This window comes from Nitrospina sp. P1_D6 (assembly GCF_052156615.1).
Classification (GTDB): Bacteria; Nitrospinota; Nitrospinia; order Nitrospinales; family Nitrospinaceae; genus Nitrospina.
The window spans coordinates 287,422-345,092 of sequence record NZ_JBQKUN010000001.1 but is presented as its reverse complement, the minus strand read 5'-3'; the positions used below and the strand labels follow the sequence as shown (position 1 = coordinate 345,092).

The 57,671-nt window shown below is 54.4% G+C and carries 53 protein-coding genes and 1 tRNA gene (2 of these 54 only partly in view); 12 read left to right on the top strand and 42 right to left on the bottom strand.

Going from position 1 to position 57,671, the window contains the following annotated elements:
* The 25 genes from ACTRXA_RS01550 to ACTRXA_RS01430 all read right to left on the bottom strand — a co-directional run.
* A protein-coding gene (locus ACTRXA_RS01550; RefSeq protein WP_442425446.1) for a hypothetical protein crosses the window boundary here: on the bottom strand, window positions 1–114 show its 5' end (the start). 426 nt of this gene lie to the left of the window's left edge; only the first 114 of its 540 coding nucleotides appear in the window; the start codon lies at window positions 112–114; its stop codon lies off the left edge, out of view.
* Window positions 115–284: 170 nt separating this feature from the next.
* Window positions 285–734 carry a hypothetical protein gene (locus ACTRXA_RS01545; RefSeq protein WP_442425445.1) on the bottom strand — a complete coding sequence of 150 codons (450 nt, stop codon included), beginning with the start codon at window positions 732–734 and terminating at the stop codon, window positions 285–287.
* A gap of 320 nt (window positions 735–1,054) precedes the next feature.
* Entirely contained in the window at window positions 1,055–1,783 is a 729-nt protein-coding gene (locus ACTRXA_RS01540; RefSeq protein ID WP_442425444.1) for a hypothetical protein, read from the bottom strand.
* Complete coding sequence (locus tag ACTRXA_RS01535) at window positions 1,780–2,544, bottom strand: formylglycine-generating enzyme family protein (RefSeq protein WP_442425443.1); 765 nt, start codon at window positions 2,542–2,544, stop codon at window positions 1,780–1,782. Before ACTRXA_RS01535 ends, ACTRXA_RS01540 begins: the two co-directional genes overlap by 4 nt.
* A 27-nt stretch (window positions 2,545–2,571) precedes the next feature.
* Window positions 2,572–3,462 carry a methylenetetrahydrofolate reductase [NAD(P)H] gene (metF, locus tag ACTRXA_RS01530; protein ID WP_442425442.1) on the bottom strand — a complete coding sequence of 297 codons (891 nt, stop codon included), beginning with the start codon at window positions 3,460–3,462 and terminating at the stop codon, window positions 2,572–2,574.
* A gap of 63 nt (window positions 3,463–3,525) precedes the next feature.
* Window positions 3,526–4,020, bottom strand: coding sequence for a restriction endonuclease (locus ACTRXA_RS01525; protein ID WP_442425441.1), 495 nt, complete (start codon window positions 4,018–4,020; stop codon window positions 3,526–3,528).
* Window positions 4,021–4,203, bottom strand: coding sequence for a hypothetical protein (locus tag ACTRXA_RS01520; RefSeq protein ID WP_005010216.1), 183 nt, complete (start codon window positions 4,201–4,203; stop codon window positions 4,021–4,023). It abuts the gene before it with no gap.
* Between the two features lie 72 nt (window positions 4,204–4,275).
* Window positions 4,276–7,050, bottom strand: a complete 2,775-nt coding sequence (locus tag ACTRXA_RS01515; RefSeq protein ID WP_442425440.1) for a c-type cytochrome — start codon at window positions 7,048–7,050, stop codon at window positions 4,276–4,278.
* Between the two features lie 20 nt (window positions 7,051–7,070).
* Complete coding sequence (locus tag ACTRXA_RS01510) at window positions 7,071–7,883, bottom strand: Ubiquinol-cytochrome c reductase cytochrome b subunit PetD (protein ID WP_005010206.1); 813 nt, start codon at window positions 7,881–7,883, stop codon at window positions 7,071–7,073.
* A gap of 58 nt (window positions 7,884–7,941) precedes the next feature.
* Window positions 7,942–8,766 carry a cytochrome b N-terminal domain-containing protein gene (locus tag ACTRXA_RS01505; protein WP_005010202.1) on the bottom strand — a complete coding sequence of 275 codons (825 nt, stop codon included), beginning with the start codon at window positions 8,764–8,766 and terminating at the stop codon, window positions 7,942–7,944.
* A 64-nt stretch (window positions 8,767–8,830) separates the two neighbouring features.
* Window positions 8,831–9,262: a ubiquinol-cytochrome c reductase iron-sulfur subunit gene (locus tag ACTRXA_RS01500; RefSeq protein WP_442425439.1), complete on the bottom strand. Its 432-nt coding sequence runs from the start codon at window positions 9,260–9,262 to the stop codon at window positions 8,831–8,833.
* A 277-nt stretch (window positions 9,263–9,539) separates the two neighbouring features.
* Window positions 9,540–10,886: an FAD-dependent oxidoreductase gene (locus tag ACTRXA_RS01495; RefSeq protein WP_442425438.1), complete on the bottom strand. Its 1,347-nt coding sequence runs from the start codon at window positions 10,884–10,886 to the stop codon at window positions 9,540–9,542.
* Between the two features lie 84 nt (window positions 10,887–10,970).
* Window positions 10,971–11,327, bottom strand: a complete 357-nt coding sequence (locus ACTRXA_RS01490) for a hypothetical protein (RefSeq protein ID WP_442425437.1) — start codon at window positions 11,325–11,327, stop codon at window positions 10,971–10,973.
* A gap of 40 nt (window positions 11,328–11,367) precedes the next feature.
* Window positions 11,368–11,452 (bottom strand) — tRNA-Leu (locus ACTRXA_RS01485).
* 12 nt (window positions 11,453–11,464) lie between these two features.
* Window positions 11,465–11,776 (bottom strand): preprotein translocase subunit SecG, encoded by a 312-nt coding sequence (gene secG / locus ACTRXA_RS01480; RefSeq protein ID WP_442425436.1) that lies wholly within the window; start codon window positions 11,774–11,776, stop codon window positions 11,465–11,467.
* 16 nt (window positions 11,777–11,792) lie between these two features.
* The gene (gene tpiA, locus ACTRXA_RS01475) at window positions 11,793–12,548 is read right to left on the bottom strand and encodes a triose-phosphate isomerase (protein WP_442425435.1); all 756 of its coding nucleotides are present in this window, start codon (window positions 12,546–12,548) and stop codon (window positions 11,793–11,795) included.
* A gap of 22 nt (window positions 12,549–12,570) precedes the next feature.
* Window positions 12,571–13,590 carry a type I glyceraldehyde-3-phosphate dehydrogenase gene (gap, locus tag ACTRXA_RS01470; protein WP_442425434.1) on the bottom strand — a complete coding sequence of 340 codons (1,020 nt, stop codon included), beginning with the start codon at window positions 13,588–13,590 and terminating at the stop codon, window positions 12,571–12,573.
* 201 nt (window positions 13,591–13,791) lie between these two features.
* Window positions 13,792–14,535, bottom strand: a complete 744-nt coding sequence (locus tag ACTRXA_RS01465) for a pyridoxine 5'-phosphate synthase (protein ID WP_442425433.1) — start codon at window positions 14,533–14,535, stop codon at window positions 13,792–13,794.
* A gap of 1 nt (window position 14,536) precedes the next feature.
* Window positions 14,537–15,358 carry a dihydropteroate synthase gene (folP, locus tag ACTRXA_RS01460; protein WP_442425432.1) on the bottom strand — a complete coding sequence of 274 codons (822 nt, stop codon included), beginning with the start codon at window positions 15,356–15,358 and terminating at the stop codon, window positions 14,537–14,539.
* A 113-nt stretch (window positions 15,359–15,471) separates the two neighbouring features.
* Window positions 15,472–17,403, bottom strand: a complete 1,932-nt coding sequence (gene ftsH / locus ACTRXA_RS01455) for an ATP-dependent zinc metalloprotease FtsH (protein WP_442425431.1) — start codon at window positions 17,401–17,403, stop codon at window positions 15,472–15,474.
* A 110-nt stretch (window positions 17,404–17,513) separates the two neighbouring features.
* Window positions 17,514–18,884: a tRNA lysidine(34) synthetase TilS gene (gene tilS / locus ACTRXA_RS01450; RefSeq protein WP_442425854.1), complete on the bottom strand. Its 1,371-nt coding sequence runs from the start codon at window positions 18,882–18,884 to the stop codon at window positions 17,514–17,516.
* A 117-nt stretch (window positions 18,885–19,001) separates the two neighbouring features.
* Window positions 19,002–20,273 (bottom strand): peptidylprolyl isomerase, encoded by a 1,272-nt coding sequence (locus ACTRXA_RS01445; RefSeq protein ID WP_442425430.1) that lies wholly within the window; start codon window positions 20,271–20,273, stop codon window positions 19,002–19,004.
* On the bottom strand, window positions 20,248–21,225 hold the full coding sequence (locus ACTRXA_RS01440; protein ID WP_442425429.1) for a peptidylprolyl isomerase: 978 nt from the start codon (window positions 21,223–21,225) through the stop codon (window positions 20,248–20,250). The genes ACTRXA_RS01445 and ACTRXA_RS01440 overlap by 26 nt, the downstream gene beginning before the upstream one ends.
* On the bottom strand, window positions 21,215–24,619 hold the full coding sequence (gene mfd, locus ACTRXA_RS01435) for a transcription-repair coupling factor (RefSeq protein ID WP_442425428.1): 3,405 nt from the start codon (window positions 24,617–24,619) through the stop codon (window positions 21,215–21,217). The genes ACTRXA_RS01440 and mfd overlap by 11 nt, the downstream gene beginning before the upstream one ends.
* A gap of 55 nt (window positions 24,620–24,674) precedes the next feature.
* The gene (locus ACTRXA_RS01430; protein WP_442425427.1) at window positions 24,675–25,037 is read right to left on the bottom strand and encodes a hypothetical protein; all 363 of its coding nucleotides are present in this window, start codon (window positions 25,035–25,037) and stop codon (window positions 24,675–24,677) included.
* A gap of 116 nt (window positions 25,038–25,153) precedes the next feature.
* Between ACTRXA_RS01430 and ACTRXA_RS01425 the strand changes: the two genes are divergently transcribed.
* The gene (locus ACTRXA_RS01425; protein WP_442425426.1) at window positions 25,154–26,044 is read left to right on the top strand and encodes a carbon-nitrogen hydrolase; all 891 of its coding nucleotides are present in this window, start codon (window positions 25,154–25,156) and stop codon (window positions 26,042–26,044) included.
* Window positions 26,034–27,095, top strand: a complete 1,062-nt coding sequence (locus ACTRXA_RS01420) for an agmatine deiminase family protein (protein WP_442425425.1) — start codon at window positions 26,034–26,036, stop codon at window positions 27,093–27,095. The genes ACTRXA_RS01425 and ACTRXA_RS01420 overlap by 11 nt, the downstream gene beginning before the upstream one ends.
* On the opposite strand, the gene ACTRXA_RS01415 is transcribed toward ACTRXA_RS01420, so the two are convergent.
* The 3 genes from ACTRXA_RS01415 to ACTRXA_RS01405 all read right to left on the bottom strand — a co-directional run bounded on the left by ACTRXA_RS01415 (window position 27,092) and on the right by ACTRXA_RS01405 (window position 29,096).
* Window positions 27,092–27,853 (bottom strand): phytanoyl-CoA dioxygenase family protein, encoded by a 762-nt coding sequence (locus ACTRXA_RS01415; protein WP_442425424.1) that lies wholly within the window; start codon window positions 27,851–27,853, stop codon window positions 27,092–27,094. The two genes, ACTRXA_RS01420 and ACTRXA_RS01415, sit on opposite strands and share 4 nt — an antisense overlap.
* 16 nt (window positions 27,854–27,869) lie before the next feature.
* On the bottom strand, window positions 27,870–28,190 hold the full coding sequence (locus ACTRXA_RS01410; protein WP_442425423.1) for a LapA family protein: 321 nt from the start codon (window positions 28,188–28,190) through the stop codon (window positions 27,870–27,872).
* 84 nt (window positions 28,191–28,274) lie between these two features.
* Window positions 28,275–29,096 (bottom strand): hypothetical protein, encoded by an 822-nt coding sequence (locus ACTRXA_RS01405; RefSeq protein WP_442425422.1) that lies wholly within the window; start codon window positions 29,094–29,096, stop codon window positions 28,275–28,277.
* A gap of 266 nt (window positions 29,097–29,362) precedes the next feature.
* On the opposite strand from ACTRXA_RS01405, the gene ACTRXA_RS01400 reads away from it, so the two are divergent.
* Entirely contained in the window at window positions 29,363–30,274 is a 912-nt protein-coding gene (locus tag ACTRXA_RS01400) for a sulfurtransferase (protein WP_442425421.1), read from the top strand.
* Between the two features lie 36 nt (window positions 30,275–30,310).
* Here the strand turns inward: ACTRXA_RS01400 and ACTRXA_RS01395 are convergent, their stop codons facing one another.
* From ACTRXA_RS01395 to flgB, 3 genes are all read right to left on the bottom strand, one after another.
* On the bottom strand, window positions 30,311–30,769 hold the full coding sequence (locus tag ACTRXA_RS01395; RefSeq protein ID WP_442425420.1) for a hypothetical protein: 459 nt from the start codon (window positions 30,767–30,769) through the stop codon (window positions 30,311–30,313).
* A 187-nt stretch (window positions 30,770–30,956) separates the two neighbouring features.
* The gene (gene fliE / locus ACTRXA_RS01390) at window positions 30,957–31,277 is read right to left on the bottom strand and encodes a flagellar hook-basal body complex protein FliE (RefSeq protein ID WP_442425419.1); all 321 of its coding nucleotides are present in this window, start codon (window positions 31,275–31,277) and stop codon (window positions 30,957–30,959) included.
* 79 nt (window positions 31,278–31,356) lie between these two features.
* Entirely contained in the window at window positions 31,357–31,779 is a 423-nt protein-coding gene (flgB, locus tag ACTRXA_RS01385) for a flagellar basal body rod protein FlgB (RefSeq protein WP_442425418.1), read from the bottom strand.
* Between the two features lie 251 nt (window positions 31,780–32,030).
* Here flgB and ACTRXA_RS01380 point away from each other — a divergent pair, with 251 nt between their 5' ends.
* Window positions 32,031–34,865 carry a sigma 54-interacting transcriptional regulator gene (locus tag ACTRXA_RS01380; RefSeq protein WP_442425417.1) on the top strand — a complete coding sequence of 945 codons (2,835 nt, stop codon included), beginning with the start codon at window positions 32,031–32,033 and terminating at the stop codon, window positions 34,863–34,865.
* Window positions 34,866–34,889: 24 nt separating this feature from the next.
* Here the strand turns inward: ACTRXA_RS01380 and ACTRXA_RS01375 are convergent, their stop codons facing one another.
* Entirely contained in the window at window positions 34,890–35,165 is a 276-nt protein-coding gene (locus ACTRXA_RS01375; protein ID WP_442425416.1) for a septation protein SpoVG family protein, read from the bottom strand.
* Between the two features lie 204 nt (window positions 35,166–35,369).
* On the opposite strand from ACTRXA_RS01375, the gene ahcY reads away from it, so the two are divergent.
* On the top strand, window positions 35,370–36,674 hold the full coding sequence (gene ahcY, locus ACTRXA_RS01370; protein WP_442425415.1) for an adenosylhomocysteinase: 1,305 nt from the start codon (window positions 35,370–35,372) through the stop codon (window positions 36,672–36,674).
* A gap of 83 nt (window positions 36,675–36,757) precedes the next feature.
* On the opposite strand, the gene ACTRXA_RS01365 is transcribed toward ahcY, so the two are convergent.
* The 6 genes from ACTRXA_RS01365 to ACTRXA_RS01340 form a co-directional block, all read right to left on the bottom strand.
* Window positions 36,758–37,072 carry a DF family (seleno)protein gene (locus ACTRXA_RS01365; protein WP_442425414.1) on the bottom strand — a complete coding sequence of 105 codons (315 nt, stop codon included), beginning with the start codon at window positions 37,070–37,072 and terminating at the stop codon, window positions 36,758–36,760.
* On the bottom strand, window positions 37,069–37,491 hold the full coding sequence (locus ACTRXA_RS01360; RefSeq protein ID WP_442425413.1) for a MerR family transcriptional regulator: 423 nt from the start codon (window positions 37,489–37,491) through the stop codon (window positions 37,069–37,071). Before ACTRXA_RS01360 ends, ACTRXA_RS01365 begins: the two co-directional genes overlap by 4 nt.
* A 99-nt stretch (window positions 37,492–37,590) precedes the next feature.
* Window positions 37,591–38,481, bottom strand: coding sequence for an alpha/beta fold hydrolase (locus ACTRXA_RS01355; protein ID WP_442425412.1), 891 nt, complete (start codon window positions 38,479–38,481; stop codon window positions 37,591–37,593).
* On the bottom strand, window positions 38,475–39,521 hold the full coding sequence (locus ACTRXA_RS01350; RefSeq protein WP_442425411.1) for a 3-oxoacyl-ACP synthase III: 1,047 nt from the start codon (window positions 39,519–39,521) through the stop codon (window positions 38,475–38,477). Before ACTRXA_RS01350 ends, ACTRXA_RS01355 begins: the two co-directional genes overlap by 7 nt.
* Before the next feature lie 11 nt (window positions 39,522–39,532).
* A complete protein-coding gene (locus ACTRXA_RS01345; protein WP_442425410.1) occupies window positions 39,533–41,269 on the bottom strand; it encodes an ABC transporter ATP-binding protein in 1,737 nt (578 codons plus the stop codon).
* Window positions 41,270–41,428: 159 nt separating this feature from the next.
* Complete coding sequence (locus tag ACTRXA_RS01340; RefSeq protein WP_442425409.1) at window positions 41,429–43,504, bottom strand: universal stress protein; 2,076 nt, start codon at window positions 43,502–43,504, stop codon at window positions 41,429–41,431.
* A 563-nt stretch (window positions 43,505–44,067) separates the two neighbouring features.
* Here ACTRXA_RS01340 and ACTRXA_RS01335 point away from each other — a divergent pair.
* Window positions 44,068–45,468, top strand: coding sequence for a class II fructose-bisphosphate aldolase (locus ACTRXA_RS01335; protein ID WP_442425408.1), 1,401 nt, complete (start codon window positions 44,068–44,070; stop codon window positions 45,466–45,468).
* An 82-nt stretch (window positions 45,469–45,550) separates the two neighbouring features.
* Here the strand turns inward: ACTRXA_RS01335 and ACTRXA_RS01330 are convergent, their stop codons facing one another.
* The gene (locus ACTRXA_RS01330; RefSeq protein ID WP_442425407.1) at window positions 45,551–48,337 is read right to left on the bottom strand and encodes an insulinase family protein; all 2,787 of its coding nucleotides are present in this window, start codon (window positions 48,335–48,337) and stop codon (window positions 45,551–45,553) included.
* A gap of 176 nt (window positions 48,338–48,513) precedes the next feature.
* Window positions 48,514–49,413 carry an EamA family transporter gene (locus tag ACTRXA_RS01325; protein WP_442425406.1) on the bottom strand — a complete coding sequence of 300 codons (900 nt, stop codon included), beginning with the start codon at window positions 49,411–49,413 and terminating at the stop codon, window positions 48,514–48,516.
* Between the two features lie 156 nt (window positions 49,414–49,569).
* Here ACTRXA_RS01325 and ACTRXA_RS01320 point away from each other — a divergent pair, with 156 nt between their 5' ends.
* Window positions 49,570–53,010 (top strand): acyl-[ACP]--phospholipid O-acyltransferase, encoded by a 3,441-nt coding sequence (locus ACTRXA_RS01320; RefSeq protein WP_442425405.1) that lies wholly within the window; start codon window positions 49,570–49,572, stop codon window positions 53,008–53,010.
* An 8-nt stretch (window positions 53,011–53,018) separates the two neighbouring features.
* Here the strand turns inward: ACTRXA_RS01320 and ACTRXA_RS01315 are convergent, their stop codons facing one another.
* A complete protein-coding gene (locus ACTRXA_RS01315) occupies window positions 53,019–53,804 on the bottom strand; it encodes a ceramidase domain-containing protein (protein WP_442425404.1) in 786 nt (261 codons plus the stop codon).
* A gap of 2 nt (window positions 53,805–53,806) precedes the next feature.
* Window positions 53,807–54,559, bottom strand: a complete 753-nt coding sequence (locus tag ACTRXA_RS01310) for an esterase/lipase family protein (RefSeq protein WP_442425403.1) — start codon at window positions 54,557–54,559, stop codon at window positions 53,807–53,809.
* A 64-nt stretch (window positions 54,560–54,623) separates the two neighbouring features.
* Between ACTRXA_RS01310 and ACTRXA_RS01305 the strand changes: the two genes are divergently transcribed.
* The 5 genes from ACTRXA_RS01305 to ACTRXA_RS01285 form a co-directional block, all read left to right on the top strand.
* Entirely contained in the window at window positions 54,624–55,001 is a 378-nt protein-coding gene (locus ACTRXA_RS01305; protein ID WP_442425402.1) for a VOC family protein, read from the top strand.
* A gap of 40 nt (window positions 55,002–55,041) precedes the next feature.
* Window positions 55,042–55,551 (top strand): cyclic pyranopterin monophosphate synthase MoaC, encoded by a 510-nt coding sequence (gene moaC, locus ACTRXA_RS01300; RefSeq protein WP_442425401.1) that lies wholly within the window; start codon window positions 55,042–55,044, stop codon window positions 55,549–55,551.
* Between the two features lie 3 nt (window positions 55,552–55,554).
* On the top strand, window positions 55,555–55,806 hold the full coding sequence (locus ACTRXA_RS01295) for a MoaD/ThiS family protein (RefSeq protein WP_442425400.1): 252 nt from the start codon (window positions 55,555–55,557) through the stop codon (window positions 55,804–55,806).
* A gap of 21 nt (window positions 55,807–55,827) precedes the next feature.
* Entirely contained in the window at window positions 55,828–56,265 is a 438-nt protein-coding gene (locus tag ACTRXA_RS01290) for a molybdenum cofactor biosynthesis protein MoaE (protein WP_442425399.1), read from the top strand.
* A gap of 129 nt (window positions 56,266–56,394) precedes the next feature.
* Window positions 56,395–57,671 carry the 5' end (the start) of a PD-(D/E)XK nuclease family protein gene (locus ACTRXA_RS01285; protein ID WP_442425398.1) on the top strand. The gene runs 1,396 nt beyond the window's last position, so the window shows 1,277 of its 2,673 coding nt (coding positions 1–1,277); its start codon is at window positions 56,395–56,397; the stop codon falls past the right edge of the window.

Here is a 57,671-nt window from a genome sequence, read left to right as displayed (position 1 = left end):
CTCTTCTGGAATGGTTTTGGCCTCCAATAAACCAGGTCTTAATAGATAAAACGCGGTTACAAAAAAAACCAAATACAGGTTAAAGCCTTTAGGTTTGAGCGACAACCCCATCATTTTTTACCAATCTCTAATTTTTCAAATAGTCGATAGTCATTTCAAGTAAGACGCAAAGTCCGCAGTTTGGGCAGGCATTGGGATTGGGAGAGGGCTTCGACGCTTTTGTCGTCGATGCAGGTGTCAAACATCAGCAGGCCGCTGTCAGGCGAATACCCTCATCTTATAAATCAAAACTCTTCAAATAGATCTACATAATGGAATTTGCCTTCGCTGTATTTAATTTCTCCAAAATCTTCTGACGAATCCACAAAAACTATATAAATTTTCTCTTCATAAAGCTTCAGGTAATCAATGTTTTCCTTAACAAAGTTGATAACCGCCTCTTTTTTATAACCATCCCCATTATTACTCAATATAGCCACAAATGTAGGATACCCCTTCGGGGTTCTCGTCTTATATTTTCCTGTAAAGATGAAAATCTCGTTAAACGGTCCGAAATTCTTTATTTGCAAAAACCCATCATAATTAAACTCCTTGTTTCTAATATAATCAAACGACGCTATATTAAATTCTTTTTGCAAATATTCTTCACTTAACAGAGGGCTTTGAAACTCACCACCAAAACAAATAGAGCAACTAAATAAAAAAACGAGCTTTATTAAAATGAGATTCTTCATTCTTTTATTGAAATAAGCAATCGCGGTTCAACAATGACTGGGCTTTAGGCCAATTAAATTCTGAGTGACTAAATAGAGACTGAAAAAGAACACCCCCACACCCGCCAAGAATAACAAGCACTGACCCGTTCTATTAAAAGTAAATAATTCCTTTAGAACCAAATTCCAATTCCTGAAATCCAGAATTGGATAACCTCCAATCCTTAAAGAGAGATAAATCAACAACAATCCCAAAATCCCTCCAAGGACGCCGATCTTGATGGCGAACACACAAACAAATCTATCGACCTCAAGGAATTTCATTGGAACCTTTTTTGATTCTACGTCAATCGCAAAGTCCGTAACTTGGGCAGGCATTCGGATTGGGAGAGGGCTTCGACGCCTTTGTCGCCGATGTAGGTGTCGAACATCAGCAGGGTCTCGACGTTCTGCAAGGTCTTGGTGTTGGCCAGCGCCACCGCCGCATCCACCCGCAATACATTCCGCGCCACATTCAGGTGCTTCACCTTCTGAAATACTTTCGATCGCGCCAGCGTTTTGATGCCGCGGTCGGTGATGTTCGTCCGGTATATGTTCAGCTTGCGCACGTTGGCGAAACCGGGGTGCTTCGCCATGGTGATGAGCGCGTCGTCGCCGATGGGGTTGTCCTGCAGGATGAGCACCTGCAATTTCTTGAATGGGCCTTCGGCAATGGCCATGCCGCCCTCCTCGCCGATGTCGTTGATGCGCAGGTCCAACTGCAAAAGGTTGGCGCAGAAATCCGCCTCCACCAGCGCCACCGCGCCGCGGTCACTGATCTGGTTTTCTCCCATGTAGAGGCGGCGCAGGTTGGCGAACCGGGGACACTGCGCGAACGCGGGCATGGCTTTGTGCGTGAGGTGGTTTTTGCTGAGGTCGAGGTTGACGACCTCCTCCACCCGTTCCGCCTCACAAAGCGCAGTCAAGCCCTCGTCGCCGATGAACAGGCCTTTCAGTTCCAGGTCGCCGTCTTCGCTCAGGTTTTCGCGGATGAGGCGGTTGATGTAATCGAGTTTGGGTGTGGCGCTCATGACGGTGGTTTCAGGTTGATGACACAGCGGAACCCGATGTCGCTGAAGCTCCGCGAGAACGGATAACTCCAGTCGCGGTAGCCGACCAGCATGCCGTTGATGCTGTCCGACCACGCCCCGCCGCGCCTGACCTTCATGACGCCGCGGCGGGGTCCGCGCGGATTGTACATCAATTCTCCCAGAAAATAAAAGCGCGGGGAATACCAGTCCGCCACCCATTCCCACATGTTCCCCGCCATGTCGTAGAGGCCGTACTGGTTGGGAGGGTATTGCCCGACGGGCGTGGCGTTGTCCGCAAGTTCCTTACCGCCGTAGGCCATGGCGGGGTCCCAGTCCGGTCCCCAGGGGAATTCACAGCCGTTGGCTCCGCCGGCGGCCTTTTCCCATTGCGCTTCACTGGGCAGGGCTTTGCCGATGAGGTGGCAGTAGTCGGCGGCTTCGTACCAGGTGATTTTGGAGACGGGGCAGTTGTCGCAACTGGAAGAGGCACTGCGGCGCAGAAGGTGGTCCGGCATGACCTCTTCCAGCTTTTTATTGGTGACTTCGTACTGGTCGATCATGAAGGCGTTGAGGTACACCTCATGCGCGGGCGCGCCGTGTTCCGGACCGAGGGCGTCGCAGCCCCTCTGGAATTTGCCCGCCGGGATCATCACCATATCCTCGGTGATGTCGAAGGTCTGATCCGGAGAAACGCCGGGCGTGGGGGAACAGCCGGTGGTACAGACCAGGAGCCATAGCGTCAGCGCCTTGAGAATCCTCATCGCAACCGGCCAATCACCAGCAGAGGGTCAGGGGTTCGGTGTGATATCCACCAGTTTTTTCAGGTTCTCGAAAATGTTGAGGGTGGCCCGGGAGCGGTTGAGCGTGTAGAAATGAATGCCCGGTGCGCCGCCGTTGAGCAGGCCCTCGCACTGCTCGGTCGCGTGTTCGACGCCGATTTCCTTGATCGCATCCGTGTCTTCCGAATGGGCTTCCATCCGCAACAACAGGGGATCGGGGATCGTCGATCCGCACATTTTCGTGAAACGCTTGATCTGCTTCAGGTTCTGAATCGGCATGATGCCGGGGATGATCGGCACGTTGATGCCGCGGGCGATGGCCCGGTCCACGAAATCGAAATAGTGATCGTTGTCGAAAAACAACTGGGTGACCACGAAATCCGCCCCCGCATCGACCTTTTTTTTCAGGTTGTCGAGGTCGGTGTTCATGTCCGGACACTCGATGTGCTTCTCCGGGTACCCGGCGACGCCGATACAGAAGTCGTAACCCCTTTTTTTGATGAAATCCACCAGTTCGTTGGCAAACCCGAAGCCGTCTTTCGGCCGCACAAAATATTCCTGGTCCTTGGGCGGGTCGCCGCGCAGGGCAAGCACGTTTTCGATCCCGGCGTCCTGCAGGGCATCCAGCACCTCGGCGATTTCATCGGAATTGGAACCGACGCAAGTCAGGTGCGCCATGCTTTCCAGGTCGAGGTCACGTTTGATGCGCTTGACCAAATCCAGAGTCTTGGTGCGGGTGTTGCCCATGGCGCCGTAGGTGACCGACACGTAGACAGGCTGGCAGGGCTTGAGGTTTTCGATGGCGGTGAACAGCTGATTGAACCCGTCGTCGTCTTTCGGCGGAAAAAACTCGAAAGAAAGCGCAGGGCGTATGGTTTCAATAAGTTTTGAGATTTTCATAAGGCAGACAGTATAACATAGAGTGCCTGCCAGACCAAATCTCGCGGGACATGAGAGCCCGGATCAGTAAATGTCGAAACTTTTGAGGTACTTCAGGAAGGAGTGGACGTTGACCAGTTCCACCGGCTCTTCTTCAATCTGCCGGTAGGCGTCGTCCGAAAAGTAACCGGTGGTGATGATGATGCCTCGCGCTGCACCCTCGCCGCGGACGGAATCCAGAAACCCCTTTACCTTCATGGCGTCCACAAGGTTGTAAGGAGGATTGATAATGCAGAGCGCAAGGTATTTGCCACCCACGACGGGGGTTTCGTCCTGCATGTCTATTTCCAGTTCGGAGTCGTTGGCCCAGACCGAGTGGCGGTATTCCAGATTGAATTTTTCTAGAAACTCGAGACACTTGGAACGAAATTCATCGGGGTCCTGAAGGTAGGAAGGTTTTTCGTTATCGTTATCGAACTGAATGGATTCCCGGGGGGCCTGGGGCTGGGTGTTTTTGAGAAAAAAAATGAGGACCAGCCCCAGAATAAAAGCAACAATGACCGTGATGAATATTTGCACTTATTTGATCATCTCATCGAATATTTTTTCTTTCTTTCCTTCTTTGATCAACCGGTCATGCTTGATCATCTGGCGAATGGCTATCCAGAAAACAAAAGCAACGATGAACAGCATGCCGCCAATGGGCATGTTGTCCGGTTTCAGCGCGATCAAAAGAAAGTTTTCCAAAGCTGAGGGCTGCATGTTTTCAACCTTCCTAACAGATGAGCAATAAATCTACCGGATTATACAACAAACCCGGTCTGTCTAACAAAATCAGAAGTCGTCGTCGGCGAACTCGTCGTCCTCATCATCCTCTTCATCCCCGGCTTCCGAGTCGTCTTCTTCCTCATCCAGAGGTTCACCAAAACCCCCATCAAAGAAACCGTCCATGAAGGGATCTTCCTCTTCGAGAGACAGGCTCATATCGACTCCGGGCTTGTCGTAGGAAACCAGCAGGTCGGTGATATCCTGGGCCTGCTTGTCAATGTCGCCGTTTTCAATCGTACTCAATTTATGGAATTTGGTCTGGATGGTGTAATCCCCGTCCTCCTTCGGCCAATGGTTAGGCATCGGCGTCCAGGGAATCATTTCACGCGTGTCCTTCAACCATTTGGGAATCCATTCCTCGCGCAGGCGTTCCTGTGCGATCTTGAATTCGATTCCCTTGTCGCCTCCATCATGGCATTTGCCGCATTCCATGTAGTTGACCATCTTGACGCCGTTCTCAATGGAAGCCTTGTCTTTCTTCAGGTGAACCCCTGCTTCGTATTTGATTTCACTCGGAGCCACCAGCTCGAAATAGGCCGTCAGGTCACGCAATTGGGAATCGGTCAAGTTGAAAGTTGGCATTTTAACCTCAACCCATTTGCGCACAGGAGTGGGTTTCTTCATGAAGGAATACAACCAGGATCCCTTCAGTCGATCCCCCACGTGATAGGTTTTGGTTTCGAGCGGAGGCGGATATTGGGCCGTGGACTTCAGGTGTTCCTGGATGTCCCCGCCATACCCTTCCACAATATGGCAACCGCGGCAGTTGAATTGCGTGATCAATCTCCGGCCACGCTCAATAGTCAACTCATCCTGGGAGTAATTCCTTTTGTAGCGTTCGGGTATGAACAAACCATTCAATCCGCGAAGGAAAACCATCAGGGCCTGGATCTCATCTTCCGCCAACTCGAAGTCCGGCATTTTATCGAGAATGCGTTCGGTGCGATACACCGTGGGATCTTTTAGTTTGTTATACGTCCAAGACTCCCAGGTGTGAGGGATGTGCGTATCGGCAAATTCCAGCTCGCGGACCTGTTTACTGCCGAATGAAGACAATTCCGGCGCAATGCGGCCTTCCTTTTCCATTCCGGGAACATTGTGGCAGGCAAAACAACCCCGGTTTCTTACCAGTTTTTCACCAAACGCGATGGTATCCGGATCCTTGTATTTCCTTTCGATTCCTGGAATCTCCACCGGTTTCCCAAACTGGATCAGGTACGCGGCGATGTTCGACGCCTCTTCCACGCTCAGGCGCATATCGGGCATTTTGCTTTCGTGGTTGTAATCGCGCGGATTACTTAGCCAGCTCACTATCCAGTCGGCGGAAACCTTCTCGCCGATGTTACTCAGGTTCGGAGCAAACCGTTCACCCTTCCCTTTCAGCTTGTGGCAGGCCTGGCACCCTACAGATTCAAAAAGCTCTTGTCCCTTTTTGGGATCGCCCCCTTTGAACTTTTCGGGAAGCTGGTACCCCTTTTCGGATTTATCCCAAAGGTAAGCAGAAATGGCGAGCGCATGTTCGTCGCTCAAACCAAAATCCGGCATGCGTGTTTCCGGCAGGTAATCTTTCGGCTTTTTAACCCACCGGTACAACCAGCTGGGATCGACCTTGGCGGCAATTTTTCGCAGGCTCGGGCCCACCTTGCGTTCTTCCGCAAACCCTTCAACAAGGTGGCAACCATGACAACCCAGCTTCAGGAACAGCTTCTTGCCCTTGGTGAGGATGGGAGCCCCTTTCAGACTGACCACTTCGGCATGGCAGTTGGTGCAGTTCGATTGCATGAGACTGCCGTGAAGAAGGGGTTCGTTGATGCCCAGGGTCTGGTCCATTTCATGATGGGAGCCATGGGCATCTTCCGTAGGTGCCGTGGCCGTCCCCTGCCCCCTATGACACCATGTGCAACCCGTTTCCAGAGGATCGTGGTGTTCAATCAGGATTTCCCGGTTCGGGTGGGTTTTGAGAGGTTCCTTGAAATCTTCATAGTAGGGATCGGCAAAAGAAACGTGACAGGTGTGGCACCGGTCCACTTTGTAAATGATCTCGCCAAACTTGTTTTTGGCGGAACCGGGAATGACCGTTTGCTTGATCTCAGCGGGCCGCAGGAACAGATTGAAGGGCTTGTAGTAATCCATTCTCTGGGCGAGGATGACCTGCTGGTTGGTCAAGCCTGCCAGTTCATTCTCAAGATTTTTCTTGCGGACCTTGAACTCCAGAAGTTTGGCTTCCGCGTCATCGCGCTTGCGGGTGAGGTCTTCAATGATCGGCTCGAAGTCGGCGATGTGGTGCTTGGTCTCCTCAACTCGATTCAGCTCGACTTCATAATTCTTGCCTTCATGCTGGGCTTTTTTGTAGTAGTAATAATATTCGTCCAGCCGGCTTTTTTCGAATTTCAACGCTTCCTTGGCATCATCCAGTGCCACCTGGGCATTCCAGGCCGCATCCGCGAGCTGCTGGTATTCCTCATCATTTTCCAGCTTCTCTTCTTCCTTGGCAATGGCCTGACGGAGTTCCTCGGTACGCCCCTCGATTTTCTCGGTGACTTCCACGTATTCCGCACGCGCGCGCTCGTACTGGGCCTCGTTGTAGGTATCCTGAAAATCCTTGTAGCCGCGCCGGATGAATTCGTCATCCCAGAAAGCCCACAGGGTCACGAACAGCAAGGCACCGGAACACAGGAAAAACAGAAAGCTGTACGAAGTGCGCTCATCAAACTCCCCATCCTGGAACGCGGAGTCTTCCTTATTTTCTTCCTCTTGGGGATCTTTAGTTTCTTCAGCCATGGATGTTTCTGAAAAGCCCGTTAAACGTTAAACCAGGGGGTGACCCAAATGTATTTGATATTGAACCCGAGCCTCAGGGCGATCTTGATGACGATACCGATCATGATCAAATACAATTGCACCTTTAGGAACATGCGGAGGAAGCCTACGGTTTTGAGGGCTTTTCTCTCCATGAAAAAATAAACGGCGGTCCCGACGGCGAAATAACCGAGCACCACGACACCACCCACCAGCATGGCCATGTCATAGGTACGCACGCCGAGTGCATAGGGAAGATCGACGTTGGTCAGGGCCACCACCTTGTGCGGATCCCAGTACTGCCAGGGCATGAACAGGTTCCAGCCCGGACCCCGCAGGAACACGCCCATGATGATGAGCGCAATCCAGAGAACGAGAAAGCCGAAACTGTAAACCCAGATAGCCAGCTTACGCTCGGTGTAGGTGTAGTACCCGTTGCCCTTGGGGTTCACATCGAGATAGGGAATCAGCATGAGCCCAACGATAATGAGAACCGGCGCCACAACACCCGCAAACCAGGGGTCAAAATAAACCAGGATGTCTTGCAGGCCGAGAAAATACCACGGCGCCTTGGACGGGTTGGGTGTCTTCGTCGGATTGGCCGCTTCTTCAAGCGGCGCATCGATGGTGATCGACCACACCGTCAACAGAACACTGACGATGATGGCGCAGAGAAATTCCAGACGGACCAGATACGGCCAGACGTGGACCTTCTCCGGCAGATCCTCTACTTTCTTTTTCGGAGCCGCTTTAGCCGGCGCCTTGGCGGCCGGTTTGGCGGGTGGCTTGGCAGGTGGTTTCTCTGCGGTCCCCATAGAAAGACTTCCTATCCTTCAAAAAAGTTTCAATCAGCGAAACGTGAACAACAACCTATCAAAGCGGTCCGGAGATGCCTCCGTCCTTTCGGATTCGCCAGAAATGGACGATCATCAGGGCGCCGGCCACCAGAGGTATCAGAATGCAGTGCAATACGTAAAAACGGAGCAACGCCGGCGGCCCGACAAGACTGCCTCCCAACAGCATGGAACGAGCGTCGTACCTTGCCGTCACACCCACATATTCCGCAAAAGGACCTTCAGACCCGAGGAACGGTGTCGCCCGCGCCATGTTGGTGCCTACGGTGACCGCCCACATCGCCAATTGGTCCCACGGCAGGAGGTAACCGGTGAAGCTCAGGAGAAGCGTGAAGGTCACGAGGAACACGCCGATAACCCAGTTGAACTCGCGGGGTGGTTTGTACGAGCCTGTCAAAAACACCCGGAACATGTGCAACCAGACGGTAATGACCATCGCGTGCGCCGCCCATCGATGCATGTTCCGCATCAACATGCCGAACGGGACGTCATACTGCAGGTATTTCATGTCATAGTAAGCGTACTCTCCCACCGGACGGTAGTAAAACATCAGGATGATGCCCGTCACAACGAGGGAAAGAAAAAGCAGGAAGGTAATTCCACCCATGCACCATGTGAATTTGATACGCAGCGCATGGCGGTGGATTTTTACGGGATGCAGGTGGAGCCAGACGTTACTCGCGATCTGCAAAACGCGGTTCCGCGGAGTGTCGGCGTATCCATGACGGAACGACGAGGTCCAAACCTGGGATTCGGTGATCTTCTCCGCCGCTTCCTCAAAAAGCTTTCCGCTTTTGATGGACTCTTTGATCTCTTCAAAATTCGGAATTTTGGGTTTAGCCAAAACTCAATCTCCTAAACACTGCTGATTAATCTAATAAAAAAAGGCGAGTACGGGAACATGCCCATCAGGTCCTGAGGTAAGAACCCGGCTCTTCCCACTCGCCTTTCTCGTACAGAAACACCTTGCTTTTATCGACCACAATTTCACCGTCCGGGGCAATGCCTACCTTCAACCGTTCCAGAGGCCGTGGAGCCGGACCTTCGAAATTGATTCCATCCATTGTGAAACCACTGCCATGACAGGGGCACTTGTACTTACCTTCCGATCGCAGCCACAAGGGCGTGCAACCCAGATGCGTGCAGCGGGCGAGAATCGCATACAGCCGCTGCTCCTCACGCACAATCCAGACACGCTGATCCTTGACCCACTTGGTGCTCACTTCGCCCACTGTGTAATCACTCACCTTGCCAGCCTTGAACTTGGGAGACGGCTCGAACAACACACGTGGGAACAACAAGCGGAGAAAATAAACGGATGACAAACCCAAAGTGGCCATGAATCCGGCCCAACCGGCATACGAGAAAAAATCCCGTCTTGAGTAAAGATTGTTGGGTTTCTCTTTACCGCCCTTGTCCTTGGCCGCAGGCTTGGCCGGGGGGATGTTTGGATTTTTGGAAGGCTGTGCCATAAGTTCTTTTAACTCAATTGTTTATATAAATCCTGAAATCCTGGATAGTCAGCCAAGAATGGACATACCACTCTAGCAAAGGATGGTTTTTAACATAATTAGAAAATGGAGTCAAGGTAAGATAGTTACATCACAAACCGTTGAATTATCGCCTTGGAGTCAAACCTCGCAGGCAGGCCCGCGCGGCTTCCAAAACCCCGATTGCGGAGTCCCCAAAACCGGGTAAAAGTTGTGTCAGCGCCTTCACTGTCATGCCCCGATGAATGGCCAGCGTCGCCAGGGTGAGCATTTCGGAAGCGCCGATTCCGGATATCTGTGCACCGATGACTTTCCGGCTCTCCCGGTCGGCCAGCAATTTGCAAAACCCACCACCCTGACCGGGAATTTCGTCCACATTCAAAGGCAACCCGTTGAAACGGCCTTCCACCGGTTTCAAATATCCCTTGTGGTGTGCGTCTTCCGCCCGGCAACCCACCGCAGCCAGAGGCGGATTGGAATGCAGGCGAAAAGGAATGCCACCCGGGTCCAGAATTCTTTCTTTTCCCAGTGCGTTCTGTGCGGCGGTGCGGCCTTCCTCGCTGGAGTGTTCCGGCGAACGTTCGTGCCCGGTCACACTTCCCGCAGCAAACACATTCTTAACGGACGTACGCATGCAGGCGTCGGCCCAGATTTCACGACGGTCTCCCATTTCCATGCCCATCGCGGCGTCCAACGAACCCGGTGTGCGCCCCACGCGCCTGTATCCAACCAGGATTTTTTCGACGGAAAACTTGATTCCCCCATCCAGGGTGATATCGATACCACCGTCTTGCTTCAAAATGGACAGGATCTTTTTATTGAACAGGGATTTGACCTTGGCCCGCTTCAAACCGGCTTCCAGGACATCGATCAGTTCGGGGTCGCGGTCGGCGATCATGCGTTTCTGTTCATTGCACAGGAACACCCTGGTACCCAGGCGGTTAAAGAAGAGCGCCGTTTCAATCACCGCCACCCCGTCTCCCAGGATTAGGATCGACTCCGGTAATTTCTCCAATTCGAGAAACCGGTCGACAGGAAGGATGGTGTCTTCATCGAAGGGAACGGTGGCAATGGATTCGGCATCCGACCCCATTGCCAGAACCACATTATCGGCCTGCACTTCCTGCTTGCCCTTTTCCGTTTCAACGCGCAGGGTACCGGTTCCGGCAAGGGTTCCTTTGCCTTCGATCAGGGTCACGCCGGAGGCTTCCAGGTCATGCCTCGCCTCGTTCGAAGCGGCCTGAGCAATGGAGGAAAAACGTGTCCGCACGCTTTCCCAATCGACAGGCCGAACAGCCCCGAATTCCGGGTCGGCAAGGAGGGTGCGCACAGGGTGGAGTCCACGATTCAGGTAGTGGCCCCCCAGGGCATCCATCTCTACGAGACACACGCGGGCGCCCATGTCACTGCCTTGCCGGGCTGCGGCGAGACCGGCAGTGCCACCTCCCAGGATGGCGAGATCAAAATGGCTCATTCAAACCCTTCCGTCGTCATGCACCGGTTGAATTACCCACATTAAAGCACAATCCCGAAACCCGCCGCAATTGCCCTTTCTGGCTCATAATACGTTCAAGGCAGCCATGCCGATCAACAGAACCAGGCCGACGGACGCGATCACCGCATGCAGGGTGACGTTCATTTTACGGCTCAACGGGATGGCAGTCAGAAAGTAGGCGGCAACAAAATAGATGAATCCGTCATTGTTCCCTAGCTGGTGGTTGACATAGAGAAACAAACCCAACATGGCGATCGACGCGACATAAACGTAACGGTGCAACTGGTACAAGCGCTTTCGCCGGTCCTGGGGAAGCATGCTGACACCAATGATGATGTTGGCGAAGACAATCAGGATAGTGAGGAACAGGGTCTGGAAGCTTGGATGGGCAAACAGGTCGCCCAGCGTTTGAATCTGCATGATTCAAATTCGGAGGCCCTTGCCGGTGAAGGCAAGTGGATGGTGCCGATGGGGAGATTCGAACTCCCACGGGTTGCCCCATACGCCCCTCAAGCGCACGTGTCTACCAGTTCCACCACATCGGCATTGAAGCGAAATTATTTCTTGGAATTGTCCTGGGCTGGCTGGGTCGGGATGGTCGTGGTTTCTTCCACTTCGTTGATCACGGAATCCTGCTTTTTGCTGGACAGCACCGTCGCCAGGCTGAGGGACGTGATCATGAACACGATGGCCGCAACGGTGGTGAGTTTGGTCAAAAAATTTCCCGCTCCACTGCTGCCAAACATGGTCTGGCTGGACCCGGAACCGAACACCGCTCCCATGGCCGCGCCTTTGCCGGACTGCAGCAGGACGACGAGTATCAGGAAAACTGCGGCGACAATGTGTAATACCGTAACAAACGTATGCAAACCAACCTCCTAAGAATCACTCAACCGAGCCAATAATAGCACAAAATAAATCCACGTCCAAACTCGCGCCGCCCACCAGAGCGCCATCGATATTGTCTTCCCCAAGAAGACCACGGCTGTTCTCCGGCGTCACACTGCCTCCGTAAAGAACCCGTATGGACTCCCCGGCGGCGGGCCCATACAATTCGCCGATCCATTGACGGATCAGGCAGTGCACCTGTTCAGCCTGTTGAGGAGTGGCGTTCTTGCCTGTACCGATGGCCCACACCGGTTCGTAAGCGACGACCACCCTTCTGACCGCAGACGGCTCAACGCCCTTCAAGCCTTCGGTCAATTGCAGATGGACCACGTGTTCGGTCTGCTCTGCATCGCGTTCGACCTCGGTTTCACCGACACAAAGGATGACGTTGAGGCCATGATCGAGAGCGTGCCTGACCTTTCGGTTGATGAGGGCCTCCGGTTCGCCGAACTGGTGCCGGCGCTCCGAGTGGCCAACGATCACCCAGCCGCACCCCGCCTCCACCAGCATGGGCGCCGAAATCTCACCCGTAAAGGCACCAGCGTCTTCGGCAAACACATTCTGTGCGGCAAGCCCGATACCGGTTCCCTTAAGCAGGGATGCCGCAAGCGAAAGCGAGGTGAACGGCGGTGCCACCACCACTTCCGCCGGACAACTGGAATCCAGCCGCCGGACCAGCCCTTGCAACAACCCCTCCGTCTCGGAAAGGGTCTTGTTCATTTTCCAGTTGCCGGCAATCAGGATCTTTCGCATAAAGCCCATTGTCCGTTGGCGCTCAGATTCCTTTTTTGATCATGAACTTCAAGATATCCCGCGTGCGAGAGGAATAGCCCCACTCATTGTCGTACCACGACAGCACTTTCACCATGTTCTTTCCCATGACCTTGGTCGAGGGGCCATCGATGATCGAGGAATCCTCGTCGCCGTTGAAATCGATCGACACCAGCGGCTGTTCCTCAAGACGCAGGATGCCCTTGAGTTCACCCTCTGCCACTTCGCGGAACATGGCGTTGACTTCTTCCGTCGAGGTATCTTTTTCCACTTCGGCCACGAAGTCCACCAGCGAAACGTTGGGGGTGGGAACACGGATGGCCATGCCGTCGAGTCGGCCTTCCAGCTCCGGCAGGACAATGCACACTGCCTTCGCCGCTCCGGTGGTGGTCGGGATCATCGACAGGTTGGCCGCCCGCGCCCGGCGCAGGTCCTTGTGCGGCAGGTCCAGAATTCGCTGGTCGTTGGTGTAGGAATGAATGGTGGTCATCAATCCCTTCTTGATCTTGAGCCGGTCATGCAGCACCTTCACCATCGGAGCAAGGCAGTTGGTCGTGCAGGAGGCATTGGAAACGATGGAATGCTGTTTGGGGTCGTATTTGCCTTCGTTGACACCCAGCACCACCGTCACATCCGGATCGGTGGCGGGTGCGGAAATGATGACTTTCTTCGCCCCGGCGGTCAGGTGTTTGGCCGCGGCATCCCGCTTGGTGAAGATGCCGGTGGACTCGATCACCACATCGACGCCCAGACTTTTCCATGGGAGTTCGGCCGGATCCTTCACAGACAGGACCTTGATCTTTTTTCCATCGATAATCAGGTTGTCCCCGTCCGCCTTCACTTCACCCTTGGTGACGCCCTGCACGGAATCGTATTTATACAGGTGGGCGAGGGTCGCCGCATCGGTGAGATCGTTGATGGCCACAACGTCCACCAGCTCGCCGCATTCCTTGTCACTCAATATGCATTTCAAAACGTTTCGGCCGATGCGGCCGAAACCGTTGATACCCACTTTAGTGGCCATATACCGATACCTCCAATTGCTTTGCTTGCGCTTTTCTTGGACTGAAAACACGTTGGCCCGGTCCCGGAGGGCGGGGTCGTGGTCATTTTCGCTTGCTTCCGTGGCTTGTTCAACGCCAATGTGGCGGGACGCTAACAGGGCAATGCGGGATTACGATTATGGTGCAAATTGATTGCGGGGTCAATACGATGAACACGGGTTTCATGCAGAAACCGTTCTTTGCGCCACACCTTTTTCAATGCACCGGATCATGTCGCGAACGGCCTGCTCCATGCCGCAATACACGGACCGTGCCACCAGGTTGTGACCGATGTTGAGTTCCTCGACCTCGGGGACCGCGGCGATAGGAACCACATTTTCGTTGTTCAACCCGTGCCCGGCAAACACCCGGAGACCCAGGCCCTTCGCGTGGCGGGCTGCGGCCTGGATTTTTTGGAGTTCCCGTGCCATCTGCTCCGGGTCGGTGAGCTCGGTGTAAAGACCGGTATTGATCTCGATGCTGTCCGCCCCCGTTTCCATCGCAGCGTTCAGTTGTTCCAAATCCGGATCCACAAACAGGCTGAACCGGATACCCAGGGGAGCCAGACGCTGACGGATGTCCGCCAGATATCCTTTCTTCGAGATCACGTCAAGGCCTCCCTCGGTGGTGATCTCCTGCCGTTTCTCCGGCACCAGCGACACCTGGTAAGGCTTGACGTTGATGGCAAGTTCCACCATCTCTTCCACTGCCGCCATCTCCAGATTGAGCGGCGTGCGGATGCCCTCCCGAATACGGTGCACGTCCCTGTCCTGAATGTGCCGCCGGTCCTCACGCAGATGCACGGTGATGCCGTCGGCCCCGGCCTGCTCCGCCAGGTGTGCGGCTTTCAGCGGGTCCGGCTCCAAGGTTTTGCGGGCTTCCCGCAGGGTGGCGACGTGGTCCACATTGACAAACAAACGTATCATTTCATTCCTTCCGGTACTTGCGGAGTTCTTCAACAATCTTGATGGCCCGGGCGGTTTCCAGAACGTCGTGAACGCGCAGGACACGGGCGCCTTTCAACACACCAACCACCGCCGCGGCCAACGAGCCTTCCATTCTCTCATCCGTGGGAAGGTCCAGGATTTTACCAATAAACGCCTTGCGGGAAACACCCAAAAGCACAGGTTTTTCCAATGAAGCGAACCGATCCAGGTTGGATACCAGTTCCAGATTGTGCCTGACCGTCTTGCCGAATCCAATGCCGGGATCGATCATGATCTGATCCGCGGGGATTCCTGCAAACTCCGCTTCGGTGATGCGGCGGTCGAGAAAGTCATAAACCTCTTCAACGCAATCGACGTACTGCGGATCGAGCTGCATGGTCTTCGGCGTGCCTTGCATATGCATGATGATCACCCCCGCTGGATAGCGGGACACGGTTTCCACCATTTCCGGAAACCTCAGGCCGTAGATATCGTTAATCCAGTGAACGCCGAGATCCAGCACCCGCCGCGCCACATAAGGCTTGTACGTATCCACGGAGATGGGAACCGGAATTTCCCGCACCAGCGTTTTCACCACCGGCTCCAGCAGTTTCCATTCCTGTTCGTCCGGAACGGGTTCCGACCCGGGGTGGGTCGACTCCGCCCCGATGTCCAGCATGTCCGCGCCGTCCTCAATCAGGCGTTCTGCGGTTTTCAACGCCTGCTTTTCATTTGCGGAGTAACTGGATCGAAAAAAAGAATTGGAAGACAGGTTGATGATTCCCATGATCCGAGTCGGGCCGGAAAAGAAGTCATCGCTCATACCACCACTCCTTTTAATTCAAAATCAAACAAGCAAACAAAAAAAGCTCCAAACTGGCCACAGCCGGAATGGAGCTTTGATTGTTCAGAAGGTTTTTAGACCACGGACCGTCCTCAGGCAGGGGTGGGATCAGGCACACCACCTCCACCCACCAGGCCCTCGTCGAGGCCTTTGGCTTTCTTGCCCTTTTGGGTGTCCTCCGCCTTCAATCCGGCGGCAGGCTCCGTCTTTCCGGAGTCTGAATCCGGGTCCAGCGGACGGTTTTCTATGATGGCTTTGATCTCAACCAGGTCCAGGGTTTCCTGCTCCAGAAGTGCCACCGCCAATCGCTCCAGTGCATCGCGATTTTCGGTCAGCAGTTCCTTCGCACGATTGTAGCCGCCCATGACCAAGGCCTTGACTTCAAGATCGATCAGCTTGGCGGTTTCGTCGCTGAAGTTCTTCTGTGCGGAGAAATCCTTGCCCAGAAACACCTGTTCCTCCTTGGTGCCGTAGGTCAACGGACCCATCTTCTCGCTCATGCCCCATTCACAAACCATCTTGCGCGCGGTTTCTGTCGCGACTTCGATGTCGTTGCCCGCACCGGTGGTGATTTCACCCAGACAAACCTCCTCGGCCACGCGCCCGCCCATCATGATGGCCAGGCGGTGAATGAGGTATTCCTTGGGATACGTGTGCTTCTCATCTTCCGGCAACTGCATGGTCACACCCAGGGCACGGCCCCGCGGAATGATGGTCACCTTGTGCAGGGGATCGGTCCCCGGCAGGAGGAACGCCACCAGCGCATGTCCGGCTTCGTGATAAGCGGTGGTTTTCTTTTCCTTCTCGGTGATGACCATACTGCGGCGTTCGACACCCATCATGACCTTGTCTTTGGCGTTCTCGAAGTCTTCCATGGTCACCACCTTCTTCTCATCACGTGCAGCGAGGAGGGCGGCTTCGTTGACCAGGTTGGCGAGATCCGCACCGGTAAAACCCGGCGTGCCGCGGGCCACCACTTTGAGGTCCACGTTGTCGGACAACGGCACCTTGGCGGTGTGCACTTTCAGAATGCCTTCGCGTCCCTTGATATCCGGACGCCCGACCACCACCTGGCGGTCAAACCGGCCCGGGCGCAACAGCGCGGGGTCGAGAACGTCGGGACGGTTGGTCGCGGCGATCAAAATGACACCTTCGTTGTTCTCGAAGCCGTCCATTTCCACCAGCAACTGGTTGAGGGTCTGTTCGCGTTCGTCATGACCGCCGCCGAGACCCGCGCCGCGATGTCGTCCCACGGCGTCGATTTCGTCGATGAAAATGATGCACGGGCTGTTCTTTTTACCCTGCTCAAACAGGTCGCGCACGCGCGAAGCGCCGACGCCGACAAACATCTCAACGAAGTCCGAACCGCTAATACTGAAGAACGGCACGTTCGCCTCGCCGGCAATGGCGCGGGCCAACAGGGTTTTCCCCGTGCCCGGAGGGCCCACCAGCAGGACGCCCTTGGGAATCTTGCCGCCCAGCTTGCTGAACTTCTGGGGCTCCTTCAAAAACTCGATGATTTCGTGGAGTTCTTCCTTGGCTTCATCACAACCGGAGACATCCTTGAAGGTGGTCTTGGTTTTACCTTCATTCATCAGGCGCGCCTTGCTTTTGCCAAAGGAAAGCGCCTTGCCGCCTCCGGACTGCATCTGGCGCATGAAGAAAATCCAGATACCCAGAAGCAGGATCATCGGGAACCACGAGATCAGGACGTTCATGTACCAGCTGGTCTGCTCCGGTGGCTTCACCACCATGCGAACGTCTTTATCCCGCAGGGATTTGATGAGGTCCGGGTCCTTGGACGGAGCGTAAGTCTGGAAGGTCTGGCCATCGGTGTACTTGCCGGTAATGTGATCGCCCTGCATGACCACTTCCGCAACCTCACCGTTCTCCACCTTGTTCATGAACTCGCTGAAGACGATCTCCGACTGAGGGGTTATGGGTTGGTTGAAAATATTGAACAAAGCTATCAGGATGATGCCGATAACCAGCCACAACGCGAGGTTTTTATAAAATTGATTCAAGGCCGTCTCCTTTTGTATCTAATCTGGGCAATTGCCGTCCTGTTTCCCCATGGTAGCATATTTTATCCCGCGTGGGCGGGAATCTTGCCCAATGTGTTGGCGCCCCTCGTTCATTTCAAAACCCTGATATTCAACGTATTGCGGGTCTGCTCGGAAATACGGTAGAGCTCAGAGATGCGCCCCTCTAACACCCAAATAATATGATCGTCCGCGGTTGTCAATACGGTCATCCGTTTTCTTTCTGCGCGCGGAATTTTTTCATCTTTAAAGTAATCCTTGAGCTTTTTGGACCCCTGCATACCCAGAGGCTGAAACCGGTCGCCGGCTCGCCAGTGACGAATTCGCAACACAGGACCGGTTTTATCAAAATCCAGAAGGGCCTGTTGGATGTCGGCCGGCTCTTTATGAGCCCCCTTTTCAACTTCAGCCGATATTTGAATACCCAAAGATTCAACGGCCGTGACCCCGGGAATCTGAAGGAGGCACCCCTCGCCCATCAACAGGTTACTGTTGTTTAAGATGCCGGGTTGTGACTCCGGGATTTTATATATCTTGAGGGAATCGGCCTCCCTTTCGGCAGCCCAACCACCGGGCAGGGAGACCACCTTTCCACTCTGGTCTGATTCCAGCAGGGCCAGGACCTTCAGGATATGGTCGAAGGTAACCCGGCGCAGGTTGCCGCGTCCACGTTCCAAAGCCAGCCTCACCAATCGGGCCTGCAGGGCCGGCGGCAGCGCCTTCAGGGCTTCACACTCCAGAATCACCTGACGGTTCTGGTGATCCTCCCGGCCCAGACGCTCGAACCAGTCCTCCGCTTCGCGATTCAGATGCTCCTCTTCCCATTGAAGAATACGTGCAGTCTGTTGCAGGGCTTGGCGGACCTGGGGATTGTATTCCCGCTCCAGATAAGGGAGAAGTTCCATCCGGATACGGTTGCGCAGGTATTGGACGTCGCGATTGGTGGCATCCTCGCGGAATTCGATTTTCTCCCTTTTCAGGAATTCCATCACATCCTCGCGCGTGCAGTCGATCAAAGGGCGAATGAGGTTGTCGCGAACCGGCCGCATTCCACCCAGCCCGCGCGGACCGCCTCCCCGCAACAGGTTGATGAGCACCGTTTCCGCCTGGTCGTCCGCAGTGTGGGCCAGTGCCACCTTCTGCGCCGACACCTGTTCCCGTACCGACTCCAGAAACTTTAGCCGGATAATGCGTGCGGTTTCCTGAAATGACATACCGCTTTTGGCGGACGCTCCGGGCACATCTCGCCGTTCAACCACAACAGGAATGTCAAGCCGGACAGCAGCCTGGCGAACAAACTCGGCATCTTCCGCTGATGCTCCTTCACGGGTGCCATGATCCAGGTGGGCTGTGGTAAGGCGAAATTCCATTTCGGACCGCAACCGATGCAGCGCGTACAGGAGAGCCACGGAATCGGGACCCCCGGAAACGGCGACAACCAGATGGTCACCGGGCGTCACCATATTATGGATAGCGAGGGTACGCTGAATTTTTTCGATAAAAGGGAGCATACGGCCCCTGAGGGGTGGAGAGACCGGGGCGTTGGGGGCAGGAATCCGGTTACGGGATCGGCGCGTGAATTACAGGTTTTCCAGCAGGGATTTCTTACGGCGGTTATATTCCTGCTCGGTGATCAGGTCCATGTCTCTCAGGTTTTTATAATATTTCAGTTTTTTCTCCAAGGGTTCAAATTCCCTGGCAACCGGGGTTTCCTTTTGAAGAGTTTCCTTTTTCCCGATTTGCAAAGGAGGCAATACTTCCTCCTGGCGCGGAACCTTTTTCTTGACCGGAGTGGTTTCCATTTTGTTTATGGACGACCCAGGCATTTTACCCGCAACCACCGGCTTATTATTATGTTCGCCGGAAGGTTTCAACGAACCCAGCCGTTTTTCAATGAATGATCTGGCGCGAAGATCCTCAATGTATTCTTTAAATACAGACTCAAAGCGTTCGTGTTTCAATTGAGCCTCGATGCGACCTTCCACATCCTCCATGGGGACGGGAGCTCCGTGGAGGATTTCTTCGACTTTGATAATGTGGAGTCCATACGGGGAAGTTATAATATTGCTCACCTCCCCCGATTCCAGGGAAAACGCAGCATCTTCGAATTCGGAAATCATTTTACCCTTTTCAAGCACTCCCAAATCTCCGCCATTCGATGCGGTTACGTCCTCGGAATACTCCTTTGCCACGTCCACGAATTCGCGACCACTTAGAATCTCTTCAAGGGCCATTCGCGCCTTCTTCTTTTTAAGTTCCACCTCGTCCTGGGTGAGACTGTTATCCAGAATAAACAAGATGTGCCTGGCGTGCACCTTGGGGGTGGTCCAGAAATCTTTCCGGTGGGCGTCGTAATATTCCGCAATTTCCTCTTTACTGATTTTGATACGGGAACGGACTTCCAGGTTTATGACGCGGCTCAGCAGGATTTGTTCACGGATGCGCTTTTTGTATTCCTCCATTGTGCGCCCTTCCTGCTCCAACATTTCTGCCAACTGTTCCTCAGTCAGGTTGCCACGGGCCCGAATGTCATCCAGCGCACTCTGCATCTGACTTTCTTCCACAATCATGTTCAATCGCTCGGCCACACCAATCATCAGGATTTCATCAATCATCTGCTCAAGTGTTTGCAGGCGCACCTGTTCGAAGGGAGGCAAGGCCTCTACGCCCATTCCCGAATAGCGGGCCATGTCCACCCGGGCCCGCTCATCAAGGGCGCTTAAGGTGATGATCTCGTTATTGACCTTGGCCACCACCCGGTCCAGCACCTTGGCATGCACACCCGGCCCTCCTAAAAGCAGGAGCAGGCTGGAAAAAAGGACTACGTTAATGAATGTTTTCCAGAGCGTCATAATTGATTTCGATTTTCGCCTGGTTCTTCAACTTGAGAAGCCAGGCCTGAAAGGCTTTCTCTTGCGCTTCACGCAACAGCTTTTTGTGGATCGCATCCCTTGATTCTTCAAAACTCATCTTGCGCTCGGGTTTTTTGTCCACCACCTTGAAAACGTGGTAACCATAAGGCGTCCGGATGATGTCACTGACCTTGTTCACCTTGAGCTCGAACACCTCGTCGAATTCCTCCGGCATCTGGCCCGCCTCGAAGTAACCCATGTCACCGCCGCTTTCACTTTCCAGCCCCAGCGAGTGTTCTCGCGCCAGATCCTCGAACTTTTTCCCCTTTCGCAGGAGCTTGAGAATATCGCGGGCCGAATCCTCATTTTCCACCATGATGTGAAGAGCGCGCAACTGTTCGCCTTTTTGGAATTCACCCTGGTGCTCGTCAAAGTACTTCTGCAATTCCTCTTCCTTAACTGAGACTCGGCTGTTTACGCTCTCCTGAATCAGTTTTTTTATAAGCAGACGCCTTTTCAGTTTCTCCTTCCATTCCTCTTCGGTATTTTCCTGAAAATCCAAAATCTTTTTAAACGCCCCCTTTTCATATCCTTGCCGGATATTGTGATACTCGATCTCCAGGGTATCCGGCTCCAACTCAACGCCCTGCTTCTTCACTTCCTGGAGAAGGATCCTTTCCTGAATCATCTGGTTGAGCGCGTCCATGCGAAGCCATACCAGCTTTTCCCTTGAAAGCGGCTGTTCATCCTCGACCCGGTATTTTTTCCGGTTGCGTTCGAATTCCTTGACCAACACCTTCTTCTCCAGTTGCTCTCCATTCACGCGAGCAACCACCTCCGGATTTTCAAATTTCGGGCCTTCTTTTTTTTCTCCGCATGCCGACAACACAAGCGCAAGCCCTAAAAGACCCGCACACCGGGCGAAAAATGCGGAATCACGTTTATTCTTCATCCAGTGGCCTCACCATCTGCCGGAGGTATTCCGTCACCCGTTCGATATCTTTTTTCCATCCCGCATTGTCTACCTTAACGCGAATTTCGTATTCAGACACCAGGCTCAGACGTAAATCCAGGAGCGCGGTCAGCGTCTCGGACTTCATCGGCGTGGTTGGAGCGATTTTCAAATATACGTATTCACCCGACCGCTGGGCCCTGGTGATGTGCAGCCGCTGACACAAAATCTTCACCTCCATCAAAGCCAGAAGTTTCCCGGTTTCGGAGGGAATCGCGCCAAAACGGTCGTTCAACTCCTTGCGGAATGCCTCCAGGCCATCGAGGTCGCCCACCAGTTGAAGGCGCTGATAGGATTCCAGGCGCTGGTTCAGATCGGCAATATACTCCTTGGGAATGTACCCGCGAATCTGAAAATCCATCTCGGTTTCCACCTTCTCTTCAACTTTCTCGCCCTGCGATTCGCGGATGGTTTCTTCCAGAAGTTTGCAATACAGATCGAAGCCGACGGTAGAGATGTGGCCGGACTGGTTCTTGCCAAGCATGTTGCCCGTTCCGCGAATTTCCATATCGCGCGCGGCCAACTGAAACCCCGCGCCGAGGTCACTCATCTCCTCCAGCGCCATCAGGCGTTTGCGCGCATCCTCTGACACCACCATGGTACCGGGTATCAACATGTACGCGTAGGCCTGATGTTTGTAGCGGCCCACCCGGCCGCGCAACTGGTAGAGCTGGGCCAGTCCGAACTGGTCGGCGCGGTTGATAATGATGGTATTGGCCGATGGAATATCGAGACCGGACTCGACGATGGACGTACACAAGAGAAGATCGATTTCCTTGTCGATGAACTGCTTCATCACTTTTTCCAGCATCCGTTCCTGCAGCTGCCCATGGGCGATGCCGACACGCACCTCGGGAACGATCTTCTTGATCAATGCGGCCACGGAATGGATGCTGTGCACTTTGTTGTGGACGAAAAAAATCTGTCCGCCCCGGTCCATCTCGCGCATGATGGCGTCGCGTATGGTCTTGTCGTCGAATTTGCGGATGTAGGTTTTGATCGCCAGCCGGTCGCTGGGCGGGGTTTCGATCACACTCAGGTCGCGTACACCCATGAGGGAGAAATGCAGGGTGCGGGGAATGGGTGTGGCGGAGAGCGTCAGGATATCCAGTGAGGCGCGCAGTTTTTTCAACTGCTCCTTGTGTTTCACCCCGAAACGCTGTTCCTCGTCGATGATCATCAGGCCCAGGTTGTGGAACTGTACGTCTTTCGACAACAGGCGGTGCGTGCCGATGATGATATCCAGCTTGCCCTCTTTCAACCGGCGCAACACTTCCTTCTGCTCTCTGGCGGTGCGGAAGCGGCTGACCATGTCGATGCTCACCGGGTACATGTGAAACCGCTCGCGGAAGGTATTGAGATGCTGTTGCGCCAGGATGGTGGTGGGCACCAGCACCGCAACCTGTTTTTTGTCGAGGACCGCACGGAAGGCGGCGCGCATGGCGACTTCCGTTTTGCCGTAGCCGACGTCCCCGCAGATGAGGCGGTCCATCGGCTTCGACTTTTCCATGTCTTCATGAATTTCTTCGATGGCTTTCAACTGGTCATCGGTTTCGACGTACTCGAAACTGTCGGAAAACTCCTGCATCAAAACAGGATCGGTGGAGTACGCGTTGCCCTCCGCCACCTCGCGAGCGGCGTAAATCTTAAGAAGGTCGCCCGCCATTTCGCGCAGGGAATCCTTCACTTTCTTTTTCTGCCGTTTCCACTGGGCTCCGCCGAGTTGACTGAGCGGGGGATTGTCCTCGCCCGCGCCCTGATACTTCTGCACGTAGGCGAGCCCGTCCATCGGTAGATACAATTTCTGATCATTGGCGTAGAGGATTTCCATGAACTCTCCGCCGCCAATGCTGGTCTTCAGCTCGCGGGTACCCATGTATTTGCCGATACCGTAATCAACGTGTACCAGCAGGTCGCCCACCTTGAGATCCTTGAACCCCCGCTGGAAGCTGGCCGATTTGGGTTTCCGCCGAAAGCGGTGTTTGTGGGTGCGACCGAAGATTTCATGCTCGGCGACGAATACATGACCGCTTTCGGGAAGTTGGAATCCGCTGCTGATCTGCCCGGTCATCACCGGAAGATTCAATTCCTTTTCCAGAAGGAGTTCATTGACACGGCGGACGTGCCCTTTCGTGGGGGCGACGACGGTAACCTCAAACCGTTCCTTCTGCCAGTCGCGCGCGGCGTCGGCAAATCCATCGAACCGTCCCTGGAAACCGGGGATGGATTTTACTTCAAACGCATGGACCGCATCCTCCGTCACCTTAAGCGTATTCAACACAACATGACGGCGGGACTGCATGGTTTGAAACAGGCCCTCTTTATCGAGATACAGTTTGTCCGGCGGCGGAGCGACTTCCTCCCGCTCCTGGCAACGGACATACTCATCGTGGATCAAGGACTCATACCGGTCGGCTTTTTCCTCAAGCGCATCCTTTTCATCCAGCACCAGCAGGGCATCGGCCGGCAGATGATCAAAAAGGCTTTCGGTCTGATCATAAAAAAACGGTGATAGAAACTCGATCCCGGAAAAGGTTTGCAGATGGCGCAGTTTTTCCAGAAGCTCATTCAGCTTGCCCCGGTCCACGGCCTGCTCGCGGGCATGGTCGAGGATGCGACCGACCCCTTCTTCGCATTCTTTCTGGGTGAGACAGATTTCGCGCACCGGTAGCACCTTGAACGCGTCGATCTCTTCCACCGAAATCTGGGAGGTGACATCGAAGTGACGGATCGACTCAACCTCATCACCAAAAAACTCGACACGGATGGGGTTCACCGACGAAGGCAGGTAGAGGTCCAGGATGTCGCCGCGCGAACTGAACTCGCCCGGTTCCTCCACCATCTTGGAACGCCGGAAACCATTATCGACAAGACACAATTCCAGCAGTTCGCGATCCACCGACTCACCCCGCTTGACCGGATAGGTGAGGTTGCTCAACACGTTCCGCGGCATGACGTACTGCATCGCCGCCTCAATCGGCACGACGAGGATGGGGCATTTGTTCTCTCCCAGCTTGTCGAGCACATCCAGCCGCTCGCCCGAAACCTCGCTCAGCGGAGACAGCGGTTCGTAGGGCAACAACTCCCAGGTAGGAAAAAATTGCGGAACGGGCCGCAGGTTTTCATATTTCAGGAAAAACCGCAGGTCGCCAAGCAGGGCCTCCCCACTGTTCTGGTCGGCGGTGACGATGACCAACGGACGCCGAAGGGTTTTCCACATTCGAGCCAGAAACCAGGCGCGCGAAGCCCCGGTCAAGCCCTCGACCGTGGACGCACCGGCCCCCTCTTCCAGCGAATGGAACAATTCGTCCCACCCACTTTGGGTCGGGGGCATGACTGCATTCAACGTATTGGCGGAACTGTTCATGAATGGATTGACTGCCAGGGGATCAGGACTTCGCATTTTCGGGAAGCAGGTGTTCCCACTTCGACTCTCCCTTGATTTTGAAATTAACAGTAACGATGAACGACGTGCCTTCGTAAAAATTCAACTTGTAGTTGCCGCCGCCAAACCGTTCGAACAGATACTCTTCACAGTTGTCGCGGAAGCCATTGAATTCTTCGAGGGTGAATTTGGCGATCTCGTAAAAATAAATCGAGACGCCTTCATACACGCCCACGAGCAGGGTGAGGTTGATCCGCTGGTAAATCTCTTCGAAACGCTGGTCGCATTCTTCGGAGGTGGGGTCCCGCTTGAGTTCCCGTTTCAGCTTGGGTTTGTAGTAATCTCGAAAAGCCTTTTTGACCCACATGGTTCAGATTCTGATAGTTGTTGGGGTTGATCAAAAGTCGTTGCCGTGAGGCAAAACATTTCTTATACTCCCCTGAGGGGAAACAAAACGAAAAACCAGTTTAATTTTAATCAATTATGAGCACAAATACCAAGACAGAAATCGTCCGGGTCGGTCTCGTGCAGATGGCCTGCAACGAGAATCCGGATGACAACCTTGGGGAGGCCGTCCGGGGCATCCGAAAGGCTGCGGAAAACGGGGCGCAGATCGTCTGTCTGCAGGAACTCTACCGCTCGCAATATTTCTGTCAGGTGGAGGATACCGACCGGTTTCGGCTGGCGGAACCCATTCCCGGCCCCTCCACCGAGGCTTTTGGTCCTCTTGCCAGGGAGTTGTCGATTGTGCTCATCGTGCCACTGTTCGAAAAACGCTCCGCCGGACTGTACCACAACAGCGCTATCGTGTTTGACGCCGACGGTTCGGTGGCCGGGCATTACCGCAAAATGCACATACCGGACGATCCCGGCTTCTACGAAAAGTTTTACTTCGCGCCCGGCGACAACGGGTTCCAAGCCATCGACACCCGCTACGGAAAAATCGGCGTGCTCATCTGCTGGGACCAGTGGTTCCCGGAGGGAGCTCGGTTGACGGCTCTGGCGGGCGCGCAAATTTTGTTTTACCCCACGGCCATCGGGTTTCAGGACTTCGACTCCGAAGTCGCCTCCAAACAGGCGAATGCCTGGGAGACGATCCAGAAATCGCATTCCATCGCCAACGGGGTGTTCACCGTTGCGGTGAACCGCATCGGCCGGGAACACAATATTCAGTTCTGGGGCCGCTCGTTCGTATGTGGGCCACTGGGTGAGGTCCTGGCCCAGGCGTCTGACGAATGCCCTGAAGTGCTGGTGGTGGACTGCGACCTCGCTCTCATTGAAGAAACCCGCCAGGGCTGGCCCTTTCTGCGCGACCGGCGGGTGGACGCCTACCAGAACCTGACCCGACTCTTTCTTGATTCGAATGGCCGCTGATTCCCCCACTCCGGCGCAGTCCGGCTTTCGCATGCCCGCGGAGTGGGAACCCCACGCCGCCACCTGGCTGACCTGGCCCCACAATCCTGAAACCTGGCCCGGACTCGACCTGCGCCCCATCGAAGACGTGTACCTGCAAATGATTGCCACCCTGATCGAGGGCGAAACCGTGCACGTTCTCGCCAAGGACCCCGAAAGCCGCATCTACGTGGAAAAACGCATGAAGGAACACCACGTTCTGGGCAAAGACGTGCAGATTCATTGCCTGCCCACCAACGATTCATGGATTCGCGACTACGGTCCCAACTTTCTGATACGGGAAAACAATTCCCTTCGCGATGTCGCCGCCAATGTGTGGCGGTTCAACTCCTGGGGTGGCAAGTACGAATGGGAACTCGACGACCGTGCCGGACTGGACATCACACGCCGTCTCGGCATCCCCGTATTCGAACCCGCACTTGTATTGGAAGGCGGGGCCATTGAAGTCAACGGGCGCGGCACCTGTCTCACCACCCGCCGATGCCTGCTTGACGAAAACCGCAATGCGGGAATGACACAGGAAGAAATGGAGCGTTATTTAATGGAGTACCTCGGCGCGTCGCACGTCCTGTGGTTCGAGGGGGACCTGGAAGGCGATGACACCGACGGCCACATCGACAACCTGGTGCGCTTCGTCGATGAAACCACCGTGATCTATGCATTTGATGAAAATCAGGATGATCCTAATCACGCCTGCCTGGCGGCAAATCACGAAACCCTTCAAGCGGCAACCGACCAAAACGGAAACAAGCTCGAAGCCATTGCACTGCCCATGCCGGAACGGGTGGAATTCAACGGTGACCGCCTTCCAGCCAGTCACGCCAATTTTTATATTGGCAACCAAAGTGTGCTGTTGCCGGTTTTTGGAGGCTCAAGCGACAAGAAAGCCGAAGGAATTTTAAAAGACCTGTTTCCGCATCGGAAGGTGGTGCCGGTCCTTTGCAACGAGTTCGTGCTGGGACTGGGCGCCATCCATTGCGTCACGCAACAGCAACCCTCCGCAAAAACCTAAACCCGGAATTTGTATTCCTTGCTGGGGTCACGCTCGCAGTCGGGGGGGAAGCTTTTCCGTTTGTCCGCGTAATACTTTTCGCGGTGATCTCCCGCCGATGCCTTGTTGTAGGTCACGTATAGAACGCGGCGGGGAAAGTCAGTCAGGTTGGGACCGGATCCGTGCGGCACGAAGGAATCAAAGAACACCATGTCGCCAGGTTGAAGCGGCAGGGTTTCGAACTTCATCCCCTCCATCTGCCCATCCGTAAGCGGTTCCCATTGTTTGCCGATCAGTCCCTTGCGGTGATGCCCTCCCGCAATTTGAAGGGGACCGTTTTCCGGAGTCATGGGATCAATGCATATAAGCGCAGTAATGAAGATTTCCGTGTAATCCCACCAGCCTGCCTGCTGGTCCTGGTGCCATTTAAATCCGTCTCCACCGGGTAGCTTGAAATTGATTTTGTCCTTGAACAGTTTGGCGGATTCGCCAAACAGATCGCCCACCGCACCTTTCAGCCCGTCACTGTCGAACAATTCCCGAAAACCAGCGTGGTAGGGATACAGGTTTTCGACCCGTTGCAGAATGCGCTGGCCAGGTTCCTTGAGGCTGTCCTCGAAGTACATCATGTGCCGGCCGGGTGTTTCAGGCCAGTTCTGCACCTCGCAGGTCCAGTCAAGGAGGTCGTCGAGCACCGATTCCGAAAACGGGTTTGAAAGGGACAGGTATCCATCCCGTTTAAAGTCCGCAACCTGTTGCGGAGTCAAAACCTTGCTCATACTACCTCGTTGACAATCAGGGGTCGTTTTTTTCCGTGAGTTCCGGAAGGGATTTCGATTTCAATTCCGCGATTTCCCGGTTCAGAGAATCAATGGTTTTCTGTTTGCTGTGAATAGTGGCCTTGAGTTTCATTTTGGAAAAAACACTTTCCACCCAGGCCAGCAGAAACCCCAGTCCCAGAGAGGCGAGAATGACGATCAGCAGGGGTACTTTGACATTGACGGAGTTGAGCCCGAAATCATAAAAGCTCACTTCCACCAGATCGAGATTTTTGACAGCGAAAATGGAAATGATCAATGCCAGCAAAACGAAAATGACTATCTTGATCGCAGGCATAGCGTCCGGAGAATAGGAAAGGAAATTAAAAACGGCCTGGGGCCCGGCAAAGAGACCCCAAGCCGTGCTTTGAATTACAGGATACTACTCATCATCGGCGAACTCATCCTCATCTTCCTCGTCACCACCTTCTTCGGCGGCTTCTTCTTCAGAATCATCGCTGGATTCCTCGGAAGATTCAGACTCGAGTTCAATCTGGCCGACAGGTGCCGTTTCTTCGGAAGCGGCCACCGTTTCCTCAGCCGACCCGCTTTCGGTGGTCTCCTCCACAGCCGGCGCGGGGGCGGTCTCCGTTTGCGGAGCCGCATTGGTCATGGGAGCCATGGGGGCACCGGTGTTGTTGCCTTCCAGTTCCTGCAGGAGGCTTTCAATGCTGGCAACCACCTGACCGGATTTGTTCTGCACATCAGCCGGAGCGTTACCGGTAATTCCCTGGATGGAAACCAGTGCGCGTTTGAGCTCGGTCACCACCACCTGCCGCTCATAGCTGCCGAAACGGGTTTTGAGGTCGGTGACATCCGCATTGACTTTGGAGAGTTGTTCGTCCACTTCCTGCCGGAGAGGTCCAAATTTCTGCTCGAGGGTATGGACGGCAGCATCCACATCTCCCACCTTGTTGCCCAAATCGCGAATGAAAAACAGGATGAAAATGATGGCCAGGGCCGCCATTCCAAAACCCAGAAAAGCCACGGCCTTGAGCAGGCTCATTTCCTCTTTCTCGGGATCGACCGGAGGCACGGGTTTTTCGAAATCATCCGCCGCGTTGCCCGCCTCTTCTTTATCGCCCTGGGCGTAAAAAGAGCTCGCGTCTTCCTTTTCCTCCTGCTTTATTTTTTCAAGACGATCCTCGGGGCTCTGCCCACCGGACGGGTTATCCCGGTTGCTATCCTGATCATTCGTGGCCATTGATCCTCCAAAATAACGGTCTTATTGAACTTTTCTGTATTGTGTCCTTCGGTCGCATCCAGCCGGCAGGTCCGGTATTCTGGGGGTCAAATTATTGGATCGACCGCCCCGGACAGTCCCCTCTCACTTCACAAAACGATTGTCGTTACAAAACATAAACAGATACAATGGTGAAAGAGGCTGGTGATCCTAACGCTTGCTTATCCGGAGCATGAAAGGCTGTTACACAAAAAATGAAGCATGATATTACAAGTCTAAAAGACTTTTTGTCAAGGAAAATAAAGGCCCTCGCCGTCTTCCCCGCCCTTGCTATCTGGCTGATTTGCGGGGCTTCGGCGACAGCCTGGGCGGCTGATGGTTTTGCGCCTCTTTTGACCATAAAAGAGTTCCGTGCCCTGCCTCAAAACGAGGTCGTTCTTCTTGACACCCGTTCCACATGGCGCTACCTGCTGGGACACATTCCGGGTGCCCAGCCCACCGGCGACTGGCAGGATTATTCCGTTCGCCGGGACGGGGTTCCCGGTTTCATAGACCAGGATCCTGCCGCCATTGCCCGAAAATTGAAAGCCATGGGGGTGGACCGTGGAAAAACCCTGGTCTTGTATGGGGATCCCGAAGACAAATGGCGCACCGACGGTCGCTTTTTCTGGATGCTGGAGTTTTACGGGTTCACCCGAACCGCCCTGCTGGAGGGCGGCGTGGATTCATGGGAAAAGCAAGGTTTGCCAATGGAACGCGGGCCCGCCTCCTCCCCTGCCGCATCGAACCTGAAAGCACAGGACATCCAGTTCAACTGGGAGGTATATGCCGACCAGAAGTGGATCGCCGACCGGCTCCACTCGCCGAATCTGGCTTTGATCGATAACCGCGAACAAAATGAATACAACGGGGCAACGCCCTACGGGTCGTCTCGCGGGGGACACATTCCGGGAGCGGTTCATATCGACTGGCGGGAGTTTTACGACGCACGGGGCCGGTTGAAGCCCCTGGATACTTTGGAATCCCTTCTGGCCAAATGGAATATCACGAAGGATAAAGAGGTTGTTGTCTACTGCACCGGAGGGGTGCGCTCGGGAATGGCCTACTTTGTTTTCCGCTACCTGGGTTACAACGTGCGCAATTACGACGGCTCGTGGTGGGACTGGAGCCGCAACCCCCAACTGCCGGTGGAATCCTGACGCTCCCGAAGGAGCGCCGTTCCCTTACCGGATCGATCAGTGAGAGCCTTCGGGCATCGAGCCTTCCGGGTATCCCATGGGCGGGCCGCTGTAGGGATTGCCCATCGGGGGGCCCATTTGCGACCCTTCCTCGTGCGAATGGTCGGAGCCTTCATGCTCATGCTGTGACCCCCCGCCCATCATGGGGTTGCGGGCCGGGCGCCCCAGGGATTCCGACGCGTGCACCAGGGCTTCGTTGTAATGCCGCAGAGCTTCCTGGGCATGCTTCAACGCTTCCGGCGCATGTGTTTTCACCTGCTGGGAGGCGTCGTCCATCTTCAGACTGAACTCGAGGTGCTTGATCATCTCCTGCAGGTGCAGGTAACCTTCCTCTCCATGCCCCAGGCCGACGCTGGCGTGGCCTCCCGATTGCGCCCAAACAGGCGTAAAAGAAACCATCCCCAAAACCGCCGCTACCATCACCATGGAAAATGTCTTACTGACGAGGCGCTTCATACTGACCCCCAAAAGGATTCGCTCACGATTGCAAAACACCCCTGCCGACTGTGTTTTGCCCATTTATCCTCTAAATATCCCCCAATCGCCCAGCCTTGTCAACGCACAAACCCGCCAGGCCGCAGGCAAAAAAAAACCCGCCGAAAGCACGGCGGGATACCATTCAAACACTCATTTAAAGGGACTGTCAGACCTGCATGCGCATCACTTCCTGGTAGGCTTCAACCATTTTGTTGCGCACCTGCATGGTCATCTGGAATGCGAGGTCGGCCTTGCTGACGGCCAGCATGGCACCGTGGACGTTCTGGGATTCACCGGACACGAGCTTTTCGATCGCCTGGTCGGCTTCCTTCTGAAGGTTGTCCACCTGCTTGATGGATTCGGACAACGTCTCTTTGAACGACGGAGCGTTGGGATCGATCTTCTGCGGCGCACCCTTGCCCTGTGCCGGGTTGAGACCCGGGCCGAGAATCGTTTTCAGATTGGTTTTGAGGGTGTTGTCATCCATCTCTTAACTCCGGAAATCCTCTTTCCAAGTTATGCTTATCCCGCTGGTTTGTCAATGCTTATTCAACCGTCCCGGGGCGTCATGCCTGCGTGTTTTCACGGATAGCGGAACGGATGATGGAGCCGCGTTTGCTCATCAATTGCACAGTGGCGGAGTACGCAATCTGAGTTTCCGCCAGCTTGGTCATTTCCTTGTCCACATTGACGTTATTGCCATTGGAACGGGCCGCATCCGGCTCCTCGTGCACCTGCGGCTGGAGCCGGCGCAGGGTATCGAGATCCGGGCCCATGTGACCGGACTGGGTCTTTTTCAGGTTGAGCCCGCCGGATCCCAGCGCATCCTGCAAGGTGCTTTTAAAATCAATATCTTTCGCCTTGTAGCCGGGGGTGTCCATGTTGCTGATATTACTCGATACGAGCAATTGCCGCTGCGACTGGAAGTCCAGCGATTTACTCATCAGTAACGGCACAGGGTCTGAAAACAATAAGCGGTCGATCAGCATAAATCACACTCCTTTTGCCTTTATTACAAGCAAAACCGGTGCCAGATCCGGGACTAATCATAAGTTATTATATTTAAACAGGTTATGAAATCAGCACCATCCGACGACTTAGGATAATTGCCGGAAAACAAAGGGAAGTTTGGCGCTTTCCGGGAAATTTCTGCCGGAGTGTCGAAAATCCTGACGTTTCAGCCCTCCCCGGCTTTATGTATAATGTGTGTAAATTTATTACTCATTTGGAACGTCTATTTATGTCCCAGAATTTGAACGCCTTCACCACCCGGCTCAAGGGTTTCCAGAAGGAAAACCTGTCCGACATCCTGCACGTCATGGCTGGAGGCCTGAAAAGCGCCTTTCAATGCGACTCGGTACGCGTATATCTGGAAGACCTGTACGAGGGCATGCTGATCTGCCATTACGTCTCAAACGAAAGCCACCCGGACCGCCATCGCATCACCAAGTACATCTCGCCCAAGGAATCCATCACTTCCAAATCGTTTTATGAAAACGCCGTGGTGGCGTCCTGGACGCATCCGGGGGGTGTCGCCAACTTCCGCAATCCCTACGAATCGCTTTCCGGCATCCAGGCCACGGCGGTGTTCCCCATCACCTACCAGATGCGGCCCATCGGCACCATCAACCTCGACTGGAACAAGGAAGGTGAGTTTTTAACCGAGAAGCAGATCGAGCAGATCAGCTCATTCATCACCGAAAACAGCGCGGTGGTGGAGCGCGCCAAGCGGTTTCACCAGAACATCTCGTTTTCCAAATACCTCGACACGGCGCGCAAAAAGGAAGGCGCGTGGATGATGATGCGTTCCGCCGTCAACCTGATCGAAAAACTCACGCTCGCTTCGGTGCTGGTGCCGGCAACGGAACAGAATTTAAAAACGCGCGGCTCGAAAACCGCGGACATCGTCGAAATCCTCGCGGTCTATTCCAAAAACATCGAGCACGCGGACATATACAACACCCGCGACCAGATCCACGTGCTGGAAGGCCGCCACCTCATCAACCGCATCGTGAAATACAAGGACAAAAAAGGCCTGGTGATGAACGATCCCAACCAGGGCTCGGTGTATCACGCCAACGTGATGGAGGAACAGTTCCCGCGCAAGGAGATCGCAAGCGAGATCAACCTGGTGTCGCTCTACCAGGTGCCGAAGTACGACAAGAAAACCGGACGCTTCATCTGTGCGGTCAACTACTACACAGGAGAACCCTACGAGTTCACACCGTTCGAGAAAAACCTTCTGCAGGAACACGCGTCGATGGTGGAGACCATCATCCTGGAAGAAAGCCCGACGCATATCGAAATCCAGGTGCTGAGCGAGATCGAGGAACTGCTGTCGGACACCGACACCTCCCTGCAGGGATTCCTCGACAGCATCCTGGCCAAGACGTCGGAGCTGATCGGCGCGGACTGCGGCACCATCGCCATCCTGCAGGTGATCGACGGCAAACCCTGGTTGCTGGTGGAAGATGAGGACGGCGACCTGATGGGTGCGAAATCGCGCGGCTGGAAGAAGAACAAAATCCTGCCGCTTCCCGTCGGGGGCAACGACCTGCCCGGCGACCAGAGGTCGATGAACGGGTATTGCGCTCACACGGCGCGTCCGGTACTGGTCAACGACGTCAACAACCACAAGCACACGCAGGGATTTTACAAAAACCTTTCGCCGGATATCCGGTCGGAACTCGCGGTGCCGATCATTTACCAGAACCAGGTGCTGGGCGTGCTCAACCAGGACAGCTTCCGCCTCAACTACTTCACAGATGAGCACAAAAAGATCCTGCAGATCATCGCCAGCCTCATCAGCCAGAAGGTGAACCACCTGTTACAGATGGAGGCGTTGCGTAAGGACATGACCGTGCTCAAACACGAGATCGAATACCGCGACCCGAACGTGTCGTCGTATTACCTCGGCAACGTCATCGGACGCAGCAAAAAAATACACACACTGGTCAAGCAGATCGACGTGGTGGTGGACTCCATCTGCAACCGCATGCTGAACTGGGAACGCTCGCCTCAGACGGAAGCCTTCATGGGCCTGCCGTCGCTGTTGATCACAGGCGAAACCGGGGCGGGCAAGGAATTCTTCTTCAACAACATTTATTCGCGTGTGTCGGAGACGTTCCGGCAGAAAAAACGCCCGGATTTCGAACTGCCTCTCCGGAAAACCAACATCGCCGCCTACAGTGGGGAACTGACCTACAGCGAACTGTTCGGCCACAAGAAAGGCGCGTTCACCAGCGCCGACTCCAACCGGCAGGGTATCCTGGAAGAAGCCAACGGTGGCATCGTGTTCCTGGACGAGATCGGCGACATCGATCCCAAAACCCAGGTGCAGTTGCTGCGTTTTCTCGACACCGGCGTGTTCGTGCGGCTGGGTGAGAACCAGCCCTGCTATTCGCGCATCTTCCTCATCGCCGCCACCAACAAAAATCTTTTAAAGGAAATCGAGGCGGGACGTTTCCGCGAGGATTTGTTTCACCGCTTGAATGCGCTCAGCTTCCGGATTCCGTCGCTCAACGACCGGCGGGAGGACATTCCGGACCTGGCGACGCATTTTCTCGGTCGCCTGTACACGACGTACAAGGGAGGCGACCAGACCGGCCCGCCACCGATGCTGGCTCCCGACGCACTGGAGTATTTGAAGCACCGCAGTTACCGCGGCAACGTGCGCGAGTTGAAAAACATTTTGTTGCGCGCGCTCATGTTCAACAAAAGCGGCGTCATCACCCGCGACCACCTCTCCGCGGCGGACCAGGAGAATATGGTGGAGACGGCGACGTTCGATGCGGCTCCCGTGGGCCACGTGACGAACCTTCTGGAGGAGATCGAAGCCGAGCGCGGCAACTTCTGGACGCACATCTACGAGCCGTTCAAGACCAAGCAGATGACGCGCGATACGGTGAAGACGGTGATCGAGACGGCGAAGACGAAGTATCAGACCAACCTGCCGGGGCTGGCGGTGAAGCTGGGTGTGTGCACGGACCGCTTCCGCACCGACTCGGAGGAAAGCAAGAAGTTCATGAGCTTCAAAAACTTTTTATACAAAACCGTGAAGATTTCCACGAATTAGAAAGGGATAATTTTTTTACAGCTTTTATCCCTCCCCCATCTCTTCCTTATAAACCGTGACGATGGTGTCGCGAAGTTGTTTTTGGAAGTCAGGGGTTTCGGCGACGACGAGGTCCTTGTGCTCGCCATTCTTTCCCAACTGGCTGGGCAGGCGGATGTACATCGCGCCGTTCGCTTTCCTGTAAACCTGAATACCCTTTATGGTCAGCACACCTTCCAGCGTCACCTCCGCATAGGCTTTCAAATCCTTGTACGGCGTGCCCGGTTCGAACGGATAAATGATCGTTTTGGTGATGGTCATCGGATTTTTCCTGTGACGATTTGATCTCGCCTGTTCGTTTTGTTACAATATGGCACCTATTGACGCACCGCATTTCTTCTGAATACCTACAAATCAGCTTTTTACGAGCTTCGGTGCACCCCGTATTCACGGCACGACGCCGTTTATCACGATTTCGATTTTAAGTCCTTTTAAAACTATTCATAAACTATCAAGGAGTTATACATGAGTTCCACAGTGGTTGACGCGGAAAACTATAAAGTGAAAGACCTCTCCCTGGCGGATTGGGGTCGGCGCGAAATCATTCTCGCCGAAAAAGAAATGCCGGGATTGATGGCCCTCCGCGAGAAGTACGGCAAAGACAAACCCCTGAAAGGAGCTCGGATTGCAGGGTCCCTGCACATGACCATTCAGACGGCGGTTCTGATTGAAACGCTGGTCGAGCTGGGGGCTGAGATCCGTTGGGCCTCCTGTAATATTTTCTCCACGCAGGACCACGCCGCCGCGGCTATCGCCAAGGCCGGCATTCCCGTTTTCGCATGGAAGGGGGAGACGGAGGAGGAATACTGGTGGTGCACCGCCCAGACCCTGCTGTTCGACGAAGGTCCCAACATGATCCTCGATGATGGCGGCGACCTGACGGGTTACGTTCACGAAAAACATCCGGAAATGCTGCCGAATATCAAGGGCATCTCCGAGGAGACGACGACCGGCGTTCACAAGCTGTACAAAATGCTGAAAGACGGCACGCTGAAATCGCCGGCAATCAACGTTAATGACTCCGTCACCAAATCCAAGTTCGACAACCTGTACGGTTGCCGCGAGTCCCTGGCGGACGGCATCAAGCGCGCCACCGATGTGATGGTGGCAGGCAAGGTGGTTGTGGTTGCCGGATACGGCGATGTCGGCAAAGGCTGTGCGCAGTCCATGCGCGCTTACGGCGCCCGCGTGCTGGTAACGGAAATCGACCCCATCTGCGCCCTGCAGGCGGCGATGGAAGGTTATGAGGTGACCACGGTGGAAGAGTCCCTGTCGGAAGCGGACATCTACATCACCACCACGGGTTGTGAAGACATCATCCGCATCGACCACATGGAAAAGATGAAGGACACGGCAATCGTGTGCAACATCGGTCACTTCGACTGTGAAATCCAGGTGGATGAGTTGAACAACTACAAAGGCATCAAGAAGGAAGAGATCAAGCCGCAGGTGGACAAGTACACCTTCCCGGACGGGCACTGCATCATCCTGCTTGCCGAGGGACGGCTTGTGAACCTGGGCTGTGCGACGGGTCATCCTTCATTCGTCATGTCCGCCTCCTTCACCAACCAGGTGCTGGCGCAGATCGAGCTGTACCAGAAGAAGTACGAGCTGGGCGTTTACACCCTGCCCAAGCATCTGGATGAGGAAGTGGCGCGTCTGCACCTCGAAAAACTGGGAGTCAAAATGACCCGGCTGACGCAGAAGCAGGCCGACTACCTGGGCATCCCGGTAGAGGGTCCGTACAAGCCGGATCATTACCGCTACTGAGCCTCACAGAGTTCCAAATAGAAACGGCGTCCCAAACCGGGACGCCGTTTTTTATTTCTAAATCAAATTTCTTCTTGCCCTGCTTACAGGGATTCCCTTCTTTTACGAATGGCTTCTTCTATCCATTGGCGGGGCGGCCAGTAATGGGTATTGCCATCGACCAAATAAATGCGGCATCCAAGTCCGAACGGATAACCAACCTCCCCCTCTACATCCAGACCGTCTATCCGGATAGTCGGTGACCCGGGGAACCGGTGTTTCTCGGCATCATCCAGCGTTTGTACGGCAATCGACTGGATGGGAATGTCCACCCCCTCCTGGCGCATGACATCCTGCAAAAGCTCCAACGCGGGTTGGGAGTTGGGGCAGTTTTCAAAATGCAGTAATTCAATTTTCATAAATCTTCGGAGAAAAACGTTCCTTCCTCGAGATAGGCAAGAATAGAAAGGGGGACCTGCGACGGATCCGTTCCACTCGCTTCTATCATTCGATCAATCGCTTTCCGCAAATGGTTTAGTTTCTCAATCCGCTTATCGATGATTTTTCTTTTGGTCTGGGCTTTCTCAACAGCATTCTGGCGGGGATTTTTACGCGTAGCCTGCAAGTTCAGAATTTCGTGGATTTCATCCAATGAAAAACCGAGCTTCTGGGCGTTTTTGATAAACAGGATACGACGGGCGTCTTCGTTACTGTATAAACGGTAACCGGATCGCGACCGCAGGGGCGGATCGATCAGATTGCGGGTCTCATAGTAGCGAAGGGTTTCCTTATTCACACCCACCATTTTGGCCAGTTCACTACGGGTAAAGGTGTCCATAGAGGGCCCTCCTTCTATTCTGAATATAGGCCCTGTACCCTGAAACTGGGTCAAACTTTTTTCATTTGCATTACCCTAAATTAGGTGGCTTTACCCCCTTTATGCCTCGTTCCTTTTGAAAAAATTGAGCATCCACGGAATGATGTCTTCATAAGCATCTTCCACAATATAGTGCCCCGCCTCTTCCACTTCATGAACTTCGGCATTCGGAAAGTAGCCTTTCCACCGGTCCAGAAAGTATTCATTAAAGCAAAAATCCTTCATTCCCCACACAATCAACACCGGACGATCCCGAAAATAACCCAGCCTTGATTCAATGTGTTCCACCACGGAATAACTCGGGACGGAAGGGTCCATTGGGATGTCGTGAACAAACCGGAGGTTGGCAATCCGATTCTCCGGACTGTTGTAGGGAGCCAGGTAGCCTTTCCTCACTTCGGGGGTTAATCGGTGGCGTTGCCTGGATGCCCAAACCAGCCCCATCCTGGCGAAAAGGTTCCATTGCAGTATGGCAACCTCTCCAATGAAGGGCTTTCGGCACAAATTGATGCTGAAGGGAATGCGGTCCGCCAGAAAGGCGGCGGTGTTGAACACGACCAGGCGTTTGATTTTATCGGGGTGGCGCACCGCCAGGCCCATCCCGATCGCCCCGCCCCAGTCATGCAGAACCAGCGTGATGTTATCGAGTTGCAGGTGCTCCACCAGCCGCTCCACATTATCGATGTGCTGGTTCAATGTGTAATTGTAATCCTGAGGTTTGTCGGACAGACCGCAACCCATGTGGTCGGGCACCACACAACGGTATTGACTGCGTAAGGCACGAACCAGGTTTCGATAATAAAACGACCAGGTGGGATTACCGTGAAGCATGAGCAGGACCTCGCCCTGCCCTTCGTCCAGATAATGATATCGAAGACCGTTCAGGTCCAGGTAATGCGACTCGAAGGGATAAATTCTTTGGAATCCATCGATGGAGACTTCCGTCACCATTCCGCCCCCAGCATGACGCAACTCAATCCACTGCCGATTCCAAGAAGACCGATTTTATTCCCGGGTTGGATCACCTTCTCTTCAATTCCCAAAGCCAGGGTCACAGGCAGGGCCGCCGATCCGGTGTTGCCAAGGAATTCAAGGGTTGAAAAGTCCTTTTCCAGATCCAGTGAAAGTGTTTCGTAAAGGAGCTTGCGGTGGAGATGACCGACCTGGTGACAGAAGATGCGATCCACATTGTCATTGGTCCATCCGAGATTGCCTTTAAACACCTCCCACGTTTCGCGGGCCAGTTCGCATCCTTCCCGCATGAGCGTTTCAGAATCGGTCTGCATGAGCGGAGCCGCATCGCCTCCCATGCCGGAATCCTGATTGCCCTGGCAGAGGTGATTGAACTGCGTCGCCGACCGGTAAGCACCCCCGGTCAGGCGGTGCCCGGTGGTCGCCAGGTCCTTGTGAGCGAGAAGAACGGCGACGGCGGCGGACCCGATGGTGAGCGACGCGAAGGCGGTTTTGATCTTGCTGCGTGTGGGGTTGGGGTCGGCCAGCAATGTCTCGATGGTGTGGTCGACAAGCGGACCGCCGTTTTCCCCGGAGACGATCAATCCGGCCCGGATTTGTCCGCGGTCGATCATGTTCGCTACCTGCACCATGCCATTCAACACACCGAGGCATGCGTTCGACACGTCGTAGAAAATGGAATCGGGATTCAGTTTGAGGTTGTGGTGCACGACGGAAGCTGTTGCGGGTTCCAGAAAGTCCCGGCTCACCGAGCCACAAATGAGGGCGTCGATTTCCTTCCGGTCGAAAGGCGTGCGTGCGAGTGCATCCTCCCCAGCCCTGGAGGCGACGGCGCTGGGAAACGTTCCCTTGTCCCAGAATCGCCTTTCCCGGATGCCGCTCATCAGCTCCAGCCGCCCGACGTTCAACTTGAACCGGTCATAAAGCGGTTGCAGGCGGTGTTCCAGTTCGTCGGAACGCACGATGTTTTCCGGCAGGTGGTACCCGATCGACTCGATGCAAACGTTTTCAAATCGCATAACTCACCCCTTCATGCGGATCCGATGATCTGCATCTCGTAATATTTCTGGTACTGCGGACATTGTTCCAGAAGCTGTTCGTGGTTTCCCTGCCCCACCATCTCACCGTGTTCGAGGACGATGATTCGGTCGGCGTGTTTGATGGTTGAGAAGCGATGGGCGATGACGAACGTGGTGCGGTGTTCCATCAAGTTGTTGAGTGCGTCCTGCACCAGTTTTTCCGATTCGGAATCAAGCGCCGAAGTCGCTTCGTCCAGAACCAGGATCGGGGCGTTGCGCACAATGGCGCGCGCAATGGCGATGCGCTGGCGTTGTCCCCCGGAAAGCTTCAATCCACGTTCTCCGATGATGGTGTCGTAGCCGTCATCCAAAGCCTGCACGTAGGTGTCCACATGCGCGGCCTGTGCAGCACGGACAATGTCCTCCCGCGTTGCTTCCGGGTTTCCGTACCCGATATTCGCCCAGATGGTGTCGTTAAACAGAAACGTTTCCTGCGTCACCAAGGCCAGGTTGCGACGGAGGGAGTGGGCGGTGATGTCGTTGATATTGACGCCGTCAATCAGGATTTCGCCCTTGGTCACAGCGAAAAATTTAAACAGCAGATCCACCAGCGTGGTCTTACCCGCACCGCTCATTCCGACAATGGCGAGCACCTCGGACTTTTTCACCGTCAGGTTGATATCCTTCAATACCATCGTGTCCCGGGTCGGATACTTGAATCCAACATTGCGGTACTCGATGCGATCCGTAAATTCCTTAAGCTCGATGGTCCCGTCTTTGGCCTTTTCTTCCTCCGTGTCCAGCACGGAAAAGACACGTTCGGCTGCGGCCACTGCCTTTTGCGAATCGGTGTAGGTTTTGAACAGGATACGCATGGGATCGTACATCATGAACATACCAAGCACGAACGCGAAGAACGCGCCCTGGGTGATTTCCCCTTCCAGCACCTGGAGTCCTCCGAGCCAAAGCACCGCGGCGCCGCCCAGTACCGCCAGCACCTCCATCATTGGCGATGTGAACTCGGTATAGCGCACATCCTTTTTCATGATTTCCAGGAAATCCTCGTTGTGCTTGTTGAGTTTCTTGTTTTCCTGGTCCTCCAGTCCGAATGCCCTCACGACCTTGATGCCGGAAATTGATTCAAGCATGGTGGAGTTGATATCCGCCAGCAGTTCCTGCCCTCGCCTCCCCAGTTTTCTAAGCTTTCTTGCCACGGTGGCCGTGGGAAGTATGGCAATGGGAATGATAAAGATTGCAATCAAAGCCCAGTCCCACTTCAACCAGAAAACCCAGAACAACAGGCCGAAGAACATGACCACGTTTTGGATCGTGTCCTTGATGTACTTGGTGAGCGACAGCAACATGGCATTGACATCGTTGACCAGCCGCGACATCAATTGCCCTGTGGTGTCTTTTTCAAAAAAACCATAGGGCAACCTGTGAACGTGTTCAAACATTTCCTGTCGTATGCGCGCCACCAGTTCCCAACCGATCTGGTAAATGATGACACTTTGCAGGTAGCGCAGTCCACCTTTCGCGACATAGAGGGCGATGACGATCAGCGGCAACATCTTCAGCATGAAGTAATCTTTTTCGACAAAGATTCTGTCGAATGTCTGCTGAACAAGGGGGACCGGTGAGGTTGACAGCGCACCGACGCAGATGGACGTCAGCAAAGTCAATATCACTTTGCCCTTGTAGGGAGTGAGGTAGTGAGCCAGTCGCTTGTAAATATTTACCTTTTCCATGATCAGGAGGATGGAGGAAGGAAAGTTCCTTTTACCGGGATCATAAAAAAACCCCTGGCCGTTGACGTGTCATCAACGGACAGGGGCTTTGTCTGCGTGGATTCAACGATTGCAACTCGGTGCAACGCCTTTCGAAATAAAACCTGAGAATTTCAGTTTCTATTTCTTTTGCGGCAGAAAGTCATCCAGAGTCGCCCCGCTGTTGATCATCTCGGTCATGACCTTGATAGACTCTTCGATGCCTTTCTGGCAGGTTTCAAGATCAATCTCAGTCAGGTTGAAATGATTGGCGTAGTCAAGAACCCGTTCGCGGGTGTTTTCGCGCATGAAGCCCTGCGGAACCTGTTCGATCCGCTGGATGGCCTCTTCGGTCCAGACAAACCGGCTGGGATCGACCGTACCCTTGGAAAAGTTTTTGCCTTCAAACGGATGGTGGTCACCATAGGTTTTAAGGTTACCGTTGCCATTTCCGCTTCCATTGCCATTCCCGTTTTTCCCGTTGGCGGGCGCGTCGGCAACGGCGGCTTCTTTCCGACCGTCGGCTTTCTCGTTGAGGATTTTTTCAGCAAATGCCCTGGTGATCGTGTCGACTTTCTGGATGCGCGCGTTTTTCTCGATGCGCGCATGAGCCCGGCGGCGCACATGACCCTGCGGAAACGTTTCCACCAGATCCTGCGCTTCCTTCGTCCATGTAACCTGCGTGGAATCGAAAGTGGTCACCGTGGTGGACTCGTTCTGCTCTTCCTCATCTGCCTTGAAACCGGACATATCCACCGGGACCAGGGCGCTGCCTTCAGCACCGCAGACGCTGCACTTTACGGTACCGACACCCAGGTAAGTCGAGCAACTGGAACACTTGAGGGTCTTGGTCTCATCAACCTGTGCGTCTTCTTCAGCCTGGACCTTGGCGACCTCTTCCGCGTATTTCTTTTCGAGGTCGCGCTGACGGTCTTCAATCATGCCTTCCAGCGGATCCTCACCCCGAGCCATTTTGTCGCGCATCTGGTCGCCGATGTTGTACATCGCCTGCATGGCGCCGGCGGGGAGGATGGTTTCACACGCTTCAGTAATGACGCTGGAGGTGATCATGCTGTGACCCCGCTCGAGGGCGTAACGGAGAATCGCGGCGGTGGCCATCGGGCGAACGAAGCCCGGGATTTTCTTGAGGCGCTCTTTTGCCTCGGCGGTCCACTCGATGCTTTCCTCCGCCTGCATGTCCACCGGCGGCTTGTACACCTTGCTGGAGAGCAGGACGTTACACGGAACAAGGCGCAGGAGGTTTTCAGTGTTTCCGCCGATATCCATGTCCTCGGAGCTGTGAACGCCGATGCGGCCCAGGATGAGCATCCAGGGATTCTCTTCGCGGGCATACTGGAGAACTTTCTCGAACACCTTGCCGTCCAGCAGACGGGCGGTGCATTCCAGACCTTCGTCCTCTACAATCTTGCGGGAAACCTCGAGATGCGACTGATAAATTTTGGCCAGTCCCTTGTCGATGATGTCTTCGTGAAGTTTTTCCTGCTGCTCGAATTTGAACACCTTGGCGGCGTCTTTGGAGAGAACGCCGGTGAGGCTGTTGAACATGGCGTAGTGGAAGTACGGATCGAAGGTCGAAATGACTTCCAGCGGGCGGCCGGTCTTTTTGGCCAGATCGATGCCCGTTTTCAATCCACCGAAAGCATGGCCACTGCCGTCCACCGCAACGACGATCTTGCCGCTCGACGGCTTCTCGCCATGAATTGCAGGCACGTTTTTCACGATCAGGGTGTCGGTATTGACCCGCCGGATCACGCGCTCAGCCACCGTTCCGATCTGGCTGTCCTTGATGGCGCCCAACCCCAGAGCTCCCATGATAACCAGGTCATACTTGGATTCCTTGATGTCACGCACCAGCTCGATCCAGTTACGGCCTTCCAGAGACTTGCCAATGAACGGAATATTGCGAGCCTTGGACTTGAATTTAGGCACATCGAGATAAGAATCCGTGATGACCTCCATACCCTTGGTAATCAACTGGTCATGGATCGCCCGCTGCTTTTCAAGCTCCTGCTCATCCTGATATTCTTCCGGCAGGCCGCTTTCCATCTGGCGGAAACGGACGTCATGCATCTTCGCCGCATAAACATGGCTGGAGATGATGGTGGCATCGGTATCCTTGGCGAATTCCAGCGCCAGGTCGATACATTCGTTCGAATAGTCGGAATTGTCGACCGGAACGTAGATATTTTTAAACATGGGGTTCTTTTCTCCCTGAAATTACCTGTGTGGCAAATTTGGCTACGGAAATTTATATAGATAAGGACTTATTCTGTCTTGGCTTAGAGTCCCAACCAATGCGAGTCATACCTGCACAGCGCGGATCAAAAATTAGTGCAAATTCTAACAAAAAAACAGGGACTGTCAACTGAAAAACCCCAATGTTTTTAAAAGCTCCGGAGGCATTGGAGGAGTTTCAAAGGGGGGTCGGAAATCACCTTGTTTTAGGGTAGCCGAAATCCTGATCTTTCTCCCGGCTTTAATTTCTATTTTACCCCTCCACGACGCAGAAGAAACCCCTGAATCCCGGCCAAGTTCCAATTTTTCGTTCTGCAAAGGCAAAGGGATATGGTATATAATCGGAAAATCGACCGGGGTGTGGTGTGATCGCTGGCCACCGATGGTTACGACACCGGTAGAATGACCGGTGATGCCACCCAGATTCCCCTCATTTGGAACCGCCCTAACTGACCACTTTTCAAACGATTACCCGCGTTCCGGGACCCGACCCGCAGGCGCGAGGTGTGCAGGAGGAAAATTCGATGCTGTTTTCCACCAAAGAGGATCTTGTCCACCACATGCAGGGAGCAGCCTCTGTCAACAATGGCCTCATTCATCTGGAAAACGATGACCGGTTGCGGGGCCAATGCCTCGACCGTCTGGTTCACAATGCCGTACTCAACCCCAATCCGGAGTTGAAAGCCCTGTCCCGGTTCGCCATTAAAAGCCTGGCCCGCCAGCTCGAAATCGTACCCGCCTCCATTCAGGGACTGTACGAAGCCCGGGGTGCCGGGAAAAACAAAGGTTACACGGTTCCCGCCATCAACATCCGGGGTTTGACCTACGAAACCTGCCGGGCCATTTTCCGTACTGCCCAGGCTTGCAACTCGGGAGCTTTCATCTTTGAAATCGCCAAATCTGAAATTGGCTACACCCACCAGCGGCCCCACGAGTACGCCTCCGTGGTCCTGGCGGCCGCCATCCGTGAAAAATACCAGGGCCCGGTTTTCATCCAGGGTGATCATTTTCAGGTGAACGCCCAGAAATACCATGAAAATCCCAACAAGGAGATCAACGGCCTCAAGTGCCTGATCGAAGAAGCCCTTTTGGCCGGCTTTTACAACATCGACATCGATACCTCGACCCTGGTGACCTTGGAACCGGAGGATGTGAAGGAGCAGCAACGCCTCAATTTTGAAGTTGGGGTAGAACTCACCAAGTTCATTCGTGATCTGGAGCCTGAAGGGGTGACGGTGTCCGTGGGCGGGGAAATCGGCGAAGTCGGCAAGGAGAACAGCAACGAAAACGAACTCCGCGCCTACATGGACAACTTCAACGAAAATCTGGCGAAAGCCAACCCGAATTACAAGACCATCAGTAAAATCTCCATCCAGACCGGAACCGAGCACGGGGGTGTGCCCCTGGCCGATGGCTCAGTCGCAGATGTGCAGCTGGATTTCGAGACCCTGGAGAATCTTTCGCGGATCGCGCGGGAAGATTATCATCTGGCGGGAGCGGTTCAGCACGGCGCCTCCACCCTCCCGGCAGAAATGTTTCACAAATTTCCGGAACTGGAAACCGCGGAGATCCACCTAGCCACCAACTTCCAGAACATGATCTACGACAGCGCGCACTTTCCGCAGGACCTGAAACAGGAAATCTATGAATACCTGCGGAAGCAGTTTGCCGAGGAAAAGAAATCGAACTGGACCGACGAACAGTTCATTTACAAGACGCGTAAAAAGGGTTTCGGCAACCCCTACAAGGAACGGTTCTGGAACCTTTCGGAAGACATCAAGACGAAGATCGGCGACGAACTGGAAGAAAAATTCCATTTCCTGTTCGACAAGCTCAACGCCAAAAACACCCAGCAGTATGTGAAGGATTCGGTCACCCCCACCGCACCCGAACCGAAACTGGATGATGAGTTGAAATTCGCCTGACCCGTTGAATCAAACAAAAACCCCCTTCCGGCCTTTTGGATCGGAAGGGGGTTTTTCTTTTTTGGATTTTTCCGGTTGCCGATTACTGCGAAATCACGCTGACCGGCGTAGCCTGGCGGTTCTTGATCTGATCGATGGTGGTCAGCACATCGTCGGGAACGGATTCCGTGTTGTCGCTCGACCGCACCAGGATGATCGACCGGGCGATGCGCGGGTTTCCAAACAGGGTCTTGCCCGCCTCCACCACTTCCGACTTGCTCAACCCCTTGACCGCTTGCAGCAGTTTTTCCTTGAAGAGAAAATCCCCATCCTCTTCCGTGGCAAAGTAATACAGATCATTCGCCACCGCACTGATGCTGTCCCCTTTCTTCTGTAAAGACACGATCATGCTTTTGCGGTGCCTTTCGAATTCCTCGTCGGAAAGGTTATCGAGAAGGCCGTCGGCCTTTTTCATCCACTCTTCAACACGTTTCTGCAATTCAAACGGGCTGTAGTTGGATGACTGTATGATCATCTTAAAGAAGAGCCGTTCCTCCAGCCGGTTATCGAAACTCCAGACAATGTATCCCAATTGCTGGTTGGTCCGCATCTGTGTGTAAAAGTCGCTTTCCACGATAGACGCCACCAGCGACAGCTTGGCCTGTCGTTTCATGTCGCGTTCCCCGACCTGCAGGGTGTAATAAAGTGCGTTGTTGTTGTCCTGAACCTGTTTGGAGAAGCGCACCGTTTCCCCCGGCCGAAGCACAGCCACTTCTTCCTCATAACGCTGGTCTTCCGGCAACGGCAGACCGGACAATTCCGCAAGCAAAATGTTCACACTGCTTTTGACATAATTCTCGGTCCAGTTGCCGTGAATCATGCCCGTCACATACACCCGCTCATACAGTTTCTTAGAATAGGCACGCACATCTTCCAGGGTCACCGACTCCATTGCCGCCAGCATTTCCTCTTCCGTGTATTGCTTTAACTGCCACAACTGGCGATGGAAATACGAGGCCCGCATGTAAGCCTGGCCCAGCTGACGGTTGCGGAGATCCCGCAAAACCGCTTCCTTGATGTTTTCGAATTTCTGTTTGCTGATCTTGATGGTCTTCATGTTTTTCGCAACCAGCTTGATCAAGTCGTTGATACGCTCCGTGTACCCGCCCACCGAAAGCACCATTCCGGACTTTTCTATATCCAGGCTGTAAACCAATCCTGCCAGGCTGATGGGATATGTCAGTTCGTTCAACCCTTCGTGGATGGCGAGATTGTACAATTTTGACAACGCCAGGTTTTCCACCGAGTCGTACACGTACGGCGTTTCGATTTTGTAGCGGATATAAACTTTAGGCTGTTTGAATTTGTGATCGTACTGGAACCACACCTTGGCGAACTCGTCATCGCGAACGAGGGACGGGGTTTCCTCCACCATCTCCAGATTGTAGGGAACGAAATCGTTTTTCTCCGGGTAACTCATCCCCTTCGGTTCAGGAGGATGCACCAGTCGGTCATATCTTTCACCCGCGACCTCGGTCAATGCGTATTCCGTACCGAAATACTTTTCAACCTTGCCGGTTTCCACGTCCTGGCTTTTGAGCACCACCAGCATGTTTTCGGGTGTCAATGTATTCAACACAGCCCGGTAGGCATCCGGATCGTGTTTCTTGAAGAGGTGCGGCAATTCCTCCACTTCTTCCAGTTTATAGTCCTGCATGAGTGCCGCCTTGCCCGCCATGAATCCCATGCCTTCCTGCGGACTCTTCCATTCGAAGTCGATCTCCGCCATCGCCTGCGTTTCATCGAACGTGTATTTTTCGAACCCGGTCTTTTTGAGCATCTCTATGTAGGAGAACACCAATTCCAGGACCCGCTCGTATTGCACCAGCCCTTTCGGCGTCAGGGAAACGCTGATGCCAAAGCTCGACAGGTTGGGATGCGAGTACCCGCCACCCGCCGACAGCCCCAGGGCCAGCCCTTCCTTCTTCAATTTCGAAAGCAGCGAGCCTTCCCCCTCGTGCCCGATCACCGTGGCCACGATGGAAGCGGGTTTGCTTTCTTTATGCTCGGCCAGGTTGATCGTCGGAAACTCCAGGCTGAGAGAACGGATGTCCTTGATGGTTTTGATTTTCAAAAGGCGGTATTTGCCGTCCAGGGGAGGACGGTAATCCGCCGGGACCTCCGGCAGGGTCACCGGATGATCCGGAATGTCCGAGAAAAGTTTCCTGATCAGGCGTTCCTGCTCCACCAGGGTGAGCTTGGAAAGCACGGCCAGACGCATGATGCGCGCGGCATAGTATTTTTTATGAAATTCCAGGAGAGCCGGTCGATTGTCCCCGGCGAGGGTCTCCGCATTGCCGATGCCGAAGTGCCTCATCGGGTGGCCTTCCTTCGCGATCTGGTTTGTCAGGTGGCTGGCCCGCCAGCCATCCTGCAATTTGTTCTTTTCAAACTCGTTGTTCACCGCCTGCACTTCGCGCTCGGCGTAAGTCTTGTCGAACAGGGGGGCCCTGAAAAAATCGGCGAAACGGTCAAGCGCTTCGGAAAATCCGTCGTGGCTGACCTGGAAAAAGTAATTGGTGATGTTATCGCCGGTGTACGCGTTGCTTCCGCCGGAATGCGCGGTCAGAAAATCCTTGAAAGACCCCACCTCCGGGTATTTTTCCGTACCCAGAAACAGCATGTGCTCCAGATAATGCGCAAGACCCTGCTTGTCCTTCGGGTCGTAGAGGTGTCCCACCCCGATGGAAAGCGCCGCCGCACTCCGATCCACATCCGGGTCGCTCATCAACAGCACTTCAAGGTTGTTTTTCAACACCAGGGTTTTGGTCACCCGGTTGTCCATTCCTGCAAACGCGGAAACGGTGGAAAGAAAAACGAGCAGAGACATCAAAATTCCAAAAAGGATTTTGACACGTTGCATCATCACAAAACACCTCCGGAGAACCCGTTGGGGGAAAGAATCCGTTTGTAATCAAACGGGAAGAACAAAATCGTTCGACGCTTTTATCTTAACAAACCGAAAAGCGGCGGTGGGATTAAATCTTTTTAATCTAAGGACCCGGGTCAAGGATCCCACCCCATCAAGCCCACTCCAAATACCACCAGCAGCCCGGCGAGAATACGTTGCGGTCCGAAGGATTCTTTCAATTTCAAAACGCCCCAAAGAACCACCATCAGAACACTGACCTGGCGTACCGCGACCACCTGGCTGACATCTTCAAACTGAAGCACAACACAGATCAGGCCGTAGGAGCCCACCGTCGCCACGGCGGCCACCAGTCCCCGCCCCCACTCGGCTTTCCATACCGAGACGATCTCTCGTGGAGAATGGACCGAGAACAGATACAGGTTGCAGAGAGTGAAACCGATCAACGCCTCCATAAAGAAAAACACGAATCCGTTTAGCATTGCGTGGTCCGGCCGGGCGGCAATGAACAGTTCCATGCCGCGTTTGTCCACCAGGCTGTACGCAACCACCAGACCCAGCGTGATGAATGCCCAGCGCATGTCTTTGTGCAGAACGGCGTCCCACAGGTTACGGAATCCCCGGATCAGGTGACCGTCGAAATGCAGGATATAGATGGCCAGCAGGATAAGCACGATCGCCGTCATGGCGGAGAAACTCAATCGTTCCGCCAACAGGAACCACGCAAACACCGGCACGAACACCGGTGCGGAGCGGGCAATGGGATAGACATACGAAATGTCCTGTGTCTGGTAGGCCTTCGACAGGCTGAGAATATAAACCCCGTGCAACACGCCGGACGCAACGATCCACACCCACAACTCATCGGGAACCGTGGTGGAGCCGGAGGTGGCGAGAAACAGGAGCGCGCCCACCATAATGACCACCCCTTTCAGCCCGGACAGGTAATTGGAATTTTTACTGGTCTGCGTCAGAATGTTCCACAATGCATGAAACAGGCAGGATAGCAGGATCAGTCCTATGCTGGTGGAGGCCAAGGAGTTCTCTCTAAAAAGGGAGGCATTGAACGGGTAAAGGAATTAATTTCAAATCTGTACGAAAATTCGAAAAGGTATAATGATACAATATGCCGCTTTTGAATGTGGAGATTTTGTTGTCAACCCATCCCCCAAAACTCCTGACTCCTGAACCGGATGCTTAAAAACCAACTCAATCTTCTCTGGTCCCGGCGGTTTCTGCCCCTGTTTGTCACCCAGTTCCTCGGCGCCTTCAACGACAACCTGTTCAAGAACGCGCTGGTCATCCTCATTACTTACGTCGCCGCGGAAAAGGCCGGACTGAACGCGCAGTTGATGATCACCGCCGCCGCGGGTATCTTCATTCTCCCCTTCTTCCTGTTTTCGGCCACAGCCGGCCAACTCGCCGACAAATACGAGAAATCGCGGCTGGTCCGGGTGATCAAGTTTGTCGAAATACTCCTCATGATCGGCGCGGGCTACGGGTTCTACATAGAAAGCGTCAACCTGCTCCTGACCATCCTGTTTCTCATGGGCACCCAGTCGGCGTTCTTCGGACCCATCAAATACGGAATCCTGCCGGAACTGCTGGTTGAGGACGAACTGATAGGCGGCAACGCACTGATCGAGGCCGGCACCTTCGTCTCCATCCTTGTCGGCACCATCGTCGGCGGTTTGTTGATCCTGCGTGACGGCGGGGTGTGGATGGTCACCGGACTCGTCTTCCTGCTGGCCACCGTCGGCTTCGTCGGCAGCCTCTATATACCAAAACGTCAGGCCGCCGCACCCAAGCTCAAGGTCGATTATAATTTTTTCAGGGAAACCTGGAACATCGTCCTTTATTCCTATGGAAACCGTGACGTGTTCCTGTCGATTCTGGGCATCTCCTGGTTCTGGCTGATCGGCGCCACCTTCCTCGCCCAGTTCCCCACGTACGGCAAGGACATCATCGGCGGCAACGAGGAACTGGTGACCCTGTTCCTCACCGTGTTCTCGGTCGGCATCGGCGTCGGCTCCCTGTTCTGCAACCGCCTGCTGAAAGGCGAGATCGTCGCCACCTACGTGCCGCTCGGCATGCTGGGCATGACGGTGTTCATCATCGACCTGTACTTCGCCAGTCAGAGCACGTTCATCTCAACCGAAACGGAGTTGATCGGCGCCGGAGCGTTCCTCACTCATTTCTCCAGCTGGCGCATCCTGTTCGACATGTTCATGATCTCACTTTGTGGCGGGCTCTACATCGTTCCCCTTTACGCAATCCTTCAATCGCGGTCTGAGATCACCCACCGTTCCCGCACCATTGCCAGCAACAACGTGCTGAACGCCCTGTTCATGGTGGTTTCCGCCGTCGGCACCGCCGTCATGCTGAAGATGGGATTCGATGTCACCCGCGTGTTTTTGACGCTGGCCATCCTCAATACCTTCGTCGCACTCTACACCTGCCAGCTTCTACCCGACGCCCTCGTCAAATCGATCCTGATCTGGCTGTTTCATACGTTTTACAAAGTGGAAGTAAAAGGTTTCGAGAATTACAAAAAAGTGTCGGACGGCAAGTTCATCATCATCGCCAACCACCTGTCGTTCCTGGACGCCGCGCTCATCGCCGCCTACACTCCGGTAAAACTGACCTTCGCCATCAACACCTACATTGCAAGGTCCTGGATGGTGAGGCCGTTCCTGTCCCTGGTGGACACCTTTGCCATGGACCCGACCAGTCCCATTGCCACCCGCGGACTCATCGAGGCCATCCGCAACGGCGCGCGGGTGATGATCTTCCCGGAAGGCCGCATCACGGTTACGGGATCGCTGATGAAGGTCTACGAGGGACCCGGCATGATCGCCGACAAATCCGGCGCGCCGGTTTTGCCTGTACGAATTGATGGCGCGCAGCACACGCCGTTCTCGCGCATGCGAGGCAAGGTGCCGATGCGCTGGTTTCCCAAAATCACCCTCACCTTCCTGGAACCGCGTACTTTCCATGTTCCGGATGAGGTGAAAGGCCGCAAACGCCGCAAACTCGCCGCCAGCCAGTTGTACCGGCTGATGTCGAACATGCTGTTCGAAAGCAGTGATTCACGGAAAACCCTGTTCGAAGCCCTGCTGGAGGCATGCCGTGCCCACGGCGGAGGGCATGCGGTGGCGGAGGACATCGAACGCAAACCCATCAACTACCGTCAGCTGATCCTGCGTTGTTTCATTCTCGGCAGGCACATCGCCAAAGGCACCCAGCCGAAAGAATACGTCGGCGTGCTGCTTCCCAACGCCAACGGCGCGCTGGTCACGTTTTTCGGTTTGCAGGCTTTCGGCCGCATCCCGGCGATGCTCAATTTCTCTGTCGGCACCAAGAACATGCTCGCCTCCTGCGACGCCGCGAAGATCAAAACGGTTTACACATCGCGCCTGTTCATCGAGAAGGGAAAACTGCACGACGTCACCGACGCGCTGGAAAACGCGAAAATAAACATTATTTATCTGGAGGACCTGAGGAAAGAAATCGGGCAGTTCGCCAAATTGCGCGGCGTGCTGTCCAGCCTGTTCCCGGAACGCGCCTACCGTAAAGCGTGCATGGGAGAGACGGACCCGGACAACCCCTGCGTGGTTCTGTTCACTTCCGGTTCCGAAGGCGTGCCCAAGGGCGTGGTGCTGACTCATGCCAACATCGTCTCCAACGTCAATCAACTGAATGCGCGCATCGATCTCGGTCCCACCGACATCGTATTCAACTCGCTTCCGGTGTTTCATTCCTTCGGCCTCACCGGCGGCACGCTTCTGCCGGCGCTATGCGGACTCAAAATTTTCTTTTACCCGTCGCCCCTGCACTACCGGCAGATACCCGAGCTCATCTACGACACCAACGCCACCATCATGTTCGGCACCGACACGTTCCTCGCCGGGTACGCGCACTACGGGCACCCTTACGACTTCTACAACCTGCGTTACATGTTCGCCGGAGCGGAAAAACTAAAGGAAGAAACACGGAAATTGTGGGCGGAGAAATTCGGCATCCGCATCTTCGAAGGCTACGGCGCCACCGAAACCGCCCCCATCCTGTCACTCAACACACCCATGCTCAACAAGCCGGGCAGCGTCGGATGCTTCCTGCCCGCGATCGAACACAAACTGGAAACCATTCCCGGCATCGAGGAAGGCGGTCGGTTGTGGGTCACCGGACCCAACATCATGGCGGGCTACCTGCGCCACACCAACCCGGGCGTGCTGGAACCGCCGGAAGACCGCTGGTACGACACCGGCGACATCGTCGAGATCGATGAAGAAGGCTTCATCACCATCAAGGGCCGCGCCAAGCGTTTCGCCAAGATCGGCGGTGAGATGATTTCGCTGACCGCCGTGGAATCGTACCTCTCCAACCTGTGGCCGGACCACAGTCATGCCGTGGTGACGCTTCCGGATGAGAAAAAAGGCGAGCAGATGGTGCTGGTGACCACGAACAAAGACGCCGCCCGCGACGCCATCGTCCAGCACGTCAAAGCCAACGGGCTGGGGGAGCTCAGCATCCCGAAGAAGATCATGGTGGTCGATGAAGTCCCCCTGCTGGCAACGGGCAAGATCGATTACGTCAAAACGCAGGAACTGGTAAACAGCAATCACGGGGCGTGAAAACGCCGTCAGGTCCCCGCTCCTTCCACCCGCCTTCTTTCCTGCAGGTAGGGGATCAGAAAAAACAACGCTGCCCCCGCCAGGAGGTGTTTCATGGTATGGCCGCTCATTATCCCCGCCGTACCGCTGTAGATCCACATATCAAAGTGTTCGAAGACCTTCGCCACCACATACCACGCCAGGATTTTCACAAACGCCACCGAACCGCCGTAGCGTGGCGGAAACAGTAAAAATAACAGGGGAATGAGAATCATCGGCAGAAACTGCACCAGCACGTAAAGACGCAGATCGCCCTGCCCCAGCGTTTCCGTGTGGTCCCAGTACAGCACCGACGCAAGACCGACAAACACCAGCGGACCCAGCGCCGCCAGCCCCACCCGCGGGCCCAGCCGGTCGGCAAGCACCCCGGCAAACACCGACATGAACACCACGGTCATCGGCAGCCGGTCCCACAGCAGAGTGGAGTCCCCGGGGGACCAGTGATAGTACATGGAGCCGAAGCCAATGAGGATCGTGCCAGTGAACGCGATAAAAAATATCCATTTTTCCTGCGGCAAATAAAAACTACCGGGCCTTTGGGACACTTTCCTCAACACCACCAGACCCATCAGCCCCACCACAACGAATGCCAGGTTGGAAACAACATTCCCGAAATTGGGAATGCCCAGAAGCGAATACGTATCGGCGAAGCTGTGATAGTCCGGGTCCTGCCCCACCGGCGGAAACGAAAATACCGCCAGCACGCTGAGGACCGTCATAGCAAGCAGAATGCCCACCCGGGTTTTATGACTCATACTCATTTCTCTTGCATAAAAGCGCCGTGCTTGAGAAAAAACAGGGTCTGCTTCATCACCTCTTCATTTTTCATGATGAAGGTGTGCGTGGCATGAACCACAATGTGGTCCTTCATGCCGGGAAGCCGGGTGCGCGGAATCGCCACCTTGCCGTCGTCCGGTCCCGGGATGATGGCTGAAGACAGCGGGTCGATCGAACGGTCTCCTGCGATCACTCCGACCTCGAAATCAACTTCTCCGAAGCGGTCGCGATATGCATTTTTCTGCGTGCCCAATTCCTGGCCCGCAGGACCGTACAGCCATTCGTACAGGAAATTGTTCTTCCAGAAATCGGCCACCTCACTGCCCCGATTGGGCGGCGCCAACAGCACCACGCGCCCCATCTTTTCCGGACGATGTTTGTGGATGAGTCCCCGCGCAATCAATGCCCCCATCGAGTATCCCACATAGTGCGTGGTGCATCCCGGCACCCAGGATGAGGCGTACAATTTTTCATGCACACGTTCCACCAGTTCGTCGATGGAATGGTCGGTGGACGGGTAATCGATATTGATTGTGAAATAACCATCTTCCTCAAGGAATTCGGCCAGCGGGGCCATGGACGCACTGGTACGGGCAATGCCATGCAAAAGGACCACACACTGTTTTTCCACACACCAGGCAGGTTCCGGTTCGACGACCATCAACGTGAGACCCAGAATCCACAACCAGGAACTCAACGGCCAACTTGATTTGACAAGACCATTGAATCTCATACTCAGGACTCCTACTATATGGTAGACAGAAACCCCACTCTGTTCCCCTTTTGAGAGATCCGCTTTGGACCATCCCCTGACTCTGAAAATTGCCTTCGTCCACTACGGCACTCTGGACCTCGACCGGGCCGTCGCATTTTATCAGAACGTGCTCGGCATGAAACTGATGTTCAAAGAGAACGACTGGGCGGAATTCGACCTCAACGGCCAGCGCCTGGCGCTTCGACGCGTGGATCGGTGGGACCCCGAAGCGAAGGCCGGGGCCAGGGTGCACCTGGAAGCCCGGCCCATCGAACTGGTGGTGGAGGTATTGAAAAACAAGGGGGTTGCGTTTGCCCACGATATCGAGGAATACCCCTACGGAAAACTGGCGACGTTCCTCGATCCGGATGGCAACCGGATCGGTCTGTACGAGCCTCCGGAAGAAAAAAAACCGGCGTGACTGGTTAAAGTTCAATGGGTTTTATTGTAAGATACATATCATGAGCAATCCGCTGACGCATTTCAACGAAGAAGGCCGCGCCCGCATGGTGGACGTTTCCGAAAAACAGGTCACCCAGCGGGTCGCCACCGCCCAGGGAACGGTATTCATGCAGCCGGAGACCCTGCGGCTCATCCAGGAAGGGCAGATCAAAAAAGGCGACGTGCTGGCTGTGGCGCAGGTGGCAGGCATCCAGGGAGCGAAAAAGACTTCCGACGTCATCCCCATGTGCCACCCGCTCATGCTGAACGGGGTGGACATCCAGTTCAAGGAACAGCCGGAACCGGACGCCAGCGGCCTGTGCTCCATCCACATCACGGCGACGGTGAAAGTCACCGGCAAAACCGGAGTGGAGATGGAAGCATTGACCGCCGTCTCCATGGCGGCGCTCACCATCTACGACATGTGCAAGGCAGTGGACCGCGACATGTTTTTCAATGAAATCGGGTTGACCTACAAGGCCGGCGGCAAGTCCGGCACCTTCACCCGCGAACAGGTTTCGGAGGCGTAAAGCATGGTGACCGTCAAGTATTTCGCCAATCTCCGGCAGATGGCGGGCAAGGAGGAAGACCGGTTCGAGCTGGAGGGAGAAGTCACTCTCGAAGGTCTCACGCACATGATCGGCAAATCCCTGCCGCAGATCGGCGAAATGGTGCGTCAGAAAAAAATCATGATCTCTATCAACTACGACGTGGTGCCTCTGGATACGGTTGTGAAGGACGGTGACGAAATCGCGCTCCTTCCGCCCTTCTCCGGCGGCCTTTGATCTTTTGGTGAGGAACATTTCATGAGCACGGCAACGGAATCCAAAGTCCGCATTCAGAAAGAAGACTTCAACATCCATGAAGAAATCGAAATGATGAAGAAGTCGTCGCGCAACATCGGCGGCATCACCACCTTTCTGGGCACGGGCCGGGAGTTGAACAAGGGCGAAAACATCACCGAACTCAATTTCGAGCATTACCCCCAGATGGCGGAAAAAAAGCTGGAGGAAATCCGCGAGAAAGCTATAAAGGATTTCGGCATCATTGACATGAGCATCATCCACCGCATCGGGCACATCGACATCGGTGAAAACATCGTGCTCATCATCGCCTGCGGCGAACACCGTCAGGAAACGTTCAAAGCCTGCGAGTGGGCGATTGCCGAACTCAAGCGAACCACGCCCATCTGGAAACGCGAAACCACTTCCAAAGGCGAAGTCTGGGTTCAGGCCACCCCGTAACATTCCCAAGCAATTTAAAGGGCGGCCGCTGAATATCGATCGAACGCCACCGTATTCGATCCACGTTCGCCGGGACAATGCGTTTTCCCGGTAAAACCTTTCTCCATTTCTACATAACTCAAACCGTCGATGCCCGCGCCTGTGGATCCAAATACACTGATCCTCACAGTCAATGTTCGACTTGCCCGTTGGCTGACCCTTCAACACAACCGGAATCAATCCGCATCTCACAAAGTCTGGGATACGCCCAGTATCATACCCTTCGATGCATGGTTGAAAGAAACCTGGATCGCCTCTTGGCCACGCCAACACGTTCTTTCGTCCCTCCAAGCCCAAAAGCTTTGGGAACGCATCATCCAGGATGACGTGCAATCCGAACGGCTCGACATCATGCACTTTCAGGGTGCAGCTCAGGATGCGGCGAAAGCCTATGAACTGATCCAGCAATACGAAGTAGCCGACAAACCGGATCTTTTCAACCTTTCTGACGAGGCCACCGCGTATTATCGCTGGCAGACGCAGTACCGCGACCGATTGAGACGGTGGGACGCACTCGATGCGGCAGAACTCCTGCCCGCTGTGCAAAAAAGCATGGAGGGGGGAACCATCCCGGTCCCGCTCTCCATCACCTTAGCCGGATTCGACGAGATCACCCCGCAACTGCAACGCTTCATCAATTTTTTAAAAACACGCAATGTGAAAATTTTCTGGTATCCGGATGAACCGCCTTCTTCCGAAAAAGTCCTCTCTACAAAGAAGGATCAATGGAAGGGTGAAGTGCGGCGTTACCCCGACCCGAAAACGGAAGTCATTCAATGCGCCCGCTGGATTCGCTCGGTCATGCAACCCGGAAAAACCATCGGCATTGTTGTCACCAAAATGGACGACTACCGTGAAATGCTGGTGCGTGAATTGAAAGCAGAACTGGCTCCTGAATCGGTTTACTGCTGGCAGGGCAAGGAAGCGCCGTTCAACATCTCCCTCGGCACATCGCTCACTCAGGAACGCATGGTGGACCTGGCGCTGCAACTGCTCGCCTGTCCTCGTCCCGTCTTTTCCACGCTCATGGTATCGCAGATTCTCCGCTCGCCTTATTTTGCAGATTGGGTGAAAGAGGAGTCCGCGCGCTTGAATTGGGATCTCATCCTGCGCCGGCATCACCCCGTCCGGGTGACTTTGAATCAATTGTTTAAATTGAAAAACCTGCAGGACAATCCCGGATTTTCCTCATTCCTTGATAAATGGAAAAACTGGCTGGATTCAAAAGGAACACGCCGCCCGAGTGAATGGGGCAAGGCTATCGCCCGGCTGTTGCACGAGATGAACTGGCCGCGCGGTGGAAGGGGTCTTTCCAGCCGGGAATTTCAGATTCACGACGCATGGAATGAATGCCTGGATGAACTGGC

Coding starts and splice junctions, on each gene's coding strand:
- ACTRXA_RS01545 (WP_442425445.1), bottom strand. CDS start 734: ATGAAGAATCTCATTTTAATAAAGCTCGTTTTTTTATTTAGTTGCTCT.
- ACTRXA_RS01540 (WP_442425444.1), bottom strand. CDS start 1,783: ATGAGCGCCACACCCAAACTCGATTACATCAACCGCCTCATCCGCGAA.
- ACTRXA_RS01535 (WP_442425443.1), bottom strand. CDS start 2,544: ATGAGGATTCTCAAGGCGCTGACGCTATGGCTCCTGGTCTGTACCACC.
- metF (WP_442425442.1), bottom strand. CDS start 3,462: ATGAAAATCTCAAAACTTATTGAAACCATACGCCCTGCGCTTTCTTTC.
- ACTRXA_RS01520 (WP_005010216.1), bottom strand. CDS start 4,203: ATGCAGCCCTCAGCTTTGGAAAACTTTCTTTTGATCGCGCTGAAACCG.
- ACTRXA_RS01515 (WP_442425440.1), bottom strand. CDS start 7,050: ATGGCTGAAGAAACTAAAGATCCCCAAGAGGAAGAAAATAAGGAAGAC.
- ACTRXA_RS01510 (WP_005010206.1), bottom strand. CDS start 7,883: ATGGGGACCGCAGAGAAACCACCTGCCAAGCCACCCGCCAAACCGGCC.
- ACTRXA_RS01500 (WP_442425439.1), bottom strand. CDS start 9,262: ATGGCCACTTTGGGTTTGTCATCCGTTTATTTTCTCCGCTTGTTGTTC.
- ACTRXA_RS01495 (WP_442425438.1), bottom strand. CDS start 10,886: ATGAGCCATTTTGATCTCGCCATCCTGGGAGGTGGCACTGCCGGTCTC.
- ACTRXA_RS01490 (WP_442425437.1), bottom strand. CDS start 11,327: ATGCAGATTCAAACGCTGGGCGACCTGTTTGCCCATCCAAGCTTCCAG.
- tpiA (WP_442425435.1), bottom strand. CDS start 12,548: ATGCGAAAGATCCTGATTGCCGGCAACTGGAAAATGAACAAGACCCTT.
- gap (WP_442425434.1), bottom strand. CDS start 13,590: ATGGCCACTAAAGTGGGTATCAACGGTTTCGGCCGCATCGGCCGAAAC.
- ACTRXA_RS01465 (WP_442425433.1), bottom strand. CDS start 14,535: ATGATACGTTTGTTTGTCAATGTGGACCACGTCGCCACCCTGCGGGAA.
- folP (WP_442425432.1), bottom strand. CDS start 15,358: ATGAGCGATGACTTCTTTTCCGGCCCGACTCGGATCATGGGAATCATC.
- tilS (WP_442425854.1), bottom strand. CDS start 18,884: ATGGTGACGCCCGGTGACCATCTGGTTGTCGCCGTTTCCGGGGGTCCC.
- ACTRXA_RS01445 (WP_442425430.1), bottom strand. CDS start 20,273: ATGACGCTCTGGAAAACATTCATTAACGTAGTCCTTTTTTCCAGCCTG.
- ACTRXA_RS01440 (WP_442425429.1), bottom strand. CDS start 21,225: ATGAAGAATAAACGTGATTCCGCATTTTTCGCCCGGTGTGCGGGTCTT.
- mfd (WP_442425428.1), bottom strand. CDS start 24,619: ATGCCCCCGACCCAAAGTGGGTGGGACGAATTGTTCCATTCGCTGGAA.
- ACTRXA_RS01430 (WP_442425427.1), bottom strand. CDS start 25,037: ATGTGGGTCAAAAAGGCTTTTCGAGATTACTACAAACCCAAGCTGAAA.
- ACTRXA_RS01425 (WP_442425426.1), top strand. CDS start 25,154: ATGAGCACAAATACCAAGACAGAAATCGTCCGGGTCGGTCTCGTGCAG.
- ACTRXA_RS01420 (WP_442425425.1), top strand. CDS start 26,034: ATGGCCGCTGATTCCCCCACTCCGGCGCAGTCCGGCTTTCGCATGCCC.
- ACTRXA_RS01415 (WP_442425424.1), bottom strand. CDS start 27,853: ATGAGCAAGGTTTTGACTCCGCAACAGGTTGCGGACTTTAAACGGGAT.
- ACTRXA_RS01410 (WP_442425423.1), bottom strand. CDS start 28,190: ATGCCTGCGATCAAGATAGTCATTTTCGTTTTGCTGGCATTGATCATT.
- ACTRXA_RS01405 (WP_442425422.1), bottom strand. CDS start 29,096: ATGGCCACGAATGATCAGGATAGCAACCGGGATAACCCGTCCGGTGGG.
- ACTRXA_RS01395 (WP_442425420.1), bottom strand. CDS start 30,769: ATGAAGCGCCTCGTCAGTAAGACATTTTCCATGGTGATGGTAGCGGCG.
- fliE (WP_442425419.1), bottom strand. CDS start 31,277: ATGGATGACAACACCCTCAAAACCAATCTGAAAACGATTCTCGGCCCG.
- flgB (WP_442425418.1), bottom strand. CDS start 31,779: ATGCTGATCGACCGCTTATTGTTTTCAGACCCTGTGCCGTTACTGATG.
- ACTRXA_RS01380 (WP_442425417.1), top strand. CDS start 32,031: ATGTCCCAGAATTTGAACGCCTTCACCACCCGGCTCAAGGGTTTCCAG.
- ACTRXA_RS01375 (WP_442425416.1), bottom strand. CDS start 35,165: ATGACCATCACCAAAACGATCATTTATCCGTTCGAACCGGGCACGCCG.
- ahcY (WP_442425415.1), top strand. CDS start 35,370: ATGAGTTCCACAGTGGTTGACGCGGAAAACTATAAAGTGAAAGACCTC.
- ACTRXA_RS01365 (WP_442425414.1), bottom strand. CDS start 37,072: ATGAAAATTGAATTACTGCATTTTGAAAACTGCCCCAACTCCCAACCC.
- ACTRXA_RS01360 (WP_442425413.1), bottom strand. CDS start 37,491: ATGGACACCTTTACCCGTAGTGAACTGGCCAAAATGGTGGGTGTGAAT.
- ACTRXA_RS01355 (WP_442425412.1), bottom strand. CDS start 38,481: ATGGTGACGGAAGTCTCCATCGATGGATTCCAAAGAATTTATCCCTTC.
- ACTRXA_RS01350 (WP_442425411.1), bottom strand. CDS start 39,521: ATGCGATTTGAAAACGTTTGCATCGAGTCGATCGGGTACCACCTGCCG.
- ACTRXA_RS01345 (WP_442425410.1), bottom strand. CDS start 41,269: ATGGAAAAGGTAAATATTTACAAGCGACTGGCTCACTACCTCACTCCC.
- ACTRXA_RS01340 (WP_442425409.1), bottom strand. CDS start 43,504: ATGTTTAAAAATATCTACGTTCCGGTCGACAATTCCGACTATTCGAAC.
- ACTRXA_RS01335 (WP_442425408.1), top strand. CDS start 44,068: ATGCTGTTTTCCACCAAAGAGGATCTTGTCCACCACATGCAGGGAGCA.
- ACTRXA_RS01330 (WP_442425407.1), bottom strand. CDS start 48,337: ATGTCTCTGCTCGTTTTTCTTTCCACCGTTTCCGCGTTTGCAGGAATG.
- ACTRXA_RS01320 (WP_442425405.1), top strand. CDS start 49,570: ATGCTTAAAAACCAACTCAATCTTCTCTGGTCCCGGCGGTTTCTGCCC.
- ACTRXA_RS01315 (WP_442425404.1), bottom strand. CDS start 53,804: ATGAGTCATAAAACCCGGGTGGGCATTCTGCTTGCTATGACGGTCCTC.
- ACTRXA_RS01310 (WP_442425403.1), bottom strand. CDS start 54,559: ATGAGATTCAATGGTCTTGTCAAATCAAGTTGGCCGTTGAGTTCCTGG.
- moaC (WP_442425401.1), top strand. CDS start 55,042: ATGAGCAATCCGCTGACGCATTTCAACGAAGAAGGCCGCGCCCGCATG.
- ACTRXA_RS01295 (WP_442425400.1), top strand. CDS start 55,555: ATGGTGACCGTCAAGTATTTCGCCAATCTCCGGCAGATGGCGGGCAAG.
- ACTRXA_RS01290 (WP_442425399.1), top strand. CDS start 55,828: ATGAGCACGGCAACGGAATCCAAAGTCCGCATTCAGAAAGAAGACTTC.